This is a genomic window from Thermostichus sp. MS-CIW-34, assembly GCF_054060435.1.
Genome location: NZ_JBSSDE010000008.1, coordinates 17,501 through 74,972 on the forward strand (window position 1 = coordinate 17,501; position 57,472 = coordinate 74,972).

Here is a 57,472-nt window from a genome sequence, read left to right on the forward strand (position 1 = left end):
GCCGCGTGCCCCGGGCGCTTTCCGAAGTTGCTGCCCAACTGGCAGAGCTGACCAGCACTACCCCTGAGAGCTGCACCGAGTCCCTACGCCAGTTTCTGGCCCACGCCAGCAGCCTGCGGGAGGGCTCTAGCCGCGGCCCGGCCTTGAAGTTGCACCAGTTTATCTCCCAGGGCCGCACCCTCTATGCCACCCTGGAAAGTCGGGACAAGCGGCAGTTTTCCCTGGAAGGACAAGTGCAAGCAGGGGAAGGAAAGCTGTTTTTCCCCGTCAAGTTCTGCCGCCACTGTGGCCAGGACTACTACCACGTCCTCAGGTCAAAGACTCACTTCCTGCCCTATCCTCTGGGGGAAGAGGTTGAGGAAGGCGAAGACCAGCAGGCCGGCTACCTCAGCTTGGATCCCATTGACAACGAGTGGTCGCTGGAGCAGATCCCGGAAGATTGGTACACCCCTGAAAACCGGCTCAAACCCCACTGGAAAAAGCGCGTCCCCCAAGCAGTTTGGGTGCGCCCGGATGGCTCCTTTTCCGAGTACCCCCAGGCGGAGGCGCAGAAGATGTGGTGGCAGCCCCACCCCTTTTCCCTGTGCCTGGCCTGCGGCGAGTACTACAGTGAGCGGGAGCGGGAGTTCGCCAAGCTGGCTTCCCTCTCCAGCGAAGGCCGCTCCAGCGCCACCACCATCCTTGCCACCTCCCTGCTGCGCCATGCCGAGCAAACCCAGGCCGCTTGCAGCAAGCTGCTGACTTTTACCGACAACCGCCAGGACGCCTCCTTGCAGGCCGGCCACTTCAACGACTTTGTCCACGTGGCCCTTTTGCGGGCCGCGCTCTATGCTGCCCTGCAGGAGAAAAAAGAGCTGGGCTTTGACGAGGTGGCCCAGGAAGTGGTGCGGGCTTCTGGCCTGGAGCTTGCCGACATTGCCCAAAACCCGGCTTTGGATCCCGACTCGCCCAGTGCCGAGGAAGTGTGGCAGACCTTTAGCGAGCTAACCGAATACCGGCTCTATGAAGATCTGCGGCGCGGCTGGCGGGTTACCCACCCCAACTTGGAACAGGTGGGCCTGCTGAAAATCGAGTACCGCGGCCTCGGGGAGCTCTGCCAAAATTCAGCCCTGGCTTCCCTTCACCCCTGGTTTGCCCAAGCCAGCCCTGACGAGCAAGAGCAACTGCTGCGGGCTCTGTTGGATCGGTTTCGGCGCCAATTGGCCATCGATGTGCCCGTGCTCAAGGCAGAGCCCCAGAGAAGGCTGCGCCGGCGCGCCCAGCAATATCTCAATGAGTTTTGGGGCCTGGAAGAGCATGAGGAGTTGCGGACGGCTCGCTGCTTTGGCCAGAACCCTTCCCGGGAAAACGGGCAAATGCTCAGCCTGGGCCGCCGCAGCACCATTGGTCGCTTCCTCTGCAGGCGCCTTGATCTGAACCAAGAAGCCTACGACAGGTTTTTGGAGTCCCTGCTGTCTCTCCTGGTCAGCCAGGGCCTGCTACGGCGCCACGTGGAAAATGGCCAGGTAGCCTACCAGCTAGACGCCGGCTGTCTGCGCTGGTGTCTGGGGGATGGCCTGCCGCCGCCGGATCCTCTGTATTCCCGCAGCGCCCAGCAGGAGGGCTACACCTCTGTCCGCCGTCCCATCAACCCCTTCTTTCAGGAGCTCTACCGAGCCGGGGCAGCAGGGCTGGGATCCCTGGAGGCTAGGGAGCACACGGCTCAGGTGGTTCGGCCAGGAGAGCGGGAGCAGCGAGAAAGGCGCTTTCGCGGGGAGGATCAAGCTCGACGCCTTCCCTATTTGGTGTGCTCGCCAACCCTGGAGTTGGGGGTCGACATTGCCGATCTGGATCTGGTGCACCTGCGCAACGTTCCCCCAACGCCAGCCAACTACGCCCAGCGCAGCGGTCGGGCAGGCCGCCAGGGGCAGCCGGGACTCATCATCACCTATTGCGGGGCTTTCAATAGCCACGACCAGTACTACTTCCGCCGCCGCCCCGAGATGGTGGCCGGTCGCGTGCGCCCTCCCCGCCTGGATCTAGCCAACGAATCGCTGCTGCGCGCTCACATCCACGCCGTTTGGTTGGCTCAGGTGCGCCTGCCCCTAGGCAATTCCATTGAAACCGTCATCGACGCGGATCGGGAAGAGCTGCCCCTCAGGGAGACAGTGGCCCAGCAAATCCAACTTGAGGAGTCTGCCCGCCAACAAGTGAAGGAGCAGGTGCAGAAGCTGCTGGCCGCCGATCGCCAACTCCTAGATAAAAGCGGCTGGTTTAGCGAGCGCTGGCTTCAGCAGGTCATTGAAGAGGCACCCCAGGCTTTTGACCGAGCTTTCGATCGCTGGCGAGAGCTCTATCGGGCTGCCACGCAGCAGTTGGAAGCCGCTAACCGCCAGCTCCAGACGACTCGCCAAAAGAAAGACCAACAGGAAGCCGAGCGCCGCCAGCAAGAAGCCCTGCGCCAGCGCAACTTGCTGCTGCAGATTGGAACCCAGCGGGAGGAAAGCGACTTCTATCCCTACCGCTATTTGGCTAGCGAAGGCTTCTTGCCCGGCTACAACTTCCCTGCCTTGCCGGTGCGGGCCTGGGTGCCCCGCGGCAGCGAGGGCGAGTTCATCGCCCGGCCTCGCTTTTTGGCTATCCGCGAGTTTGCTCCCCACAACTTCCTCTACCATGAGGGCTGCCAGTGGGAAGCAGTGGCGTTTCAGGCTCCGCCCGGCGGCCTGGAGGAGCGCAAAAGTAGCCACAAGCTCTGTTTTAGCTGTGGGGCCTTTGCCGATCCCCACCTGGATTGCTGCCCCGTCTGCGGCACCCAGTTCGATGGGCAAAACAGCCTCTTTACCCAGCTTCTGGAAATGCCCAATGTGCGCATGCGGCGGCGGGATCGCATTACTGCCGACGAAGAAGAGCGGCGGCGACAGGGATACGAGCTGCAGACTTTCTTTCAGTTTGCTCCCGAAAGTTCAGGCTACCGCGTCCAGGAAGCCGACGTGCTAAGGGGCGAAACTCCCCTGCTGCAGTTGCGCTATGCCCCAGCCGCCACGCTGCTGCGCATCAACTCCGGCTGGCGGGGCAGTGGGGGGCGAGGTTTCCTGGTCAACTTTGACAATGGCGAAGTCCCTTCTCGAGATCAGCTTGGGGGCAATAGGGCTAGCTCGTCTAGCCAGATGTCCTTGCAGCCCATCCGCCTGGCAGTGCGCGCTACCCAAAACCTCTTGCTGGTGCGGCTGGTTCAGCCCAGCCTGGGGAATCTGCAGGCCCTAGAAACGACCCTGCGCTATGCCCTCAAGCGGGGCATCGAGGAGACCTTTGAGCTGGAGGAGACGGAGCTGGCGGCCGAGTCCATTGGCCAGGGATCCCATCGCGCCATCCTCCTCTACGAGACCGCCGAAGGGGGAGCTGGCGTCCTGCGGCGGCTGGTGGAAGAGCCCCATGCCCTTGCCGAGGTGGCCCAAGTGGCTCTGGAGATCTGCCACTTCCAGCTTTCGGAAGAGGGGATCCAAGATCGGCGACCGGAGTGCCGGGCAGCCTGCTACGAGTGCCTGCTTAGCTACGCCAACCAAAGGGAGGCCCTGCAGCTTGACCGCTATCAGATCCGGGATCTTTTGGGCCTGCTGGCCAACAGCCGCACCGAGCTGCGCTCCCTGGGTCGCTCCCGCCAAGAGCACCTGGAGTGGCTGCGCCAGCTCCTGGACCCTCGCTCTGAACTGGAGCGCCGCTTTCTCGAAACGCTGGCAGCAGGAGGGTATCGGCTGCCTGAGGATGCCCAGAAAGCCATTGCCGATCCCGACTGCGTCGTTGACTTCTTCTACAGCCCCAACATCTGCATCTTCTGCGATGGCCCAGTCCACGACCAGCCTGCCCAAGCGGAACGGGATCGCCAACTGCGCTCGCAGCTGCAGGGACGGGGCTACCGCGTGCTTGTTCTGCGCTACAACCAAGATTTGCAAGAGCAGCTGGCTCGCTACCCAGAAGTATTTGGCAAGGGCAGCTAGTCCTGCTGGTGGGAAAACAGATAAGCTCCCACAAAAGCCAGGATTACCGCCAAGCCGCCCAAAACTCCCACCGTGTACCAGGGAAACTCCGCAAGCGGCTGGTAGGCGGCTGCCCGCATGCCAATGCTGGCGTAGGAAAGGGGCAGGCAATAGACCAGCACCTGCAGGTAGGTCGGCAACTGGGCGGGATCGAAAAAGGTGGCCCCTAGGAAAGACATGGGCGTAATCAAAAAGTTGGTTAGCACGCCCACACTCTCCAGGCTGGGCACCTTCAAGCCAGCAATTACCCCAATGCCGGCAAAGACGGTGCAATCCAAAAGTAGAACCAACAGCGACAAGGGGTGAAGCAGGCCCCAGGCCCCCGTACCCAGCACCCCCACCGCCAACACCCCCAAGGCCGTCAGCAGGCCGCGGGCAATGCCCGCCAGCACCTTGCCCAGATGCAAAGACAAGGGGTGCACCGGCAACAGCAGCAGCTCTTCAAAGCTCTTGGTAAATAGCCGCGATCCACAGATGGAGAAGGTGGTGCCGGCAAAGCTGATGGTCATGGCGGAAAGGGCCACCATCCCCGGCAAAATAAAGCGCAGGTAGGAGCCTGCCGCCGTGGATCCCACCACATCGGCCAGAGCCTCTGAACGCAGGGATCCCCCCAAGCCCACCCCAAAGGCGACAATGTAGATGAGGGGGGCCACCAGACCTGAGGCCACCACCTGCCAAACTCGCCCCCGCAGATCCAGCCAGTCGCGCCAGAAGATGGTTAAACTGTCTTCCCAGATTCGCTGATAGGGTAGGGTCAGGGCACGGCTTACCATAGGTTTTCTTCGCTGTATTAGAGGCCTTCTTGTTTTCTGCTGCCGCGGCCGTGGGGAACTGCTTGCTGCTCCCTACTAGTAACCGTAGTAGTTGGAGCGCCGCGACCGCCACCAGGCCACCGGCAGCGCCAATGCCTTGCTGAGAGTGGACACGTAAGCGCGGGTGCGAAAAACCTGGTAGTGGTTGCGCTCGATGGCGTTGAGAATCTGCCGGTAGAGCATCAAGGAAGCGGCTACCGGCCAGCGGGAGTCCGGCTGCAGGGTAGGGATCCCCCGTTCCGCTTGGGCATAGAGCTCTCTAGCCCGCCGGATCTCATAGTCCATCAAAGCCATCCAGCGCTCGTCAATAACATAGTTAAACAGGTCCCGCTCGGAGTAGTTGAAGCGGCGCAGATCTTCCAGGGGGATGTAGATCCGCCCGCGGCGGGCGTCCTCTCCCACATCCCGCAAGATGTTGGTGAGCTGCATGGCGATCCCCAGCGCCACCGCCTCCTCGCGGCCATCCCGGCCCGGCACAAACCCCATGATCTCCGAGCACATCAGCCCCACCACCCCGGCCACGCGGTAGCAGTAGACCCGCAGATCTTCCCAGGTGGCGTAGCGCCGCGTATCCAAGTCCATGCTCTGCCCCCGCAGCATCTCGCGAAACGGCTCGATGGAAAGGCGGTAGGTGCGGATGGTGTGGATCAAAGCAAGGTCCGTGGGGACTTGCGGCTCGCCTCCCTGGAAGAGCGACTCCAGATGGGATCCCCACTGCTCCAGCTTGCTGCGGGTGACCTCCACCTCTGCCTGGCTGGCTTCCAGTCCATCCAGCAACTCATCGGTTTGCCGCAGCCAAGCGTAGATGGCCCAGATGGCCCGCCGTTTGGACTGGGGCAAGAGCAGGGATCCCAGGTAGAAAGTCTTAGCGTGCTTGGCCGTAATCTGGCGACAGAGGGCAAAAGATTGCTCAAGTGGACTCATCTGGCTATCTCCAGGAGCACAGGGCCAGGATAGAGAAGGAAGAGGAACGGCGAGGGCACATATCAACACTACGGGAAAGCGGACGCCGCGGATAGCCTAGAAGAGGTTGTGGGGAAAAGAAAGATTCAAAAGGCATAGGAGGCGGACGGCGGAGAGCTAGACCCCCGCAGCTGCCAGAGTTGAGGCCGAGACAGAAGCGCGTTGAAATGGGATCCCCTTGTTGATGGCCTCCGCCGCCCACTTGCCGGAGAGGATGGCCCCCTCCATGCTGCCCAGGAAGGGCTGTAGGGTGTAGCTGCCCGCCAAGAAGAAGTTGGGAATAGGGGTAACTTGAGTGGGGCGATACTGCTGTCTGCCAGGGGTAGCCTTGTAGACCGAGCGCGGCGTTTTCACCACCACCCACTTGCGCACGCGGGCGGGGTTGGGGCCGGTGAGGTGCTGGGGGAAGAGTTTTTTCAGCTCCTCCAGCGTGGCGGCAAAGATCTCCTCATCGCCGCGATCAATCCACTCGGCAGCCGGAGCCAGCACCAGCTCCAACATGGACCGCTCCGGATCGGCATAGGCCCGGCAGGTGTTGCTCATGTCGGCATACACGCTCAATAGCGGCGAGCGGGAAAACAAGGAGTGATCGATGTGAGTAATCTTGCGGTCAAACCAGATCTGCAGGCTAATTACTGGCACCCCCTCCAGTTCACGCAGCTTTTGGAAAAAGGGGATCCCTTGCCATTGGGGCGGCAGCAGCTCCTTGAGCGCGTCCACCGAAAGGGCCGAGACATAGGCATCGGCAGTCACCTCCACCGGCCCAGAGGGGGTGGCTAAGCAAAACCCGGCCACGCTGTTATCGAGGTTGAGACGAATGTCCTGCAACGCCGCCTTCAAATGCACTTCCCCCCCACGGGCGACAATGTAGTCCACCATCGGCTGGCAGAGCCGCTCTGGGGGAGCGCCGTCTAGGTAGGCAATCCTAGAGCCATCTTTTTGCTGCAAAAAGCGGTTCAAGGCCGTCAGGGGCACCATGGCCGAGATCTCCTCCGGGTTGATGAAGGCCAGGGCCTTGGAGACGGCAATGAAAATATCGGTGTTGACCCGCTCGTCAATACCCTGCCGCCGCAGCCATTCCAAGAGGCTATAGCGATCCATCTGCTCCACATAGCGCTGGCCGCGAATCATGGCCGGCACCAGCCCCAGGGCAAACTTCACCTTTTCCCCCCAGGTGAGCATGTCGTTGTTGCGCAAGATGCCGACAATGGCGTTGAAAGGAGCGGGAATATCCGGCAGGTCAAAGCGGGAATAGGTGCCCGGCTTGTCCGGCTGGTTGAAAATCAAGCTGTGTTCCTTCCACTGCAGGCGATCGGAGATGCCCAGCTCCCGGAACAGCTGCAACGTGTTGGGGTAGGCGCCAAAAAAGTTGTGCAGCCCCGTCTCGATCCAGTCGCCGTCGGCATCTTTCCAGGCAGCCACCAGGCCACCCAAAACATCCCGCCGCTCAAAGAGGAGCGGTTGATGCCCGGCATCGCAGAGATACTTGGCACAGGCCAGCCCGGCCAGCCCGCCACCAGCAATGGCAACACGCATGAGGGTAACGACAAAGCAACATTTTTATTCTATTTGCAAACCGTTACAATTGCCGGGGCCAAGGGGCAGACGGAAGGCCGACCCAGCAAAAGCAGCGGAACAAGGGGATCCCGAAGCCCATCTGTCTCACTGCCGGGATCCCAATCGCTGGTAGGATACATACGGAAGAAAAAGTAAAGATTTTCCGCAGTCCGGGGGGAAAGACAACGATGGCCAAACAAACACTGGGATCCCTGCTGTCATCCGGCTTTGATTTAAACGGCAAGCGCGTGCTGGTGCGCGCCGATTTCAATGTCCCCTTGGACGCCCAGGGCAACATCACCGACGACACCCGCATTCGGGCTGCTCTGCCCACCGTCCAGGCCCTCATCCAAGCGGGCGCCAAAGTGATCCTCGCCAGCCACCTGGGCCGCCCCGTCAAAAAAGACAAAGAGACAGGCGCGGTTAAGGTCGCCCGCGAGGGCAATAGCCTGGCCCCCGTGGCCACCCGTCTTTCTCAATTGCTGGGCCAGCCGGTTGCCTTTGCCCCCGACTGCATCGGCCCTGAGGCCGAGGCGGTAGTGAACCGCCTGGAAAACGGCCAGGTGGCCCTGCTGGAAAACGTCCGCTTCTACCCAGAAGAGGAGGACAACGACCCGGAATTTGCCCGCAAGCTGGCCTCACTGGCCGACCTGTTTGTCAACGACGCCTTTGGCAGTGCCCACCGCGCCCACGCCTCTACTGCCGGCGTTACCGCCTATCTCCAGCCTGCTGTGGCCGGCTACCTGGTGGAAAGGGAGCTGCAATTCCTCTCCGGCGCCATCGAGAATCCGCGGCGCCCCTTGGCGGCCATCATCGGCGGCTCCAAAGTCTCCACTAAGATCGGCGTCATTGAGCGGCTCCTGGAAAAAGTGGACAAGCTCCTGCTGGGCGGCGGCATGATCTTTACCTTTTACCAAGCCCAAGGGATCCAAACCGGCAAGTCTTTGGTGGAAACCGACAAGCTGGATCTGGCCCGCTCCCTGATGGAAAAAGCCAAAGAGCGGGGGGTGGAGCTGCTGCTGCCGGTGGATGTGGTGGTAGCCGATAGGTTTGACAAAGATGCCCAGGCCCAGACCGTTTCCATCCACGCCATCCCCGAGGATTGGATGGGCTTGGACATCGGCCCGGAATCGATCAAAGCCTTCCAGGCTGCCCTGCAGGGGTGCCAAACCGTGGTCTGGAACGGGCCGATGGGCGTCTTTGAGTTTGACCGCTTTGCCGTGGGCACAGAAGCCATCGCCCGCACCCTGGCCGATCTCACTCAAGCGGGAGCCACCACCATCATCGGCGGCGGCGACTCGGTGGCAGCTGTCGAGAAAGTTGGCCTCGCTGACAAGATGACCCATATCTCCACCGGCGGCGGGGCCAGCCTGGAGCTATTGGAAGGGAAGGTGCTGCCCGGCATTGCCGCTCTCACAGAAGCGTAGGTTCCTCCTTCGGGTCGCAGCCCCTCCAATCCAAAAACCAAGCCAAAAAGTAGGGGCTGGATTCAGCCCCTCCTAACTTTAGTCGGTGTAGATCGCTGCAGCGATGGCGAGACAGGATCCGGCTTAGTGCATCACCACTTTAACGTTGGCGTTGTTCAAGCCAGGACGCTTCACCTCGGCCAAGGTCTTGTTGACGGCGTACTTCTGGTTGATGGAGTTGATCAACTCGGTCTGGTTGTGCTTCTTGGCCACGCCCCACAGATCGGCGATCAGGTCGTAGGAACCGTCGGGATTCTTCGACCAGCCCAGATCGTAGTCGCCTTCCAACTGAGCCACGATGTCAGCGCGAACACGCTGGCCGTTGTAGCCACGCACGTCGGCGTTCAGCTTAACGGTGTAGCCGAGATCGCGCAGAGAGTTGATCAGGATTTGGCTATCGGTGATCTTGGTACGCAAGGTGCTAAAATGAGACATGGTGTTTCTCTCCTGTGTGTAGGGGTTGGAACATCAACACAAACAATGGGCACTGTTCTTTGGGGAAGGTTTGGGCCCTGCCGTCCCTGCTTCTGTCAAGGTAGCTTTGGATCCTCACCTCCTCCTAGAACTCCAGCCGCTGGTACTCGGCTACAGAGGCCGCTGCAGGCCGAGCCCGCTGCTGGGCCCATTCCCTCAACGCTACCACTTGCTCCGTCATGGTGCGAGATAGCGGTTGAGTTGCTTTCGTTGCTGCCAGAATGTCCAGCTGGGTAAACTCACGGTTCTGGGCAAACGCTTCGTACATGGCAGCAATCAAAACTTGTTCGATCTCTGCGCCGGAGAAGCCCTCACAGGCGGCAGCTAGCTGGCGCAGGTTAAAGCGGCTGATATCGCGCCGCCGCTTCTGCAGGTGGATCCGAAAGATCTCGATGCGCTCGTTGATGTTGGGCAAGTCCACGAAGAAGATTTCGTCAAAACGGCCCTTGCGCAAGAATTCGCCCGGCAGACGGTCCACACGGTTGGCGGTGGCCATGACAAAGACCGGCGAGCGCTTCTCCTGCATCCAGGTTAGGAAAGAGCCAAAGATGCGGCTGGAGGTGCCCCCGTCAGAATCGCTGGAGCCTGCTGATCCAGCAAAGGCTTTGTCCAGCTCGTCGATGAAAAGGATGGCAGGGGCGAGAGATTCAGCAGTTCGCAGGGCACTGCGCAGATTCGCTTCCGATTTGCCCACCATGGAGCCATCATAAACGCGGCCCATGTCCAGACGCAGCAGGGGCAGGCCCCAGAGACGGGCAGTGGTCTTGGCGATCAGCGACTTACCGCAGCCAGGCACGCCCAGGATCAGCATACCCTTGGGTTGGGGCAGTCCATAGGCGCGGGCCCGCTCAGTGAAGGCCTCAGAACGTTGCAGCAGCCAGCGCTTCAGCTCTTCCAGACCGCCAACGGCGTCGATGGTCTCGTCCTCTTCGATAAACTCGAGAATGCCGTTGCGCCGGATCAGTTGCTTCTTCTCAGAGAGGATGATGTCTACTTCTGCCTCGGTGAGGCGACCATGCATCACCACAGCCTTGCGGTAGACTTTTTCTGCCTCGTCCTGCGTTAGGCCCAGGGCCGCCTTGAGCAACTTTTCGCGGGTATCAGGAGCCAAAGGCAGGGAGCGCGGGATCTGCTCCAGCTGGCGGTTGAGGGCGCGCTCCAATGTGGCCATGTCCGGCAGGGGGAAGTCCACTACGCAAATGTCTTTCTCCAGCTCGACCGGGATCACCTGCACCGGCGACATGAGCAGGATGGTTTTGTGGGATCCCTTCAGGCTGGCAATAGCATCCCGCAGCCAGCGCTTCACCTCGGTGTTGTCCAAGAAGTCATGTAGGTCTTTGAAGACGCAGATGGCGGGATCCTTTTGCTCCATTACCCACTGGATGGCGGGCTGGGGGGATTGGGTGTTGTGCTGGGTGAGGCTGCGGGGGTTGCCGTATTCGACGATGCCGTGGGTAACTGTCCAAATGAATAGGCGACGCTGAGGCTTAAGGGTGCGGGCAATTGCTGCCAGAGCCGCTTCTGCCCGTTCCTCCTCTGGAGTCAGCAGGTACAGCAGTGGGTATTGAGCTTGAATGAGGATGCCTAGCTCTTGCATGGGAAACACCAACTGCAGAGGGGAAATTTCAGGAGCCGCCAGAACGGTTGAAAAATGGGGTTCGAGTTGCCTAGGTATTGGATCGCACTTGGGAGTACGCCCTTGTTGGATGGATTTTGAGAGGATTTTAGAAGCTTTCTGTGTTGCTGTCTGCTCCTATCAGCTCAAGTTCCTGAAGGGGGCCTGCTTGGGAGCGTTCTAGCAGGGTACCAGAGCATCCTGCCGTTGCTCTTCCGAGCCAGCAGCCGATCCCCAGTATTCTGGCTCCACCTCTTCAAGGATGGCTTCGGCAGCCGATGTCTGGTGCAGGGAAACCACCTCTCCATCGCGGATAACAAATGGGTGACTACACTTGGGACATTGATGGACACGATAGGCGCTACCTTGTACCCCTTCAATGACCTCTGGGTGAAGCAGATAGAAGGTAATGGCCTTCTCTGCCACTGCCGACATCGGCTCCCGCTCCACGGCAGCCCGAATCTTCAGATTCCGGTGCAGCTCAGGTGAGAGATACAGGGTCACCTTCTGCTTGGACTCTGTGCCTTCCACTACCTCTGGCCGATGATTCATGGCTAACCGCTTTCTTTGAATTGCTTGCCAAACTTGGGGCCTATCATAGCCAGTCTGCCGGCTTGACGGCAAGTTTTTAACAATCTGTAACAAACAATTTTCTTGATGGCCCTCTGTGGATACCTGCGGCTGGGGGAGTAGGCTAGGTGGAAGACAAGGAGCGGAATGTCCAGTCCCTATGGAACGCTTGATCAACACCCTCAGCAAAAATTTCTCTAGCTGGGGCCGCCGTGCCCTGGTGCAGGCCAGCGATGGTTTGGCCAGCTTGAGAGACACTGCCGTGGATAACGGCAATCTGTTACTCTGCAAGGCTCGCATCGCGTTCGCGGATGCCAGCTTCACCACCCTAAAGGCAATTCGGTCTCGCTTTGGCGCCAGTCGCTGACGGTTGGGCAGAAGCACCCTGCTAGCCGCCCAGATCTTGCAGCCGATAGAGGCTGGCATAGAGCCCGCTGAGGGCCATGAGCTCGGCATGGGATCCCTGCTCTTTGAGTTCCCCCCGCTGCAGAACCAAGATGCGATCCACATCGCGGATGGTGGAAAGGCGGTGGGCGATGATCAGGGCGGTGCGATCCCGCAGCAGGGTGTCTAGAGCCGATTGCAGGAGGGCTTCGGTGCCCACATCCAGGCTGGCCGTGGCCTCATCCAAAACCAAGATTTTGGGATCCCGCCACATGGCCCGCACAAAGCTGATAAGCTGTTTCTGGCCGCTGGAGAGGTTGCTGCCCCGCTCTCGCACGGGGGTGGCGTAGCCTTGGGGCAAATCGCGGAGGAAGTCATGCAGGTTGAGTTGGCGGGCGACCTGCTCCACTGCCGCTAGATCTGCCTTCTCTCCTAGGGTGATGTTTTGCTGGATATCCCCGGAAAACAAAAATCCATCCTGCAGGATTACCCCTAGGTGGCGGTGCAGCTCAGCCTGGGGGAGATCCCGAATATCAACGCCGTCAATGCGAATGGAGCCGTGGGTTACGTCATAGAGGCGGCAGAGCAAGCGGATGATGGAGCTTTTCCCGGCTCCCGTGGGCCCCACCAGGGCCACTTTTTCTCCGGGGCGGATGGTGAAGGTGAGGTCTTTCAGCACCCACTCCCCGGGGTTGTAGGCAAACCAAACGTGCTCAAACTGCACCTCTCCCTTAGCATCGGGGGGTAGGTGGCGGGGCTGAGCGGGATCCCGGATGGCGACCGGCAGGCTGAGGATGGCGTCGATGCGCTCGACGGCGGTGAACCCCGCCTGCAGGGCGGTGAACTTTTCCGCCAACTGCCGCAGCGGGTTGAAAAACCGTTGCGAAAAGAGAATAAAGGCGTAGAGGCTGCCAAAGGTGAGGGGTTCCCCGGGCAGGGGCAGGGATCCCGTCCATCCCCCTCCAAGTGAGCCCCTACCGGTTGACATCACCTGCTGCCCGCCCACCCAGAGCAGGGCCGCCACGGCCAGCCAAGACACCCACTCCAAAACGGCAGAAAGGGCAGAATCATAAAGGATGGTTTGATCCACTTCCCGGATGTAGCGGCGGTTCATGGTTTGAAAAATCTCGCTATTGAGCCGCTCCCGCCGAAACAGTTGCACCACGGTAATGCCCAAGATGTTCTCCTGGATCCAGGAGTTCAGCTTGGAGAGTTCTTCGCGCACGCGAAAGTTGGCATCCCGAAAGCGGCGCTGCAACTCGAGGACAACAGCGCTGATGGGCAGGACGATGAGGATTAGCAGCAAGCCCAGATCCCAGCGTTGGCTGAGCATGACCACCGCGATCACCCCCAGAGTAAACAGGTCGCTGACAATGCCGACGGCACCGGTGGAAAAGACATCTCCCAGGGCTTCCACATCGTTGGTGATGCGGGTGATCAACTTGCCCACCGGGGTGCGGTCGAAAAACTGAGCCGGCAAGGCCAGAATGTGGGCGAAGAGATCGTCGCGGATGTCGCGGGTCATCAACTGCCCCAGCTTTTGGCTGACATACCCTTCCAGGGCTTGGAAGAGCCAGCGAACCAGCACCGTCAGGATCAACAGCCCCACATAGAGCCAAAGGTCGGAGAGGATCCCGGCCTCACCTCGTTCCAGCGCTCGGGCAATGGGGCCATCCAGAGCCCGCTGTAGGATCAGAGGCTGCACCGCATCCGCCAAGGCCAAAGGGGGCAGAAAGGCCAAGGCCGCCAACACCAGCCTGAGGTGCCGACGGGCATAGGGCCAGAGCAGCCGCAGCAGCCGCCAATCGCTTTCTCGCCGCGGGCGGGGATCCCTACTTAAATCGGTATCGGGGGGAGAGGCGGCAAGGCTCACAGGCTTACACCCGAGAACAACAAAGACAACTCATAGAGAGCAGTAAACTACCCGACTCCGACCGCTAAAGCGGTACGGAGCGGGCTTTCGGTAGCCCTGCAGTTGGCAAGCCAACCACGAACCTCTAGGCTGGTTTACGACAGCCCCCAAAAGCGCAATCACATTCGCACCATTCAAATCCGCATCCCCTTCCCATCCACAGTGTCCACACTTAAACTTCTTTCCACTGCGGTAGGATTGCGCAGGGTCGGGATGAATGTGCAAACACCGGTGGCAGGTCTGCGACGTGTAGGCAGGCGGCACCAGAATCAAAGCAACCCCTGCACGCAGAGCCTTGTACTCCAAAAATTGACGGAGTTGATAAAACGCCCAACTGTTGGCCCTGCGCCGTTCAGTTTTACTGCGGGGTTGTTGGTTGATGCGCTCCCGGATCCCTGTCAGGTCTTCCAGGGCGATAGCGCTGTTTGTCGCCTTTGCCCTAGAGACAATAGCTTTGGAGATGCGATGATTGACCCACGCCTGAAAGCGTCTCTCCTTGCCAGACAGCCGTTGCAACAGTTCTCTGCATCTGCGCCGCGAACTGCGGGTGCCCTTACTGGCTTTGCGTTGAAGTACCGCCCTCAACCGCGAGTGATGGTCTCGGACTTTGTTCAACTGCTGTCCATTCCAGTTATCTCCTTCCGATGTATGAGCAATATCCGTCCTTCCCAAGTCCACCCCCAGCACTCTGCCCGTGCGTTGCGGCGGGGATGGCTCCGCTTCCACGCGGATCTGAATAGAGTAGGAGCCGTCTTTGCGCTTGACCAGAGTGGCAGATTTGGGATTGGAGCCTGCCAACTGTTCTCTCTGGTAACGGCCAATCGCCAGCTCAAAGCGCTCTCGACCCTCCACCGTGGTCAGCGACACCGTCCAGTCTTTCTCGCGGAACGAAAAGATACGTGCATCGTAGGTAGCGAAGCCCCCTTTGAACGCTTTGACGGGGCGGTTTTTCTGTTGGGCAACTTTACGGGCGCCGGCCAGCCGTCTGCAGACCTGCTGGTCGCGTAAGCGGGACGTAGTCCTTGCCAAGTTACTGGACAAGCCGAACCGGGCACGGATTTCGCGGTAGCACAGAGACTGGAGCTTAACGGCGTTGGCGACTTTCTCCGGCGTGTTCTGGTTGACCCAATTCAAGGCTTGGCCAAAAGCCTCCAAAGTCGCGTCCAATTTGGCGGCTTGCGACTGGGACACCTTGAGCTTGCAGGAGACGGTCAGGACTTGGGTCATGGTTCTATTGTGACTTCCGCATTCCTCCCGGCACTGACCCTACGGGTACAGTGCGGGGCTCCTGCGATTTCTAGCTGATCTACTCTAAGCGCTCTCCCTGAGGGAGAGGGAGTTTGGGATCCGCAAGGGTTTCCTCGCCATTGGGAATGGCTATAGCTGCACCCCTAATGGCTCTGGGACGGACGGAAAACTGGCCGCTTCAGGAGCTTCTGGCCGCTCGGTTCGGGCAGGCTGTAGGCAGCTTGATGAGGAGAAACCGGCAATGTCTTACTCAACCTCTTACTCCGTGTCTTACTCGAAAATCTTTTTCCCAGTTTGGGTGGCGGGGCTGGTGTTGTTGATTGGCGGTGGGATCCTGTTTGTCCTGCTGCGGGCTTTTGGGCTACCTATTGGGGAGCTGGCCGATTGGGCCATTGGGATCGCCAGCTTTTGGTGGCTGGTGGTGATCGTCACCCTTCCCTGGAACCTCTACTTTCAGGCCAAGGCCGTTCAGCAGGAGGCGGTCGTGTCTCAGGAACGAGGGATCCCGGTGGAAGATTCAACCTTGGCTTTCCTACAAAAGCTCAGCCGCTGGTCGTTGCGCGTGGCCATTGCCCTGCATGGGCTGTCGGCTCTAGCTTTCTATGGCTTGGCCGTTGGGCAAGTCACCCCCATTGGCTACCCCAGCGCCGTGGCTGCGGTGTTGTTAACGGCTCTGCGCCCGGCCATCCGGGGCTACGAGTATTTGGCCGACCGCTTGGCCCAGTTGCAAGGGCAAATCCAGATCCCTCGCGAAGATGCCCTCGAGCTGGCGGAACGACTAGAGCAGTTGCAGCGCCAAGTCGAGCAGTTGCAGGAGCAATGGGATCCCGGCAAGCCCGGTTCTTGGGCCCAACAAGAGGAAGAAACCCGGCGCTACCTGCGGCAGGAGCTGGCCGCGCTCAAAGCCCAACTGGAACAGTTGCGGGCCAGCAACGAGCTGGAGCACAGGCAATTGCGCCAGGAGACCCACCAAGCTGTGGCTCAGCTCAGTGTGGATAGCCAGTTTCTCGGCCATGTGCGGGAGATCCTGCGCTTTATCAAGGAAGCTTAGCGGGATCCGTTGTTCAGTCCTTCCAACTGAGCGGAAAACTGAGAAGGAACCAGCTTGGTGCCCACCCCGGCATCGGTCAAAATCTCCAGCAGCAGAGAGTGAGGGGATCCCCCATCCAGAATGTGGGCTGCCCGCACCCCTTGTGCCAAGGCGCGAATGCAACACTGCACCTTCGGGATCATGCCGCCCTTGACGACACCGGCTTGGATCAACTGGCGAGCCGTCTCGATATCCAGCAACGTAATCAGAGAGCTGCGATCCTGAGGATCTTTGAGAATGCCAGGGGTGTCGGTGAGCAAAATCAGCTTTTCTGCCCCCAGAGAGGCCGCCAGTTCTCCCGCCACCGTATCGGCGTTGATGTTGTAGGCTTGGCCCGTCTCATCGGCAGCCACACTGGAGATCACCGGAATCTGTCCACCTTCCAATAGGGTTTGCAGCAACTGGGGGTTGATACTGCTCACTTCCCCAACAAAGCCAATCTCCGCCCGGCCCTGGGATCGCGCCTTGATCAAGTTGCCATCTCGCCCGCACAGCCCCACCGCCGATCCGCCGGCCAAGCTGATGAGCTGCACGATCTGCTTGTTGACCTTGCCCACCAACACCATCTCCACTACTTCCATGGTGGCGGCATCGGTAACCCGCAAGCCATCCACAAACTTGAAGGGAATGTCCAGTTTTTGTAGCCAACTGTTGATCTCCGGCCCCCCCCCATGCACCAACACCGGGCGGATCCCCACACAGGCCAGAAAGACGATGTCTCGGAGCACCTCGGCCCGTCGCTCTTGGTGCACCATGGCTGCGCCGCCGTATTTGATGACAATAACGCGGCCCTGGTACTGCTGAATGTAGGGTAAAGCCTCGATGAGGATCTGCGCCCGCGTAAGGGGATCACACGCCGACCCGGTCGCCTCAGAAAGGGAAGAGTTGGTTTGCACTGCTGTAAGTCCCTAGAAGTCCAGAAAACCTGACCCAGAGTATCGCATCCTGCAGATCCTCAGGTATGGAACGGGATCGCCAGCAAAGGCAATAGGGACAACCCCAACCAGGCCCAACCCCGAATGGAAGAAGAATGGGGTAGGGGATCGACGGGCCCTGACTCTGCCTGCTGCAGCAGGGCATCGATACGCTCTTGCAGCCGCTGCCTTGGGTCTGAACTCACGGCCATTGCAAAGCCAACCCAAGCTGCCGCCGGTTGCTCCACCACGCCATAGCCCACCACCTGCAGCAGGGCCTCTCCCAACAACAAGGGATCCACCCGTTGGGCCGCCCAGCGATCCGCCCGCAGCTCCCGTAGGGTGAGCAATTCCTCCCACAGGGCCTCGGTGTTGGGCAGCCAGCCGGTGAGGCGTCGCAGCCAGCCCACTCCAAACATCCAGAGGGTATCGCGGTAGTGGCGATGGGCCTCTTCGTGGGCGATTACGGCCCGCAAGTGCTCATCATCCAACTGCTCCAGCAGGCCGCGGCTGACCACCAACTGGGCATTCCACACCCCCACTTGGGCAGCAAAAGGAATCTCCAAATCCAGCACGTAGGCCGGAGAGCCATGCAAATCCACCTGGGCCAGAGCTTGCAGATGGGCACGTCGATAGGAGCGCCAGTATTCCCAAATCCAGTGCAAGGCCACGCCGCCGGCCACGGCCAGCAACAGCAGGGCACAGCCGTAGCAGAACCAGCCCCCTGCTCCGGCCATTTGTCCCCACGGCCCCATCCAGGCCAAGGCCAGAGCAGTGGTCAGCAACAGCAGCGGGGGCAGCAAGAAGTGGATCCAAGCCCGCTGCCAACGTCGGCTCCACCCGCCCCCCTTATCCAGGCGCACTTGCACCCGCCACAGCCAACTGAGGCCCAAGCCCAGCAATAACATGCCCAAGTGGCTCATCGCGGATCCCTCCTGGCTTGACGGGCTGCCCGCAGCCGTTCGGCAATCGCCTGCAACTGGGACACACTGGCCTGATCCAGGCTATCGGCAAAGGCTGCCACCGTATCGGGATCCCCTACAGCCAAAAACTGCTGCAGGTGGGTGAAGGCCCTGAGGCTGGCCGCTTCCTGACGCGAAAGACGAGGCCGCCACAGCATGGGCAAATGCCGCCCTTGGGGATCGGTGCGGCGCTCACAGCTCACCCAGCCCTTCTGGCTCAAGCGCTGCAAAACTGTAGTCACAGAGGCATAGGCCAGCTCCCGATCCGGATCGGCCAAGATGCGCTCGTGGATTTGACGGGTGCTGGCGCTGCCCAGATCCCAGAGGATCTCCAAGATTTCCGATTCCAGAGGGCCCAGCGATAGTTGCTTGGGACGATGCTTGGGCAACATGAGCCTTTGCCGGTGTAGGAATTTCTATCTAGCTAGATTAACTGTTGGAGTCTCAAGCCCCGCAGCCATTTTAAGGATCCGCTAAGCTCGAAGATGGTGGTTCTTTGTGCTGTTACTTCCCATGGCTGCTCCCACCTACCACACCATCACCTTCGGCTGCCAAATGAACCGCGCCGATACCGAGCGCATGGCCGGGATCCTGGAGTCCCTGGGGTATGTGGCCACCGAAGATGAGTTGCAGGCGGACTTAGTTCTCTACAACACCTGCACCATCCGCGACAATGCTGAGCAAAAGGTCTATTCCTACCTGGGCATCCAGGCGCAGCGCAAGCGCAAAAACCCAGCCATCAAGCTCATTGTGGCCGGCTGTGTGGCCCAGCAGGAAGGGGAAAAATTGTTGCGCCGCGTCCCTGAGCTGGATCTGGTCATGGGCCCCCAGTACGTGAACCGCCTTGGGGATCTGTTGGCGCAGGTGGAAGCTGGAAACCAGGTGGTGGCCACCGAGCCGGTTGAGATCCCAGAAGACATCACCAAGCCCCGCCGCGACAGCCAGGTCACTGCTTGGATCAATGTCATCTACGGTTGCAACGAGCGCTGCACCTACTGCATCGTGCCGCGGGTGCGAGGGCAAGAGCAGTCCCGACAGCCCCAGGCCATTCGCGCCGAAATCGAAGACGTGGCCAGAGCGGGCTACCGCGAGGTGACGTTGCTGGGGCAGAACATCGACGCCTACGGACGGGATCTGGATCCGAAAACCAACCTGGCCAGCTTGTTGCGCTTCGTCCATTCGGTGGAAGGTATTGAACGGATTCGCTTTGCCACCAGCCACCCGCGCTACTTTACCGAGGAGCTGATCGCCAACTGCGCCGAGCTGCCCAAAGTCTGCGAGCACTTCCACATTCCCTTCCAGGCGGGCAGCAACGAAGTGCTCAAGCGGATGCGGCGCGGCTACACCCACGAGCGCTATCGCCAGATCATCCAGCTCATCCGCCAATACATGCCCGAAGCCGCCATCAGCGCCGATGCCATTGTCGGCTTTCCGGGAGAGACCGAAGCTCAGTTCCAAGAAACCCTGCAACTGGTGCAGGACATTGGCTTTGACCAAGTGAACACCGCCGCCTACTCCCCTCGTCCCGGCACCCCCGCCGCTGAGTGGCCCGACCAGGTGCCTGAAGAGGAAAAAAGCGACCGCCTGCAACGGCTGAACCGACTGGTGGCCGAGGTGGCTGCCGCTCGCAGCGCCCGACTCTTAGGCCAGGTGCAAGAGGTGCTGGTGGAAGGCCCCAACCCGAAAAACCCCCGCCAGGCGATGGGGCGTACCCGCGGCAATCGCTTGGTGTTCTTTGAAGGGAATCCGGAGCAACTGAAGGGATCCCTGGTGCCGGTGCGCATTACCGCCACGCGAGCTTTTTCGCTGACCGGAGAGGCAGTTACCGTCCGCGCGAGCGGGCCATAGGATGAAGGCTCTCACAAACACAACTTTCCCCAGTTCCCTCTTGTCCGATTGCGCCGGCGGAGCGCCTCTCCAGGGAGCTGTTTCGCTGAGAAAAACCATGCCCTCCTGGGTGAACAGCTTTAAGGCAACCGCCAGGCAGTCACTGCCCTTTCCGCCACGCCGACCAGGGCACAACCACCGCCCTAGCTAGCTTTCTTCCGCGCAGCAGTAGAACGGAGCTTCATACACAACGTTTTGGCAACAGCAACAGGCCGGCGCTGGAACAGGCCCCGAATACCTGCCCTGCCTAGCGCAAGATTTCAAAATCCAAAACGGGCTCTGTCTGGGTCACGCGGTAGTACCCGGCCTGGGTACGAACCGAAGCCTGATAGGGACTGGGCAAATCTAGCGAGCGCAGGGGTGGGATGTTGGTGCGTTGGTTCAGCAGCGTGGTGAAGAAGGCGGTGGTCTGCCGGGCCTGGGAGCGCACCACCTCCTCAGGGAAAATGACCGGATCCACATTCCTACCTGTATCCAACAGGATCCTATCCAGGGCATCTCCCACCGGATAGGAAGGATAGGCAATTTGGGCCAAGGCGGATCCAATCGGGATCCCGGCGGACAGACAACCCAGAAGAATGGCCAAAGTCAGACGCATGTGCTGGGATTCCTCCTGCGCTACAGCTTTTCCTCAACACCGGAAAAAAGGGGGGGTTGGACATTGCCAGTCAACCTTGATCCCCGTGCAGCCTACCTTTTGACCGGCGGCTAGAGCGGATTCTACTCGAAATGCCTCAATTGGCAACCGCCTGCAACCCAATGGAGGGCCAACATGACAAAGGATCTCGCCGCCGACTAGGATCAGGATGCTCTGCTTGGGATCCTTAGACCTGTGAGTGTTTGTGTTCGCCTTGCCCCCAGCCCAACCGGAAATCTGCACATCGGCACCGCCCGGACGGCAGTGTTCAACTGGCTGTATGCCCGTCGCCACGGTGGCCGGTTCATTTTGCGCATTGAGGACACCGATCGCGATCGCTCTTTGCCCCGTTACACCCGCAATATTTTGGCAGGCCTGGCCTGGTTGGGTCTGGACTGGGATGAAGGGCCGATCTACCAATCCAAGCGCATCGAGCGCTACCAAGCAGTGGTGCAGCAGCTTCTGGATCGAGGGTTGGCCTACCGCTGCTACGTCAGCGAGGCGGAGCTGGAGGAGATGCGCGCTGCCCAGAAGGCCGCCGGCAAAGCCCCCCGCTACGACAACCGCCACCGCTTTCTCACCGAAGCCCAGCGACGGGCCTACGAAGCCGAGGGTCGGCAGCCAGTGATCCGCTTCAAAATCGAGGAGCCCCTAGAGGTGTCTTGGGTGGATCTCATTCGCGGCCCCATTACCTGGAACACCCAGGATTTGGGAGGAGACATGGTCATTGCCCGGGCGGATGGCTGCCCTCTCTACAACTTGGCGGTGGTGGTGGATGACATCGACATGGGCATCACCCATGTGATTCGCGGCGAAGATCACATCGGCAATACCCCCAAGCAGATTTTGCTCTACCGTGCTCTTGGTCACGAACCTCCCCAGTTCGCCCATTCTCCTTTAATCCTGAACCCGGAAGGGAAAAAGCTCTCCAAACGGGATGGGGCAACTTCGGTGACGGAGTTCCAGCAGCTGGGCTTTTTGCCGGAAGCTCTCAAGAACTATTTGGCTTTGCTCAGTTGGTCGCCCCCGGATGGGGAAGAGCTTTTCTCTTTGGAAAAGGCGGCTGCGCTGTTCGACTTTGACCGGGTTAACCGTGCGGCTGCCCGCTTTGACTGGGACAAGCTCAACTGGATCAACAGCCAGTACATCAAGCGGCTTTCTCCGCCAGAACTGGTAGAACGGCTCACCCCCTTTTGGCAGGCGGCAGGGTTTGACCTTTCCGGAGTGCCGGATCCCACCTGGTTGGAAGATGTGGCCCGCCTGATTGCCGATGGTATCGACCGCCTGGCAGAGGCTCCTCCGCTCAGCCGCTTTTTGTTTCAGGAGCCCCTCAGCTACACGTTGCCAGCTCTGGAACAGTTGCGCCTGCCTGGGGTGGCAGAGGCTATGGCTGCAATGGCCACCACGTTGGCTGCTGCCGAGCTGCCCCAGGTTTCGGCGGACAGCTTAAAACCGCTGGTGGATCAGGTGGCCAAGGGCCAGAACATGAAAAAGGGCCTGCTGATGAAGAGTTTGCGGGCTGCCCTGACAGGGGATCTGCAGGGGCCGGATTTGCTGGAATCTTTTGCCCTTCTCCAGCGGCGGGGCTGGGCTTTGGGGCGGTTAGAGGCTGTGCAGAAGTTGGTTCCTTGTTGATGGAAGCCCATCTCTTGCTGTCATGCCTTCGGTTGCCTCTGTTGAAAGTGCTCCGCACCGCTGCCGCAATCGGGATCCCATGCTGTCACGCCAGCTACAGGCTGCAAACCAAATTGTCCAAGAACTGGTGCTGCTCTCTTCTCAGTTATCTTCCCCATCCTCTTCGGACTCTGTAGAGACGAGGGAGCTGGAGCAGTGTGTGCTCAAGTTGGCCCAGACCTTGGTACGGCAGATGGTGGATCGTCTGGGTGCAGCCTCAGCTCGCCTTTGGTTTTTCGACCCGCAGGAAGGATGTTTTCAGTCGGTGGCCCATGCCGGCCTGCTCAGTCCTGCTCACGACCAAATTCAGCGGATCTATCCTGACGACAGCCCTTTGGGACGGGTGGCCCAGGAGGGGCTGCCGCTTTTGAGCAACAATCCCGCCCAAGAAGCCTGGATGCCCGCCCCGGAGTGGGTGAAGGCCAATGGCTTGCGAGGCTTTGTTGCCTACCCGATTAACCGGGGGGAGGAGCGGCTGGGGGCTTTGGCTCTGTTGAGCCGGACACCTCTGGAAGCCAGCTTTCTGGAAGTGGTGAAGTTCCTCTGTTCCTATATCGCCAGCGCCATCATCAATGCCAAGCTGCTGGAGCGCAGCCGACGGCAGGCGGTGCGGGAGGCGCTGCTCAACCGCATCACCAGCACTGTTCACCGCTTTTTGCAGTGGGATCAAATCGTCAGCACTGCCCTGAAGGAGCTGCAGCAGGCCTTTCTCTCGAAAGGGGTGAAGGGGCTGAGCCGCTGCTGTTTTTACAGTCTCAGCCCGGATCAGCAGACGGTTCGGGTCAGCCATGAGGCCCTGAGCCCTGGGCTAACCCCCTCCCTAGGAGAGGTGTACCGGATCCAGGACTTTGGCTCGCTGTGCGAGCGCCTGCGGACGGGGCAGGTGGTGCAAATAGCCTTGCCTCTGCTGCCGGATCGAGATCTCCTGACCCCAGAGGGGTTGGCCGCTCTCCAGGCGCTGCAGGCTTGCTCGGCGGTGCTGATCCCGGTGCAGTCGGTGGGCTCGGCAGGAGTAGGGCTTTCGGAGGTTGGCGGGAAGGATGGGGGACGGCCCGGTTTGGCTGCAGAGCCAGGGGAGATGATTGGGTTGTTGGGAGTGTACGTCACCACACCCCACCTTTGGCAGCCGGAGGAGATCGAGCTGTTGCGCTCGGTGGCCTCTCAACTGGCCATTGCCCTCACCCGTTCCAGCCTGTTCGAGCATGCCCATCAGCAGACGGAACGGCTGGCTCTGTTGCACTCGATCACGGCGGCGATTCGCTCCAGCCTGGAGCCCACCACCCTCTTCCATGCGATCACCCAGCAGATCGGGGCGGCTTTTCAGGCAGATGTGTGTATCTTGGCCCTCTGGCAGCCGGAGCAGGAGCTGCTACACCCTGTTGGCCTTTATGCGCCGCAGCTTTCCCCCACCGTTCGCGTGGGCGGGACGGAGTCGTTGCTGGACACTCTGTTGCCGACAAGGGGGCCGTTGGTGGGATCCCCAGATTGCCCCTGGGTTGAGCCTGGGATCCCGCCGGACTTGCCGGAGACGATTCGAGCCAAGTTGCGCTTGGGGGCCAGTTTGCTCGCCACCTTGAGGGGGCCTGTGGTGGTGCCGGAGCCGCAGACGGCTCAGTCCTGGGCCGATCTAAAGCCTCAGAGCCAGGGGAGTGGGCTGTTGTTGGTGCCCCTATTTGCTTCTGAGCATCCGGACAGGCCCCAAGAACTGTTGGGGGGCATTGCCCTAATCCGCTACCCTGGCAGCGATTCCCTGACCCCTCGTCCTTGGCAGCCGGAGGATCTGGAGTTGGCAGAAGCCGTGGCCGAGCAGGCGGGGATCGCCCTCAAGCAAGCGCGGCTTTACGAGCAAACCCGTAGCTCTGCCCAGCGGGAAAGCCTTTTGCGCCAGATTGCCCAGCGCCTCAGCGGCACCTACAATCCCCAGGAGGTGGTGCAGATTGCCCTCGAGGGCATGGCAGAGGCTTTGCAGGTTGAGCGGTGCAGTTTTGTGGCGCCCTGCAGTGGCCATGAGCCGTTCGCAGCCTCGTCGCGACAGCCTTGCGGTTCCCCTTCCCCTGCCGTAGGCAGAGCAACAGCCCCACCAGAGGCGGGACGGAGTCCTTTGGCTCAGCAACCCTTGGCCGGCGCTCCTGCAGAACCTCTGGCCATCATCCAAGAGTATTGCCGTCAGCCGGGGATCCCTTCCCAAAGGGGACAGACGCTGCCCCCTGAGCTAAGCCAGCTCCTCTGGGTCAATTGCTACAGCCACCTGAACACGCTGCTGATTCCAGATGTCAACACCTTCCCATTGTCTGCCCACGCCCGCCGCCATCTGCTGCAAAAGGGCATCCGCTCCCTGTTGGGTGTGCCGATAGTCACCGATGCTCGCCAGGTGGCCGGGGTGCTTTGCGCCTTCATGCCGCCGTTTGAGCCGGCAGTTCGGGGAAGCAAAACCGCCGATATCGCCTCAGAAGCCGCCGGATTTTCCCCCAGAGATACGGACTTGGTGAACGCGCTGGCGGACATTGCGGCAGTAGCCTTGCAGCGGGCCTCTTTCTACGAGCAGGTTCGCCGTCAGGAGGCGACGGCAGCAGCTTTGCGGGGCCTAACCGAGGGGCGAGAGGCGGAAAGTCGTCGGTTGGCCGCCGATTTGCACGACCAAACCTTGGCAGATCTGGGAGCTTTGTCTCGCCAGATCCAAGAGCTATCCGGCGATCCGACCATTGGCCCAGCCGGACAGGCTCAGTTGCGGGCCATGAGCGCCCAACTGCGAGAGACCATGGCCGAATTGCGCGGGATCGTGGAAGATTTGCAGCCGACGGCCATGCGGGCCTTTAACCTTGGCCCGGCTCTGCGCAGTCTCCTGGAACGGGCCGCCCAACGTTCCCCCCATCCTCTCCTCACCCGTTTCGACAACCAAGCCGATGGCCTGCTCTCCCGTCTCAGCCCCACCTGCCAGAGCAACATTTTCCGCATCGTGCAGGAGGCTCTGAACAACATCGTCAAACACGCGGGGGCACGGCGCATCGATCTCATCATTCAGCCCAAGGCGCAACAGGACGCCGGTTCCTCTATCAACCCTCAGGCTCCCTACACCCACTTGGAGCTGAAGATCATCGACGATGGCTGCGGTATGCCGGCGTCCAAGAGTGGGGTGGATCCCGCCCAGCCGTCTGGCCATGGACACGGGTTGCTCAACATGCGCTACCGAGCCGAGTTGATCGGGGCAAGCATTGCTTGGCGTAATCGCCGCTTTGGCAGTGGCACAGTTGTAGAGCTGCGAGTCCCTCTGCCGCCGAGTCCCCGATCTTGCGGCTAGCCCCCCCTTTTCTGAGGTAGCAGACGCAGCATTTTCAGTCTCAACCTGTTCTATAGTCGTTTAAGCTCAACGGATCCCCGGTTGTCTGACCCGTTTGTAGGGGATCCTCTCACGCTGGCAAGGCGGAGTTTTTGCGCTGTCGTTAACACTGCGAGGAGAAGCATCTGTGGCCTATCGTGTGACTTTGATCCCTGGGGATGGCATTGGCCCGGAAGTGGCCAAGGCGATGACCACGGTCTTGGAGGCTACTGGGGTTCGGTTCGAATGGATCCCGGTAGAAGCAGGAGTGGAGGTGATCGAGAAATACGGCACCCCCTTGCCGCCCCAGGTGTTGGAGTCCATTCGGGAAACCAAAGTGGCGATCAAAGGGCCGATTGGCACTCCCGTAGGTACTGGCTTTCGTTCGGTCAACGTAGCCATTCGCAAGGAGCTGGATCTCTACGCCAATCTGCGCCCGGCCAAATCCATGCTCGGTGTCAAAAGCCCTTTTCAAGACATTGACCTAGTGGTGGTGCGGGAAAATACTGAAGATCTCTATGCCGGGATCGAGTTTGAACGGGGCACGCCGGAAGCCATCCGAGCGCGGGAGGAAATGATGCGCCTCTCCGGCAAACCCATCCGCGAGGGATCCGCCATCGGCATCAAGCCCATTTCGGACTTCGGCAGCCGCCGCATTGTCAAATTTGCCTTTGAGTACGCCCGCCAGAATGGCCGCAAGAAGGTGACGGCAGTGCACAAAGCCAACATCATGAAGTTCACCGATGGCTTGTTTTTGCAGGTGGCACGGGAGGTGGCCCAGGAGTACCCCGACATCGAGTTTGAAGATCGCATCGTGGACAACATGTGCATGCAACTGATGCAAAAGCCGCAGCTCTACGATGTGCTGGTGCTCACCAACCTCTATGGGGACATCATTTCCGACTTGTGCGCGGGGATGATCGGCGGGCTGGGGGTGGCGCCGGGGGCCAACATCGGCGACGGCATTGCGGTTTTTGAGGCCATTCACGGCTCTGCTCCCAAATATGCCGGCCAAAACAAAGTCAACCCCTGCGCTCTGATCCTCTCCGGGGCGATGATGCTGCGCTACCTAGGAGAGCGGGAGGCTGCCGCAAGGGTGGAGGCGGCGGTGCAGGCGGTGATCGCCGAGGGCAAGCAGGTCACCTATGACCTGGCCACAGGGGATCCCGTCGGCACTCAGGAGATGGCAGAGGCCATTGCTGCCCGCGTGCGGGAGATGGCTCCGCAGTAGGGTTTGGCGTCAAATGTTCTGATCCCAGGCTCCTCAAAAGGGAGGGACTGGGGGCCTCAGTACCCCAAAGCCAGATCCACCACCCCCAGCAAGGGATCCCCGGCCCGGAAGCGCCGCACATTTTCTCGCACCCGCTTAGAGAGGGCTGGGACAATCATGGCATCGGTAAGAGCAGTGTGGGGGGTAATCAGGCAGTTGGGCAAGCTCCAGAGGGGATGCCCATCCGGTAGGGGCTCGGGATCCGTGACATCCAAGGCGGCCCCGCGAATGACCCCCTGCTGCAGGGCGGCCACCAAGTCGGGGGTCACGATGTGTTTTCCTCGCGCCACATTCACCAACCAACACTGGGATCCCATCTGCTCCAACTCAGCTTGGGCGATGATCCCCTCAGTTTCCGGCGTGAGGGCCAAAGCCAGGATCACCACATCTGCCCCTGCCAACACCGTTTGCCGTTCCGCGAGTGTCACCACCCGCGTGGCCCCCGGCAAGGGATCCGCCTTGCGACGCACCACGTCGATGGAGCATTGAAAAGGCTGCAACAGCTTGATCAACTCTTGGGCGATGCCCCCGGCCCCGAAAATGACCACACGGCTACCCCAGAGGCTGGTACCGGAGCCTTCCTGCCAAGTTTGGGCCAAGGCGCGGATCTTCAAGTCGCGCAAGCCGGCCAAGGTCAGGGCCAAGGCATGTTCCGCCACTGGCTGAGCATAGACCCCCTTGCCACAAGTCCACACATAAGCGGGATCCAAGACTCCCGCCCGAACAAAGGGTTCCACCCCTGCCCAGGGCAGCTGCACCCAGCGGATCCCTTTCCCTTCCGCCAGACAACGCTTCAGGCCAGGCACATCAAAGGCATCGGCCCAGACCAAGGCTTCTGCTTCTGCCAGGGGCACAATTTCGCCACCCCCTGCCAAAACAGCCTCTTTGAGCCAGGGGCGAAGATGGCCGGGTTCGACGGCAATGCGTTTGCCTTGGATGCCCATAGGAACCGTTGGATAAGGCTTTCCCCTTGCCAGGATACTGTCGGCAGAGCGAGAGATGGCATGCACGGGCAGCCGCAAAAACCGGTGATCGAGTGTTAAGGGATCCCAAAGGGATCCTGGGCCACTTCCATAGGATCGCTAGGGTGAAAATTAGGGCTGCTGTGTTGGCTCAATCCTTAAGTAGGTAGCATTCCCCAATGACCCTATCCGAACTGCTGATCTTGGTGACGCTGCTCTTTCCCGGGATCCTGTTGTCGCTCATTGTGATGGGAACCTTTGCCGCAGGGGGATAATCATCTCCCAATGACAATGGTGAAGCCCTAAAGACGTGAAGACATGTCCAAAACCAAGCTGAGCGCCTGGGTCATGGGCTGGGGGTTAGCCTGCACTGCTGCTCTCTTTTTGCCCAGCGTGGCTGCTCAAGCTCAGGTGACCCTCGGTGTGCAGCCGGTGCGGGTGGTGCAAGGGATCCCTTTGTACCAGAAGGAGGTTTGGGTTGGAGACAATCGGATCCCAGTTTCCATCGTGGTGGTTTCTCTCGCAGCGGGCCAACTGCGGCCTATCTGGGCTGCACGCGCGGGGCTGGTGGGTCTGGGGGAGCTGTCTTCCTTTGGCCCCGAACAGGGAGCAGTAGCCGCCATTAACGGTGGGTTTTTCAACCGCAACACCCGTCAGCCGCTGGGGGCAATTCGTCGGGATGGCCGTTGGATCTCCAGCCCCATTTTGGGTCGTGGGGTCATCGCCTGGTCGGATGGGACGGCAGGGCAAGAAGGGGGATCCGTGCGCTTTGCCCGTTTGCGGATGCAAGCAGAGCTGCGCAATGCCATTGGGGATCAAATCCCAGTGGTGGGCATCAATACAGGCTATATCCTGCCCGGCATCTCCCAGTTCACCCCCGACTGGGGATCCACCTACACCACCCAAACGGACGACGAAATGCTCGTGATGGTGCGGGAGGATCGGGTGCAAGAGATTCTGATGGCTGGCCTGGCCGGCAGTTTAACGGTACAGATTCCCAGTGAGGGGTATGTATTGGCAGGGCGGGGGCTAGAAGGTGCCCTAGAAGCCCGCAAGCTGGTTCCCGGGGATCGCCTCAGCCTTCATCTGCGCTTGGATCCGCCCGAGCTGGAAGCTTATCCCCACATCCTAGGGGCAGGGCCGCTCTTGCTCTTGGATGGGCAGGTGGTTTTGGATGCCCGATTGGAGGGATTTCAGCCTCTCTTTCGCCGGCAGCGAGCCGCCCGCAGTGCCATCGGCCAACTGGACAGCGGACATTTGCTGCTGGTTACCGCCGGCAATGCCCAGGAAAATCAAGGGCTCACCCTGCTGGAGATGGCACAGTTGATGCAGCAATTGGGCTGTCGCCATGCCTTGAACTTGGATGGGGGCAATGCTTCCACCTTGGTGCTGGGGGGAGAAGCCGTCAATTTGGAACACCGACACCCAGAAGCCAGCCCACCCAACAGTGAGACGGATCCCAGTCCCTCCCGGCGGCGCACACCCCGAGTTCACAATGGCTTGGGATTTTTCCCAAGTCCAAGTCGGTAGCAGAGAACAAAGGCAGCCTTTCGTACTGGCAGGAAGTGTCTTTTTGATCCAGGGATCGAGGGTGGGATCCCCGGACTTTCTGGCTGATTGGATGAGGGGTCAAGTATTCTCCAGGATTGGATCTACCTTCTCAACAAAAATCTCCCCCCGCCAGAGGAAGGACTCGGCTTTGATTGCGCAATGGGATCCCGGCAATCTCAGCACCCAAAGCCCCAGAGCTTTTTCAGGTCAATTTTAAGTGGGATCCAAACTGAACGCCCAATGCTCATTTCTCATAACAGAAATAGAGATTAAATTAAGTAGAAAACATTGGCCTTGAGACCGGTAAGAAAAATGATCAAAGAGGCGATCTCTTGAAGAAGACGACCTCAGAGTATAAAAGGCACGCAATTCTTTACGCTTCTGCTAAATCAGATGCTGGTTTTCAAAAAAGTATTGTCAATAATCCATTTTTTGACGAAGATGATTGACGAATTTATATTTCTTCACTCTCGAGGTTAGAAATTAACTCCTTGGACTTTTGGTTACAATTCTCTCTACTACGAATGTTCGCTAATGTGTAGGCCTACCCGGCTCCCGACCAAATGTATAGTTATTTTAAAAATGACTATCTCTCCTGGTGGACAAGGCTTTTGGGGTAGGTTGACCCTTGCTCCTCTCTCGTGGGTGGGCTGCTGGTACTGGCATTCCTGTTTGTGAGAGTTAATCTTATTTGGAAGAAATTGATCTTTTTCTCAAATTTTTATAGAGCACCTCTATACTCAAGTGAGATAGCCCCACACACAAGCTTCTGGGCTAGGCCTGAAATTTTATTGAGATCCCCTGTCAAAGCTTTTCAGGTATTGCCTCTTGTGCCAAAAGGCTAGGATGGGCAAGGATTGTATTTTCTATTACTCTATTGGGGATGATTTGTATGCCAGCTAGAAGCAGAACCGACTCATTGACGGATACGCACAGGTGGTGTTTCATGGAATCCATAGCCGACGCTCTCCACCACTTGTAGGCCCTATAACCTAGGGCCGTGTTCTCTAGCCTGCTCGCGAGATAGAACGTGGTTTGCACTGCTTCTCCAAATCCTATGCCTTCCTCCAAGGATGCCGCTCCTGTAGCCCGCGCCAAACAGCCTGCGGCTCAAGCCAGCCCTGCTGCCGGCGAGCTTTTCCTTCAGCAGAATGGATCCCTCTCCGCCCAGTTGGTTCCCCAGGGATCCCTGCAGCTTTACACCCACCCCAGCCGGGGCATGTTTACGCCCGTCATGGCTCAGGCGATGCGCTTGGCAGGCCAGGGAACGCGGGTGCTGATCGTGCAATTTCTCAAGGGTGGGATCAATCAGGGGCCCGAAAATCGTCTCTCCCTGGGCAGATCCTTGGAGTGGGTTCGTTGTCGCCTGCACCGCTGCATCGATACACCTCACCTAGAGCCTGAGGAGCGGGTGGCATTGGATGAGCTGTGGCAATTTACCCAGGAGGCTGTCAGGAGTGGCCGCTACGACTTGGTGGTGTTGGATGAGCTGAGCTTGGCTGTGAAGTTGGGCCTGATCCCAGAAGCGGAAGTGCTGAGCTTAATCGACCAACGCCCCATCTCCATGGACATGGTGATCACCGGGCCGGAGATGCCGGATTCGTTTCTGGAGCGGGCGGACTTGATCACGCAGCTGCGCCTACGTGGCATCCCAGGCCCAGGGCTCCGCACTGCCGATGGGAATGTTGCCTGTTCTCTGGATCCCCCTCAAGTCAGCGGCACAGGTGCTATGCCTACAGCAGCCCATGTTGCTCCGCACCGCTAGCGCAAACAGTTTCCGCTCCGAAAGACCTAGGCAACACGGGTCGCGTCAGGGGGGCGGAGTCCCAATAAGACTGGAGCTTGTCCACCAGATGTGCCCTCACTCTCCAGGAAGCCGGCTGCATCCATGTTAAAAAACGACCGCTGGATCTGTGAGCAAGCGCGGCGAGGGATGATCGAGCCGTTCTGCCCTGAGCTGGTGCGCGCTGTTGAATCTCGGCCTGTTTTGAGTTACGGGCTGTCCTCCTATGGCTACGACATCCGCCTGTCGCCGGTGGAGTTCAAGATCTTTCGCCATGTGCCCGGCACGGTGGTGGATCCCAAGCGGTTTAACCCCAAGAATCTGGAAGCGGTGGAGCTGCACCACGACGAGATGGGGGATTACTTTATCATCCCGGCCCACTCCTATGGGTTGGGGGTGTCCTTGGAACGGCTGCAAGTCCCGGATAACATTACCGTGATCTGCATTGGCAAATCTTCCTATGCCAGGGTGGGTCTGATTGCCAACCTGACGCCGGCTGAAGCGGGATGGCGGGGCTATCTCACCCTGGAGTTTTCCAACGCCTCCAGCGCCGACTGCCGTGTGTACGCCAACGAAGGGGTGGTCCAGCTTCTTTTTCTGGAAGGGGATCCCTGCCAAGTGACCTACGCCGACCGCGCCGGCAAGTATCAGGATCAGCCGCAGCAGGTGGTGGTGGCCAAGGTTTAGCTGCTTCCCTCAAAAGGGAGAGGGTTGGCGGGATCCGGTTGGCTATGCTGGATCCACGTAGAACCCCATCTTGATTCATCTCCATGCCTGACTCTTTTTCGCCTGCTGCCGCTCCCCCCGGTGAGGCTGAGCCTTTGGGCGATAGGGAGCCCAATCCGGATCTGCTCACAGCTTCCTACGACTACACCCTCCCTCCAGATCGGATTGCGCAAACGCCGGTGGAGCCCAGGGATCAGGCGCGGATGCTGGTGGTGTACCCGGATAGGCACGAGCATCGCCGCTTCTGCCATCTGCCTGACTACCTGCAGGAAGGGGATCTGCTGGTTCTCAACGATACCAAGGTGATCCCGGCCCGCCTGTTCGGGGCTAAGGAACCCTCCGGGGCGCGGGTCGAAGTGTTGCTGCTGGAGCCTTGCCTGGAAGGGATCCCTGCCGCTGCGCAACCTCTGCCGGATCAGGCGTGGAGCTGGCGGGTTTTGGTCAGGCCGGGCAAACGGGTGAAGGTGGGGGATCGGATTGGTTTTTGGAGCAAGGAGGGATCCCCCTCTGGGCTGAGGGCCACTGTTCTGGCTTTGGACCCGGAAACCGGCGGGCGAGTGGTGCAGTTTGAGTGGGAAGGGGCGCAACCTTTTGAGGAAATCCTGGAACAGGTGGGCCGGATCCCGCTGCCTCCCTACATCAAGGCTTCCGGACAAGTTCGCCCTGAAGACTACCAAACCCTCTGGGCCAAGCACCCCGGCTCGGTGGCTGCTCCCACGGCAGGGCTGCACTTTACCCAGGAGCTGCTGGAGCGGCTGGCCCAAAAAGGGATCCAAACGGCCTACATCACCCTGAACATCGGCCTGGGTACCTTCCGACCGGTGGAAGCGGAGCAGGTGACCGAACATCGTCTCCACAGCGAGTGGCTCAAGGTGCCGGCAGAAACGGTGGCAGCCATCCAAAAAGCCCAAGCCCGAGGGGGGCGGGTGATCGCGGTGGGAACAACCGTGGTGCGCTCTTTGGAAACCGCGGCAGCCTCTGGCACCTTGCAGCCTTGGCAGGGGAAAAGCGATCTATTCATCTACCCCGGCTACTCCTGGCGGGTGATTCAAGGACTGGTCACCAATTTTCATCTGCCCCGCTCCAGCCTGATGATGCTGGTGGCTGCGCTGATCGGGCGGCAAAGGCTGCTGGATCTCTACCGAGAGGCCGTCGACCAGGGGTATCGCTTCTATTCCTTTGGGGATGGCATGCTGATCCTGCCCTAGGGCTGGGGCTGACCTCCCTGGGATCCCTTGAAGGAACCGGCCTCCGCCTCTCCTTCAACTGGGGTCGAAGGACGGTCTTGCCCGCCGGCAAACCAGTTCCGGATGCGATCCCATTCCACCTGGTGGTAGCCGTCCACCGCCCAATTGGCCCGCCGCTGCAGCATGTGCAGAGGAAAGAAGGTAGCCAGCGCCAGGACTGGGATCCCTGCCGAACGGGCTGCCTGAATGCCGGGGTAGGTGGCCTCAATGCTCAAGCACTCCTGGGCAGGCAATTCCATCCGCTGCAAAAGCAGGCGGTGCAAGTGTCCTGGGGAAAGCATTGGGCCTGCATCATCCCCCGTCACTCGGTAGGATCCCCCATCGGTCAACCGCATCAGGGCCGGGCAGCATGGCTGGAAGCGCTCTAGAAAAGCGGCCACCTCGGCTGCCGATTGGCCGCACAGCAGGCCGACCTTCAGTTGCAGCCGCTCCAGCGTCTCCAAAGTTTCCGCCAAACCGGGAATGAGAGGCAATTCCCTCTGCCCCTGCAAAGCTTGCTGGTAGTATAGGGCCTTGCGTTTCAGCAGCTCTTCCAGCTGCTTGGGGTTGAGCACCCGCCCCTGCTCCCCCCACAGAGCCGGCAGGCGCTCTCGATCCGGTCGGCCCAGGTATTGCAGCCGGTAAAGCTCCCGCTGCCCAGGGGATCCCGACTTCGGCCAGCACAGGTTCCAGGGGCGCAGGTTCTCTTCCACCAGCAGTTGGTTGATGGCCTGTAGGTGCAAGTTCTCGTCATCGGCCACCACTCCACTCCAGCTCAAGATCACCCCTTGCAGCCCCATATGGGCGACATCACCCTCTGCTAACGACCGCAACCCAACTGCATCAAAGCAGATGGCTTGTCTATCCATTTTGGACGCGACGCTCGAACTCTTCGCGGGTGGCGTCCACCAATTGCACTGCCTCTGGATAGAGCTGAGGATGGTTTTGCTTCAGCCAACTGAGCACCCGCGCCAATTGAGCTGCACACAGATCCAAATCCGCTTGAAAAATAACCGCCGCCGCCATGTGCTGAGCATATTCGGGCGGGTGACCCTGCTGCGCCAGCTCCGCCGTCAAAGCGGCCAAGGCTTGTTGACGAACTGAGGGCGACGAACTTTCGGGAGAAGACATAGGCCAAGCCTTTCAATCGGGAGAGTAGCGGCGCAAAGCCAGCGTGACGTTGTGCCCACCAAATCCAAAGGCATTCACCAAAGCGGCCTCAACGGCCATCTGCCGCCCCTTGTGGGGGACAAAATCCAGCCCTTCGCACTCGGGATCGGGGTTGTCCAAGTTGAGAGTGGGAGGAACCCAGCCGTGGTGGATGGCCAAAGCTGTGGCCACCGTGGCAATGCCGCCCGCTCCCCCCAACAGGTGGCCGGTCATGGACTTGGTGGCGCTGATGGCCAAACGGGGGGCATGCTCGCCAAAGACCGACTTGATGGCCTGGACCTCGGCGATATCCCCTACAGGGGTGCTGGTGGCATGGGCATTGATGTGTTGCACATCCCCAGGCTGAAGCCCGGCATCCTTGAGGGCCAGCCGCATCGCCCGGGCCGCTCCCTCGCCGCCGGGGGCAGGGTTGGTCATGTGGTGGGCATCGCAGGTGAGGCCATAGCCGACTATCTCCGCATAGATCTTGGCCCCGCGGGCGCGGGCGTGCTCCAACTCCTCCAGCACCAGGATCCCTGCTCCTTCCCCCATGACAAAGCCATCCCGATCCCGATCGAAGGGCCTACAGGCTTGCTCCGGGGTGTCGTTGCGGGTGGAAAGGGCCTTCATGGCACTAAACCCCGCCATGGACAAAGGGGTAACCGCCGCTTCCGTGCCACCTGTAATCGCCGCTTGCACCTCTCCCCTCTGGATGAGCCGAAAGGCATCGCCAATGGCGTTGGAGCCAGAGGCACAGGCCGTAACTGTGCAGGAATTGGGGCCTTTGGCGCCAAAATGAATGGCCAGGTGACCCGCAGCCATATTGGCAATCATCATGGGCACCATGAAGGGGCTACAGCGATCCGGCCCTTTCTGCAGATAGATGGTCTGCTGCTCTTCCAAGACGCGGATGCCGCCGATGCCGGTGCCCAAGATCACCCCCACTTGCTCGGCGTTGAGAGCGGTGATGCGAAAGTCAGCGTCCTCCAAGGCTTGCCGGGTGGCCGCCATCGCCAGGTGCACAAAGCGGTCGGTGCGCTTGACATCCTTGCGATCCAAGTAGTCGAGGGGATCAAATCCCTTCACCTCTCCGGCAATACGGCAGTCGTGGCGGGAGGCATCGAAATGGGTAATCGGCCCAATGCCGGAGCGCCCTGCCAGCAAGCTCTGCCAAAACTCGGCAGGAGAGTTGCCGATAGGGGTGACCGCACCCAGGCCCGTAATCACAACGCGGCGGGTTGGTCTGTAAGCAGTGGCGGGATCTGTGGTAGCCATCGTCCGGTGTTAGCCCGGGGGTATAGAGTCAGAACTGGGGGCAGACTAGGCAGCTTTCTTCGAGAGGATGTAGTTAACAGCGTCTTGCACGGTGGCGATCCCCTCTGCATCTTCATCGGGGATCTCCAGGTCGAATTCCTCTTCAAAAGCCATGACCAGCTCCACCGTATCGAGGCTGTCGGCCCCCAGGTCGTTCTGGAAATTGGCTTCCGGGGTCACTTTGTCATCTTCCACGCCCAGTTGATCGGACACGATCTTACGAACACGGCTATAAACTTCGTCTGCGCTCATGCTTGGAATCCCAACTCTCGATTCAGCGTGTCTTGGCCGGGCCAACCGGCGGCCAATGAAGCAATCCCTATTGTATCGGACAATGGATCCCCTCTTGTGAGCAGCCTCACCTGCATTGGCTGCTGCGGCCAGGGTATGGGAATTGGGCGGCAGCCTTTTCGGTTGCAGGAAAGAAAAGCTAGTATAGTCCACTGCGTCTCTACCACTGGATTCTAAGGAGAACTCGCTTCCATGCCCCGCGCTTACGAAACGATGCTGATTGTGCGTCCTGATCTGTCAGATGAACCCCTCGAACAACTGCTCAGCAGTCAGGAGGCAATCCTGCGAGAGAACGGAGTAACCCACGTGGAGATTACCAATAGGGGCAAGCGCCGCTTTGCCGGGTTTGAGATGAAAAAGTTTAAGGAAGGTCTGTACATCCAGTTCAACTACGAAGCCGAACCCAATGCGGTGGCTGCCTGGGAGAAAAACCTGCGCATCAACGAGAGTGTGCTGCGCCACATGACTCTCCGCGTCGGCTAGGTTTGACGGCATCCTGGCCTGCGGGCATGATGGAAGTGCGCTGAGCTGCCCCTTATCCCTGGATGGCTCCGTTATGAACTCGATTGTGTTGATGGGCGAGGTTCTGTCTGAGCCAGAGCTGCGCTACACCCTTGATAACTTAGCTGTTGCGTCCTTGGTGATTGGCTTTCCCAGCTTGCGCCCGGATGAGCCGCCCTACCGGGTGCGCGTTTCCTCTTTTGGAGAACTGGCCAAAAGGGTGGTGGACACCTGCCATGTGGGCGACCAAATCACAGTGGAAGGCCAACTGCACATGAATGTGGTGGAGCGAGATGGGCGCAAGGAAAAGCTGGCCGAGATCACCGCGCGCCGTGTCCATCAACTGGGATCCGCTCGCGTCCTCTCTCTGACGGGGATGGGTGAACCGGCGATTGTGGAATCCTCTGAGGGGGATGTGGTTTCCCCACCGGAGCCGGACGATCTCCCGTTCTAACGGTTGCGAGACTTGCCGGGATCCCCCATGTCTCAGGAACTTGCTGCGGGTGAACCTTTGAGATCCCTGCGGGTCATCGGCTACTCGGTGCAGGGGCGTCCCATTCACCTTTGGCAGCTCACCCAAGGGATCCGCTCCTTGCTGCTGATCGGCGGAGTACACGGGGACGAGGTGGAAGGATACACTCTGATCGAGCGCTATGTGGCCTCGGGGAGATGGGGATCCCTGGCCGGGAAAGCGACCCTATGGGCAATCCCTCGCTTGAACCCGGATGGCTGTGCCCTGGGGCAACGTCTCAATGCCAACGGTGTGGATCTCAACCGCAATCTGCCCACCCAAGATTGGATCCCGGCCTCTCTGGAAGCTCGTTATCCGCCCGGATCGGCCCCAGGCTCCGAGCCCGAAACGCAAGTGTTGTTGGGGGGCTTGGCCCAGATGCGGCCCCAATTTATCCTTTCTGCCCACTCCTGTCAGGCACACCCCTGCGTGAACTACAACGGCCCTGCCCTTGAGCTGGCCCAGGTGATGGCTGCTCGCAACGGCTTGCCCATTACCGCCGACATTGGCTACCCTACCCCTGGTTCTCTGGGCACTTGGGCAGGGCAGGAACGGCGGATCCCAACCCTAACGCTGGAAATCCTGCGGGGCACTCCCCTCGATCAAGTCTGGCAAGAGCAGGCCGAGGCGCTGCAGGCGGTGTTGGAGTGGGCAGCCCAAGGCGATGCCTTCTGACCGGTGTCAAGATCTCTGAACTTTCGTTGCCAATCTGCCTAGTTCGTTCAAGATATCTGGGGTTTTCTCGCCCAAATCTTCTACAACACAGATAGGTGGGGCAGAGCAGAGGGGAGCTTGGAGTCGAGGGAAAAGGGGTCAGAGGTCAACCCCGAAGTCACGCTGCTTCTGCCTTGTGCCCCGCTGTTAGCCATCTGGAGGAAGCCAATATGTTCAGCAGGATTTTGGTGGCAGTGGATCGGTCGGAGCTGAGCCAGGGAGTATTTCAAAAGGCCGTCCAAGTGGCCAAGGCCATGCAGGCGCAGATGATGATTCTCCATGTTCTGTCTCAGGAAGAGCCGGGCGCCCCAGAGCCGCCGATGATCCTGGGGGTAGATTACAGCTCCACCATCAGCGCCGAGCTGTGGCAGTCCTACCGGGAGCAATGTGCCATCTTCGAGCAAAACCAGATGGACTACCTGCGCTCGCTGGTGGAGAAAGCGGCTGAGCACGGGATCCGCGCTGAGTACAGCCTCAACTACGGCAACCCCGGTCGGGTCATCTGCGATCTGGCCCGCTCTTGGGATGCGGACTTGGTGGTGGTGGGCCGCCGCGGCCACTCCGGCCTGAGCGAGCTGTTTCTGGGCAGCGTCAGCAACTACGTGCTGCACCGCGCCCCCTGCTCGGTGTTGACGATACAAGGGGAAGCCCTGAAAAAAGCAACCCAAACCGCGGAGGAGAAGACAGCTACCTCTGCTGGCTAAGGCTCTAGGGACTCTAGGGCGAGGGAGTGGGATCTGGTCGCGTGAGTGGGGCAGAGTCCTTGCTCTCCGGCTGGCCTTCCAAGAGGCGATTCACTTCGGTTTCCAGGCTGTTGAAGGTGCTCAGCTCGATCACGGCAATGTCCGGCTGGCGGCTGCTTTGCACGTAGGCCCGCAAGCCAGAGGAGGCCAAGGTCAGGGTTAAGGGATCCTGCTCGGCGTCAGGCTTAGGCTCAAAGGTCAGCCGTAGGTCGGGCTCAGACAACACCCTTTGGGCTTCCGCGTCGGCCTGTTCCACAAACTCCTTGGCGCGGGCAGCATTCAGGCTGGAGAACAGAGAGCTGAGATCCACAGGCTGGCCCGGTCGCTCCGGGTTTTCCCAGCGCAGCTCCAGGGATCCCTTCTCTGAAGGCCGAGGGGTGAGGGTGACCTTTTCCCCTTGGGATTCTAAGGTGACTTGGCCCACTTGGTTGGCGTTGAGGCGGGCAATGCGGTGATCCCGCAGCTCTTCCAAGTCGGAGCGGAGAATATCGGCGGTGGAGGTGAGCAGGGTGGCTACTGCCGGGTGCTCAGAGGTGATGACGTACACCTGGCCATCTTTCTCCGATCCCAAAGCGACGTTCAGGGTTTTGCCGCCCTCCAGCTCCACCGTTAGGCGGGCGGAAGGCTGCTCCAAGCCATAGGGGGCGAGCTCGTCTTTGGTCTCGGCGGGGAACTCCACGGCCTGCAGGCGAGACAAAGTATTGAGCAGACGATCGACGTTGAGGTCATCGGCAGGCAGCTCGCGGGGCTGGACAATCTGCCAAGTAAAGTGCTCCGCACCGCTGGCGCGAACGTCTTGCAGCTGCAGGCGAACAACTTCCGGCTCCGCCTCTGCCAACTGCACTTGCAGGGCCTTCACCTCGGCAGTGTCAAACCGAAGCAAGGTTTTGTCCCGCAAAGCCAGTAGGGAGGGCAACAGGGATCCCTTCTGGGCACTGCTTAGAAGCACCACCTGTCCCCCTTCGGGCTGGGCGTAGAAGCCGGAGCCATCGAAGTTGTCGTTGCCGATGGCTAGGCGGTAGGGATCCCCTTCCTTGGGGAAAAGGGCAATTTGGTGTCGCGGCTGATCCAGGCCAAAAGCGGCTAGGTCGGTGGCCCCCTCTAGGGTGATTTGGGGGGTGAGGCGGGAGAAGGTGTTGAGCAACTGCTCAATGGGGAAGTCCAGCGCCGCTGACTGAATGGGACTGACAATCCGCCAGCGGGATCCCTCTTCTTCTGGATTGCGCTCCAAAAGGATTTCCAAGTACTCCGCACCGCTGCCGCGAACGGGTTCCCCCTCTTTCTGTTGGCGGATTTCAATGCGGGCGATGGTGTCGGTGGCAAAGTGGAACAGCCGCGCTCGCTCCGCCTGTTGCTCCTGACGCAGTTGCCGGATGTTGTCCAAGAGGAAGTAGCCCAGCAAACAGGCCACCGCCAAACCCAGGAGAATCCAGGTGGTTCGCTTGAACATGCCTGCTTTCCTCCAGCTCTACCGTCTTTGCCACCACAGGGCAGCTCCGGAACCCAGGGCCGCCAAGGGCAAAAGGACCGTCGATCCCAGCACCAGCCAGCGGAAGTTTTGACCGGTCAGGGTGAGACGGCGATCCGTGATGGATTTGGGGCGGATGGAGATCTGCTCCGTTTGCTCAGTCAGCCAGTTGAGGGTGTTCAAGAAGAGATCCCGGTTGCCCTGCTGCCGCAAGTTGCCGTTGAGGGCAAAGTTGACATTGCCGATCACCACCAGGCGGGCCTCCTGCGGGGATCCTGTGTCGGCCTGGTCGGCGTCCAAACGGCGGGTTAAAGCAACACCCAAGGTGAGGGGGCCGGGCTTGTCCTGATCCGGATCGAATTGCAAGGGGCCACGTTCCAGCTCAGGACTGGTCTCCCCCCAACTTTGCGGGCCGGTGCGCAGCAAGGGCGTGGCTTGGATCCCTTCCCGAGCTTGGGTTTCTACCGAACGAGCTAAGGGAAAGAGGGTCATCAGCCGCTGGGCGGCCAAGGGGGCGGTAATGGGGTGATCCCCGTAGTCAGTAACCAAAGCTACGGCTGGCCCTGTCCCCAGAAGCTGGCTGATGCTGCTCGCCTCCAGGATGATGTCATCCCCCAAGACCACGCCCCACTCTTCCAGCAAGGGATCCAGGCCGGCATCCACCCGTGGCCCAATCAACAACAGCAGCCGTCCTCCCCCGGCCAGGTAATCCTGCAGTTTCTCCACCTCGCCGGGGAACAAAGCCCGCTGTGGCCCCGCCAGCACCAGGACATTCGCATCCTCTGGGATCTCCGCTTGCACCAAGTTGAGGGGCTCTACCCGATAGCCTTCCTGGCCCAGGGCTGCCGCCGCCTGAGCCAGAGTTGGGGCGCCTTCCCTCGCTTGCAGCCCCACTTCCCCATGCCCTTGCACGAAATAGGCCACTAACTCCCCTCGGTTGACCACTTTGGACAAGACAGGGGTCAGTCTGCTCTCCAGGTCAGGAGCAGGGGGCTGGGGCAGTTGTTGTCGGCTTTCTCCGGCCTCCACCACCAGGGTGTTGTTTTGCGTCACCTGCAGCCGTTGAATGGTCAAGGGATCCCGGTTGGGATCCACAAACTCAAACTGGAAGCGGTTGGGGTTGAGGCGGCGATAGCGCTCCAGTTGTTCCCGCAGATTGGGATCCGGCGCAGTGGTGACCACCCAAACTTTGACCGGTTGCACCAATCCCTGCACCAATTGCCGGGTTTGGGGCGAGAGGGTAAACAGACCCTCCTCGGTGAGATCCAGCCGCAGGTCGTAGCGCACCGCCACCACATTCACCAGCACTAGAATGACGGCCATCGCCGCCACCGCCACCAGGATGTTGGCGTTGGTCTGGGTGGAACGCAAACCGAGGAAGACCCCCACCTCCTGCCGGTGGGTGATGCCCCAAACCACCAGCAGGGCCAGGCCCGTTGCCAGCATGCTCAGGGGCACAGCCGTCCAACCGGTAAAGGCGGATCCCACCACCAGGCCGATGGCGATGACGCCAATGCCCAGGATCCCTGTCCAGTCCAATAACGCGCGCCAGTCCTTCATAATGCTCCGCACCGCTGCCGCAAACACCACACTCCTCCCATCTGACCTCAGCTCTGTTGCCAGCGCAGGCTTTCCACCGATTGCACCGTGGCAAACAGCCCCAGGACGATGATGCTCAAGAAAAGAATGAGGCTGCTGCTGCTGAGGATCCCTTGCACCCAGTTGCTGTATTGCTGCAGCAAAGATACGTGCCGCAGCGTTGCAGCAATCCAGTTTTCCTCCTGGCCGGCTGCCGCGTCGATCACCCAGAGCAGCAGGATCAGGCCAAAGGTGGCCACTGCTGCGATGAGGGTGCTGTCTGTCAGAGAAGAGATAAACAACCCCAAGGCCATGACACTGCCCGCCAGCAGGGTTAGGCCCACATAGCCCATCAAGGTCAGGCGGTAGTCCACTGCCGGGTTGGCGCTGCTCAGCACCAGCACATGGTAGACCAGCGGCGGCAGCAGCAGCGTGATGAAAAACACCCAGACCGCCAACCATTTGCCCAGGGCCACCTCCAAGTTGGTGATGGGAGAAGTAGCCAGCAGCTCCATCGTGCCTCGCCGCCGCTCCTCGGCATAGGAACTCATGGTGAAGATGGGCAATAGAAATAAGGAGAGGGTGCCCAAGAGGTTGAGAAACTGCTGCGACAGGATGGTGGCGGCGTCGAAATTGTTCTCCTGGCCGAACTGGGCGAAAAGATCCACCTGCTGAGAAAAGCTGATCACCCGCACCAGAATATTAAAGAAGAAAAACCCCGCCAGTCCCCAAAACACCGCGGCCACCACATAGGCAATGGGGGAGGTGAAGTAGCCGCGCAGCTCTTTGCGAAAAATGGCAACCACTCCGTTCATGCCGCTTCCTGATACATTCACGCTGAACTCTCCTGAACATGGTTCAGGAAAGAAGCGATCGCATCCTGCCTATCTCTGAGCAGGAAGGCGGTATCCCGCAAAGCCCTGAGGAATACCCCCCGAGCGCTTTCCCCCTTCACTTCCCGGCAACCGTTGCGGTGGACTCAAGGATCAGGGGGAAACTTGGTCTACTATATCCCTCTCAATGACTTTTGCCAAACCGCCTAAAGCTCAGTAAATTCAGCAAAGTTCAGGGTTTTGGGGGTTAGAGGCATGCTCCAATGCGCCCTCAGATCCCTCTTGCGTAGTGAGCTGCAGGAAAATCTCTTCCAAAGAAGCCTGCGGGCGGCCTATCTCGTAGAGGTCGATCCCCGCCTGCACCAGCACCCTGGCCACCTCCGGGATCCAGCCGTCCGCGGCAGCGTTGCTCTTGAGCTGCACCTGCCAGCGGGAGGGATCCGCCGCCAAGGGCTGTAGGCTCACCACCTCCACTTGGGGCAAAGGCTGCAGGGCCGTCCGGATGGCCATTGCCTCGGTTGCCCCCACCACCAGCTTTGCCTGCTGCCGATCCTGGAGCTGGGCTGTCAGCTCGGCAGGCGTGCCAATGGCCGCCACCTGGCCGCGGTTGATGATCACCACTCGGTCGCAGGTCATGCTCACCTCGGGCAGGATGTGGGTGGAGAGGATGATGGTGTGCTCCCCCGCCAGGCTCTTGATGAGCTTGCGCACCTCGATAATCTGCTTGGGATCCAGCCCAATGGTGGGCTCATCCAGGATGATCACCGGCGGGTCGTGAACCAGAGCTTGGGCGATGCCCACCCGCTGCTTAAACCCCTTGGAGAGCTTGCGGATGAGGGTGTGGCGCTTTTCTTCCAGGCTGCAGCGCCGGATCGCCTCGTCCACCCGCCTGGGCCGATCGCCAGCGCTGACCCGCTTGATCTGGGCCACAAAGTGCAGGTACGCCTCCACCGTCATGTCGGGGTAGAGGGGTGGGTTTTCCGGCAGATAGCCAATGCGCTGCCGCACCGCCATCGAGTTTTCGTGAACATCAAACCCGGCCACCCGCGCCGTCCCCTCGCTGGCAGGCAGATACCCCGCCAAAATGCGCATGGAAGTGGTCTTGCCGGCTCCGTTCGGCCCCAAAAAACCCATGATCTCGCCGGCGTTCACTTGGAAGGAAACATCGCGGATGGCAGTGAAGCTGCCGTAGGTTTTGCTCAGATGCTCAACTTCGATGGCACCCGCGGTTGCACGAGCAGTGGGTAAACCTGTCATCAGCAACTCCTAACCTAGAGGGTCAGCAGCGATTAGCAAACGGTCCAAGGCCGAGTTACCCCTATTCCCAAAGAGGACAAATGTCGGGAAGCAGGCTCGGGCAAGAAGGCGGGCAACAGCGCTGAGGCCACATGCCAACTTAGCATAGCGACGGCGAGGATGAGTCGAGGGAACTGGGATCCCTTTCCCCCTTTTGGTGGGGATCCATCGGTTGGCTAGTCGGCAGGGCTTGTGAGGGATCCCCACTGTTCCAGCCCCAGAACGCGGCTTTCCCCTGGACAGGCCGCCACCACCTCCCCAATGGGGAAGGCTTCGGGGAGCAGGGATCTCACCTGATTTTCCGCCTCAGGGGGGATCACCAGCACATAGCCCACCCCCAGGTTGAAGGTGCGGAACATCTCCAAGGTCTCCACCTGGCCCTGCTCTTGGAGCCAGAGAAATTCCCGTGGGATGGGCCAGCTATGGGGCTGCAGCCGCGCCGCCTGGTTGGGGGCCAAACAGCGGGGCAAGTTTTCCGGGATCCCGCCGCCGGTGATGTGGGCCATGCCGTGGATGGCGATCCCTGCTGCCTGCAGCCGCTGCACCGCCTGCACGTAGATGCGGGTGGGGGTGAGGAATACTTCCGCCAAAGGCCGATCCCAGCCGGGAGGCTGGTGATCCCAGCGCCAACCCCGGTCGGCCACAATCCGCCGCACCAAGCTGTAGCCGTTGCTGTGTAGGCCGCTGCTGGGCAAAGCCAACAACCGATCCCCAAGCTGTACCCGCGACCCATCCAGAATGGCCGTTTTTTCCACAATTCCGACACAAAACCCGGCCAGGTCGTACTTCCCAGGGGGATAAAACCCCGGCATCTCCGCCGTTTCCCCGCCCAGCAGTTGGCAGCCCGCTTCCTGGCAGCCCGCCAAGATGCCATCGATCACCTGCCACAGGGCTTCTGGCTCCAGCTTGCCGGTGGCCACATAGTCCAAGAAAAACAGCGGCCGGGCCCCCACCGTCAGCACATCGTTGGCACACATCGCCACCAGATCGACGCCCACCCCCTGGTGCTGACCCCACTGCTGGGCAATGTCCAGCTTTGTCCCCACCCCATCGGTGCCCGCCACCAACACTGGCGCTTGATACCCTGTCGGCAGCTCAAACAGGCCGGCAAAGCCGCCGATGCCACCCAAGGTTTCTGAAGAACCTGAAGACGGAACTTGAATCCGTTCAACGCGCTCGCGGATCCCCCTGACAAAGGCCTGGCCCAGATCGATGTCAACCCCTGCTGAGCGGTAGTCCAAAATGCCGAAACCCCTTATGCTATCAAGACTTGAGCTCCTGTGTCCGACTGTGCAAACTGGTCAACTCAGAAACCTATGGTACATTAACTTCTGTTTTAACCGTCGCCTTGGAAGTTGTACAGGATTGGAGAGGAGCGCGGCCTCATGCGAAATTGGAAACAGCTTGGACAGGGACTGGATCCCGCCCGCAAAATGGGCTTGGTCAGCTGTCTCTGTGTCACGGCTTTGGGCTTGCCGGCAGGCATGTTGGGCGGCTTGACTTCGCGAGCACAAGCCTCGACGCGAACCGGATCCCCCAACACCCGAGCAGCGAAGCTGTCATCTGACTCCCAATTGCCCTCCCCGGCCACCCCTTCCCAACCCCTCCCTGCTGCCGCAGCCCCAGTCAGAACGCTGCCGAGAACCCCCCAAACCCCTATCTCCGGCCACGAGGGTCTTGCCCCTGCCAAACTGGGTACCCTGAACTTGGATCATCCCTTGAACCGATCTCGCCAGGCGATCCTGCCCCGTCGAGCAGAAGAACCCATTCTCAAGATCGGCGAACAACAGCAGCACACAAACCAGCCCATCTCCACCCTCTACGACTATCAGATGGACGGGCAACAGGTGGTTACTGTCTATGTGCGGGATCTGCCCATTGTCAGTTTTGTCGAGCACCCTGGGCTGGAGCCACCGCTGATGCGGGCCAGCACCCTTGTGGCCCAGCTCAACCAAATGGCCCAGGGATCCCTGAAAGACACCACCATCACCTTAGGTTGGGCAGATCTGGAATTGGCCGAACAAGGCTTGGGTGTTCCTCTCTACACCATTCAGGTCAACAACAAGGAATTGCTGCGCATCGACGATGGAGTGCTGTTGATCGATAACCAGCGCCCGGTGGATGTGGCTGTTTTGGCCGCCAATCGTCTGCGCCGTCTGCTGCTCGATGCCCCGCCCATTGCAGCTCCGGCCCTGCCTCAACCGGCTGCTCTGACCGCCAAAGCCGCTGTTGCAGGTTCCAAGCCGAAAACAGCCCCTCAGCAGGAACCCACCCCCGTCCGTGTGGTTGGGCCTGTGCAAGAGGGCATTGCTTCTTGGTATGACCTGCACCCAACCCGCCATGAGATGACGGCTGCCCACCCCACCCTGCCCTTTGGCACCGAGGTACGGGTGACCAACCTGAAAAATGGCCGCCAGGCTGTCGTGCGCATCAACGATCGCGGCCCTTTTATTCCCGGTCGGATCATCGACCTTTCCCTGCGGGCGGCAGAGGTGTTGGGGATGGTGCGCTCAGGGCTGGCACCTGTGCGGGTGGAAGTGCTGCAACGCTAGCTAGGGCACGGGCGAAAAGCGCTTGGAATCGGGGGAATAGCGCCAAGAAATGCCGTCGGGATCCCGGCTGCGGCTCCACTCCGGAAACCCGGTTTTGAATTTCCAATAGGTAATGGCGGAAACCACCACCCCCAAACGTTCCGCCAACTGAGTCTGGTTGAGGGGGCGCAGCGGTGCCCGTGGCGCCGTAACGGCGGTGGGGCTGGGTGTGGGGGCAGAGCCTGCCGACTCTTGGGGGGCCGTGGCTGCAGGGGTGGGTGCTTCCTCCTCCAACCGGTGACTAGGGCTGGGCTCCTGGGGACGCAGCAGGCTGAACTGGCTCAACAGGCCGACATTTTCCAGGTTTAAAAGATTTTCCAGGTTAGAGGTTTGGTGGATCAGCTCCAGCTCACGGCGAAATTCATCCTCCAGCACCTGCAGGTAGTGTTCCCGCTTCTGCTCCGACTCGGCATCTTTGAGCAGCCCCAAGGCAAAGCTGAGGTTCGAGAGGGGCTCGCTCAGATCCTGCAAGAATTTCTTGAACAGAGTGCCCTTCACGTCCGTGAACTGCTGCAACTGCTGCAGTTTTTGCCGCAGCTCCTCGATTCTTTTCTCTTCCAGCTTGCGGTTCTCAAGGCTCTGGCGGTGGTTGTGCAGGGCAATTTCAATGGTGGTGTAGAGTTCCCGCTCTTTGAAGGGTTTGATGATGTAGCCGAAGGGTCGGGTCTCTTTGACGCGGGAGAGGGTGTCTTCGTCGGCGTAGGCCGTCAGATGCACCACCGGAATGTTGAAGCGCTCGGTGATCCGCTTGGCGGCTTCTATGCCATCGATATCGCCTTTTAGGACGATATCCATCAAGACCAAGTCCACCGGCATCTCTTCCAGCCTTCGGATCGCTTCTTCCCCGGAAGAAGCAATGGCGGGCACAGCGTAGCCAAATTTTTTCAGAACGTTGGCAATGTCCTTGGCGATGATCTTCTCGTCTTCGACGACCAGGATACTGCCTTTGACAAGGGGTGGAACTCTCTTCAAGGCTCGCTCCTCGGAAAGGTAATGATGAAAGTAGTACCCGATTTGCTTCTCAATTGTATCTTGCCCTGTAGCTGATCGGTGAGGGTTGCAACCAGTTGTAAACCCAGAGATTGAGTTTCCTTGAAGTCAAAGTTCGGGGGCAAGCCAACGCCATTGTCGGAGACTCGCAACTGAGTATATTTGCGGGTTTGGCTGAAATGAATCTCTATCTCCCCGCTGCGGCCCTTCGGGAAGGCATACTTGAGGCTGTTGGTCACCAACTCGTTGATGATCAGGCCACACAAGACCGCATCGTCCAGGTTGAGGCGGATCCCTTCGGCGCGGATGTTGGCGCGAATGCTCTCGGGGCTTACCCCGTAAGAGTGAAAGAGGTTGGAGATCAAATTGTGTAGGTACTGCTTGAGATCCACAGCGGCCAGATTGTTGGATTGGTACAAACCTTCGTGGATCAAAGACATGGCTTGAATACGGCTGCCGGCATCCTTAAAAACGCGGGCGTACTTGCGGCTTTTGATTTGGTCAGCTTGGAGCCGCAGCAGGCTGGAGATGATTTGCAGGTTGTTTTTGACGCGGTGGTGAATCTCCCGCAGCAGGACTTCTTTTTCCTGAAGGGCAGCTTGGATCTGCAGCTTTGCCCGTTTTTCTTCGGTAATGTCTTCGCAAATGCCGATGATGAAGAGGTTTTTGCCCTCGGGATCCCGGACTGCAGAGACTGCCAGGCGGCACCAAACCACCTTTCCGCTGCGGTGGATGTAGCGTTTTTCCAGGTGGTAGCGATCCCGTTGGCCGTTCAAAACCTCCTGGAAAAGGCGCCAATCTTCCTGAATGTCCTCGGGATGGGTGAGGTCGCAGAAGCTCATGTGGGTCAGTTCGGCAGCGCTATAGCCCAAGATCTCTTCCAGAGCGGGGTTCACTTTTAGGTAATGGCCCTGGTGATCGACGATGGAAATGCCCAGGGCTGACTGCTGGAAGATGCCCCGTAAACTCAGCTCACTTTGGCGAAGGGCTGCCTCGGCTTGCTTGCGCTCGGTAATGTCCAAAATCTGGCTTAGAAAGTAGCTGGGATCCCCTTGGGCTGTGCGCACCAGAGTGATGCGGAGAATGGCATAGACAATTTGGCCGTTCTTGTGGATGTAGCGTTGCTCCTGTTCCCACTGATGCACCTCGCCGGCCAGCAGGCGGTTGCTGTTTTCCAGAGTGGTGGCGATGTCGTCGGGATGGGTGATGTCGAGGACGGTTTTCCCTTTGAGATCCTCCAGGGTGTAGCCCAGGGTTTCGGTAAAAGCGGCGTTGATTTGCAAATAGGTGCCATCCACGTGGGTCATGGCCTTGGCAATGGGGGCCCATTCAAAGGATTGGCGGAAGCGTTCTTCACTTTCTTTGAGGGCAATTTCTGCCTCCACGCGGGCGCTGATGTCGATCACCTGGTTGAGAAACTGGGTGGGCTGTCCTTCCTCGTCGGTGAGCAGGGTGGCCTGAAACAGCACATGAACAACCTGGCCGGAACGGTGGGTGTAGCGAATCTGGCGCTGGCTGACAGAGACCTTCCCTGCCAGCAAAGCCTCATTGGCCCCCAGCAGTGGGTTGACATCTTCGGGGTGGAGAATGTCCAGTTGCTGCCGATGCTTCAATTCTTCGGGGGTGTAGCCGACAATCTGGGCAAAGGCATCGTTGACCTGGATAAATCGCCCCTGCAAGTCCACAAGGGCAATTCCATTGGGGGCCAGCTCAAAAATCTGCCGAAAATGGTTGGCGCTTTGTTGCCAAGCTTGCTCTATACGACGCCGTTCGGCTTCCAGTTGCTTGGACTCAGTGATGTCTTCGACGATCCCTGCCACCCGATAGATTTTGCCCTCTTTGTCGGCGATGGGAAAGGTGCGTTCTCGCAGCCAAATCAGGCGGCCATCAGTGTGATAAATGCGGAAGACAACATCGGTGGATTTGCCCTCCGATTGGGCTTTGAGGATGGTGGGGAACAACCAGCGGTCGTCGGGGTGGATCTGGCGGATCCAGGCTTGGGGGTTGGCGTAGGCCTCTTCGGCGGAGCGGCCCCAAATGGCTTCACAGGCTGGGCTGACGTAGATCAGCTCTTTGCTGTAGACCGTTGTAATCCAAAACAGTTGTTGCGTATTCTCTACCAGTTGCAGAAAACGATGCTCGCTCTCTCGGCGGGCTTCTTCCAATTGTTGTTGTCGTTCTTTAAGTTGACGGGATGCTGTGATGTCAGTAACAAATCCTTCAAAATAGAGGGGATCCCCTTGGTCGTTGTAGATGGTACGGGCATTTAAAGAAATCCAAATTAGCCTGCCATCTTTGCAGCAGACTTGGTGTTCAAAATTCACAACTTGACCTTCTCTCAGCATGCGCTGGATGAATTCGGCTCGTTGCTCCGGATCGCTATAGATTTGGGTGCCGATATCGGAGACGTTGTGCATCAAATCCTCAGGGGATTCGTAGCCGAAAATATGGGCCAAGGCCGGGTTGGCAACCAGATATTTGCCCTCTAGGGTGGTTTGAAAAATGCCTTCGACGGCGTTCTCGAAGATCTGCTGGTAGCGGGCAGCAGTGCTGCGGCTGTCCTGCAGTTGGGATTGGAGCTGCTCGAGGGTTTGCCGATGCTCCTGGGCTTGGAGAAGAATGTGCTTCAGGCTGAGGGCAACGAGGTCAATCTGTTCCCGTTCAAAGGAACTCAGTTGGCGAGGATGGCAGTCAAGCAGGTGCAGATCGGCCAACCGGATCCCCTGCTCAGTTTGCAAGAGAAAGGACTCATGAAAAGGCCATTGCTCAGAGCCGACATCGGGGTTGAAAGGTTCTCCGGCTGGGATCCCTTGCGGATCCCGGTAGAGGATCCCTTTTGAAGACGAGTGGGGATCCGATCCCGGCTGGGCCAGTTCTAGATAGACCAAAGGTACTTTCAACAGTTGACCCAACAATTGCAACAGCGGGTACAGCGCCGAAGCGGACTCAGTATCCGGTTCAGTTCGAAGGGACGGCCCTTCCCTGGGAGCAGCCTGCGGGGGAGCAAAACCGGTCACAACGGATCTTGGCGAGCGAGAGATGGGAGGTGACATGGGAAAACCTGGCCAAGGAGCTGGCTCAACCCAGTCCATCACGGTGGATCAGGAGCACCTGTTGGGTTGGTCTGTACAGGGAAAAAGAGCAAGGGATCCCCAGCAGGCGCACCCATTCTGCACCCACTCTACTCTAGCGATACTCTGGAGAAACTTACTTTGAAACTTACTTTAGTGAAACATGCTGCTGACGGAGCTATCTTCATGGATGCGCCAGATCGCTTCCCCCAGCACATTGGCTACCGAGAGAACGGTTAACTCGGGAAAGTGCTGCTCTGGAGGGATAGGGATGGTGTTGGTGACGATCACCTCTTCAAACAGGCCACCCCGCAGGCGTTGAATGGCCGGCTCAGAAAAAACAGGGTGAATGGCGCAGGCGTAAACCGCCTTGGCCCCCAGCTTGCGCAGCAATTTTGCCCCTTCCGAGATGGTGCCTGCGGTATCGATCATGTCATCCACAAGGATGGCAGTTTTCCCCCGCACATCCCCAATCAGATTCATGACTTCCACATCGTTGTGGGCTTGGCGGCGCTTGTCAATGATTGCCAGAGGGGCTTCCTTGAGTTTTTTGGCAAAGGCACGGGCACGGGCCACACCCCCCACATCGGGAGAGACGACCACAATGTCTTCGTCGAGCAAGCCCTTTTCCTTGAGGTAAGCCTGTAATACCGGCTGGGCGTAGACATGGTCGAGGGGAATGTCGAAGTAGCCTTGAATCTGGGCCGAGTGCAGATCCATAGCCAGCACGCGGTGAGCTCCCGCCTGGGTAATCATGTTGGCCACCAGCTTGGCGGTGATCGCTTCTCGGCCTGCCGTTTTGCGGTCGGCGCGAGCGTAGCCGTAGTAGGGCAAGACAGCGGTGATCTGCCGGGCAGAGGCGCGGCGACAGGCGTCAATAATGACCAGCAGTTCCATCAGGTGGTCGTTGACGGGGCGGCAAGTGGGCTGCACCAAGTAGACATCGGCACCCCGAATCGACTCCTGAATTTGGATGTACAGCTCGCCATCGGCAAAGCGCTTGCGCAACATCGGGCCCAGATCCATGCCCAAGTAACGCGCCACCTCTTGAGCCAGAGCCGGGTTAGCGCTGCCTGAGAAGATTTTGAGGCGGTTGCTATCCGAGATGGGTGGCAGGGGGGAAGGGCGGAGAAGAGGGGCAGGGCGAACCACAGATCGATGCTGAACTCGTCCGCAGCCAACGCCTAACGGCGAGCTGTCGCTATCGTAGCACCAGCACTTGCAACCTCAGCAACTGTATTCTTGGGGATTTTCTGGGGAGGCAGGTTACTATGAGCAGAATGAAGGTCGAGCTGCTGCACATCCACAAGCGTTTTGGGGCGGTACAGGCGAACCGCGATGTGTCCTTGCGGGTGGAGGCGGGCACAATCCACGGCCTGCTTGGGGAAAACGGGGCCGGCAAAAGTACCTTAGTTAAGATCCTGAGCGGCTTTCTGCGCTGCGATCAGGGGGAGATTTGGATCGATGGGCAACCGGTTCGCATCAACAGCCCTGCAGCGGCCATTCGTCTGGGCATTGGCATGTTGCACCAGGATCCCTTGGATTTTCCTTCTCTGACGGTGCTGGAAAACTTTATTGCCGGGCAGCGGGGGCGCTTGGGTTTGGGGCTGCGAGAAAGCCGGAAACGTCTTGAGAAAGCCTGTGAAGAGTTTGGTTTTAATCTCAACCCCGATCGAGCCATCGGCAGTTTGACGGTGGGGGAACGGCAACAACTGGAAATGCTGCGGTTGCTTTCCCTGGGGATCAACACCTTGATTTTGGATGAGCCGACGACGGGCATTTCTGCAGCGCAAAAAGATCTTTTGTTCGCGGCTCTGAGAAGGCTGGCGGGGCAGGGCAAATCGGTGATCTTCGTCTCCCACAAGCTGGCCGATGTGGAGTGCCTTTGCGATCGGGTGACGGTGATGCGGCAGGGGGAGGTGGTGGGGGAGCTGCCTGTTAGAGGTGAGGACATTGCCCTGCTGGAACAGCGGTTGATCGATTGGATGTTCGGGCGGGAGTTGGCACCCCCGGCTCGGCCCCATTCTCCGCAAAGGAGGGCGGATCCCCTGTTGGAGTTGCGCTCTCTGGTGGTGCGGCATGAGCCGTTTGCCTTGGCTTTGCCAGATCTGGCGGTGCAGCCGGGGGAAGTGATTGGGTTGGCCGGTTTGGAAGGCAGTGGGCAACGCTCTTTCCTGCTCACCTGTGCAGGGTTGTTGCCGCCCAGGCGTGGCCGGATTCTGTTGGGGGGGCAGGAGATGACAGGCCGTCCTTACGGCGACTATCTGCGCTGTGGGGTGGGGTTTTCTCCGGCGGATCGGCTGCGGGAAGGGCTGATCCCCGGCTTAACCTTGCAGGAGCATTTTGCCCTCCAGCAGCAGGATCCCTGGATCAACTGGGCTCTGGCCCGTCAGCAGACCCAAGCGGCCATCGAACACTTCAGCATTCGGGGTCACCCCTACAGCCGGGTGGAGCAACTCTCGGGGGGCAACCAACAGCGCAGTCAGTTGGCTCTCTTGCCCACACCCCTGAGTCTTTTGCTGATGGAGCACCCAACGCGAGGGTTGGACATCGAGTCGGCGCTGTGGGTCTGGGGGCAATTGCTGGAACGCACCCAAGCGGGTACGGCTATTCTTTTTGCCTCGGCGGATTTGGACGAGATCCTGCAGTACAGCGACCGGGTGATGGTGTTCAGCGGCGGACAGGTCTCGGAACCCATTCCGGCGGCGGAGCTCACCGTTTCGCGGCTGGGGCAGATGATGACACTTCCCGTCTTGCGCAGCACTCACAGCAGCGAGATCCCAGGGATCCCGACTGAGGTTTAGAGGGCTGGTCGCATCAGCAGGAACTGACACTCTGCCGCAGCAGGAGAAGGATTTGAGAACAGCATGGCAACCGGACAGAGCAAGGCTTAGAGTAGCAGTAGCCCCAAGCCTTTTGCTCAAGGAATCTGGCCATGGGATCCCAGGATCGCGCTCCGCCCTCAGGAACAGAGGAGCCGCAATCTGACCGTTCGCGCTCCTCGGACGACGTCCTTTTGCAGCTCACCGTTCGGGGATCCCGGCAGCAAGTCTTGCAGGGTTTGCGGGCCTGGCTGGAGCTGAGCTTGCTGACTCCAGAGCACTTTCGCTTGCTGGTGGAGCAGTATCGGCTAGAGGGGGAGGAACCAAGGTCAGCGGCAGTTTCCCCCAGCGACGAGATCCCGGCTCGTCTTGGCTCGGCCTACGTGCTCTGGATTTTGGGTTTGTTTGGCATCTGTGGCCTGCACCGTTTTTATCTGGGCCGCTGGCGGACGGGTTTGCTCTGGCTGTTGACCTTTGGGCTGCTGGGGATCGGTCAGCTCCTGGATTTGATTTGGATCCCGGGGATGGTGCGAGAAAGAAATGCTCGCCTGGCTGGATCTGGAGTTGAGGCGGGAGAAGAGCCCCAAGCTGCCCCTCAATCCACTCGCGCTACTCGGACGGAGTCCTTGCCCCCCCCTACCCCGGCGCTGGCTGTTTTGCTGCGGAACTTGCTGTCAGAGCTGAGCGTGGCTTGGCTGTTGCTGCTGGGCCTGTTTTTGGTGGTGGTGTCCTCGGGGGTGCTGGCGGCCAGCCACTGGGAGCAATTTTCTCCAACTGCTCAGTATGGGGTGCTCTTGGCCTATACGGCGGCTTTTGGGGTAGGTGCTGGATGGATCCAACGGCAGGAAGGGCTGCGTCTAACCGGTCAAACCTTGGAGGCTATTGCCCTGCTGCTGGTGCCGGTGAACGTGTGGGCGCTGGATGGGCTGGGGATCCTTTGGGGGATCCGTATCCTGGCGCTGGGCTTGCTGCTGGGGATCCCGTTGACGGCTGAGGGTCGGGTGCGCTCGCTGGGTTCAGGTGCCGGCTTTCGCGACAGCGGTGTGGAGCCCAATGCCTTTTACGGAACCTTGGTGAACTTTTTGGCCCTCTCTGGCTTGCACGCTTTCTGGAGCTTGGGGCCGCAGGAGCTTCGCCCTGCTTTTGTCCTGGGGATCCTGTATCTGGGGATCCTCAGCACCGTGATTTACACCTGGAGCCGCCGGTCTCGGGAATTACGGGGCTCCAAGATCTGGCTAATCGGGGCTGCCGGATCCCTGTTAATCCTACGGGGGCTGCTGTCTGGGCATGTCCAAGTGCCGCAGTTGGGGTTGGCGGTGGCCCTGTTGGGTTGGCTAGCAGCGGAATGGCCCCAGGGATCCCCGTACATCGTAGCAGAAGGCGCTCAGGAGGGGATGCTCTCCCGCTGGTGGGATGGAAGCTGGGTGCTGTTGGTGGTGGGCTGGCTGCTGGCCGCCATTGGCTTGGCGGAGAGCCCTTTCAGCGGCTGGCAGTTGCTGGGGATTAGCCTGCTGGGGATCCATGTCTTAATCGGGCGCTTGCGCCGACACACCCAGTCGCCCCAGCGGGACGAAGTCCTTAGGGTGCATTTGACGTTGCTGTTCTTGCTGGGCCTGGAAACTTGCTGGGCTTTTTGGCAGGTGTGGCCAGCAAGCTGGCGGCAAGAGGTTGTAGCTACAGTAACCAACTGGTTTCAGCCCCTTGATTCCCCTTGGGGCTTGCTGGGGTTGGCGCTGCTGCCCTACGAGGTGCTGTGGTTGGGGTTGGCGGCCCGCTGGCAGAGGAGCACTCCAGAAGCCGGCGAGACAGACTTTTCTGGGCTGGTGGAACCAACAGAGCGCTTGGTTTTGGGGCTAGGGGGATCCCTGCTGCTCTTGAGCCTTCCCCATCCGGCCATTCGCTTTTGGCACTTGCTTTTGAGCGCCGGGATCCTGGCCTGGTGGCTACAACAAAAGTCCAGATCAGGAGAAACTCCCAACTTTCTTTGGGTACTCCTGACCCACGCCTACGGAGTGGGGGCACTGCTAGCCGGGATCCGCTGGCTTTTGCCCGACTTGTTCGCGCCAGCGGTGCGGAGCACTAGCTTGTCCGCTTGGGGAGTGGTTCTGCTGTTGGTGGGTCTATTGGAATGGGCAGGGCGGGTGGCTCTGGGTGGGTCAGAGCGCTTTTTTTGGGGAGTGCCTGCGGAGCTGTGGCAGCGAAGTGCAGATGGCATAGGGCTGGTGCTGGTGGGATCCAGCTACTTGGCGTTTTTGCTGCAACGGCTCCCCGAGTTGTCTGCGACGGGTGAACAATCCTTTGGCTGGCTGTGGCTGCTGGTGCCTCTTGCTTTAACGGCAGCTCAGGTATTGGCCCTGCCCCCCCTGGAGTTCATGCCCCGCTGGCTGCAGAGCCCAGAGCAAGGGGGATTGGGATCCCTTTCCTGGCAGCAGGGGATCCCAGTGCGGGGATCCCTGCGTCTTTGGGCCGTGCTCTCGCTGGTGATGGCGCAGTTGCTCACCTTGGGCAGGCCGGGCCCGGATCTGCTCGGGCTAGGGCTGGGGTTGCTGCTGCTAGCTACCCAGGTGTGGCTATGGGCTTGTCCCTTGCCAAGTTCCCCTACTCCTGGAGCAGAGGGGGAAGCCCTGCTGGCGGTGGCCTTCGGCTCAGGGTTCGGCCTGGTGGGGATCAGCCGGCTCTTGCCGACACTTACGGAAGCGGAATGGCTGCTGGTCTTGGCAGCGCTGCTGTTGCTCTTGAGCGGCTGTCGCTACGGCATCCGGCACCTCTCTTCTCGCCTGCAAGCCGCTTACCGGCCAGCCCTGGATGGCTGGGGTATACCCTTGGGGTTGGTGCTCTTGCTCTCCCTAACGTTGCCCACCGCGGCGGCCCTCTTCACCCCTTCCTCGCCCCCTGCTTTCTCGGCAGCCATACCGCTGGCCTCTGGGGTTACCTGGCTGGCCATTGGTCTCCGACTTTGGGTAGAGGTTGCTCCGGTCTTCTCTGCTCCCATTGCCGAGACGGGATCCTCTCCAACCCTCCCCCCTAGCGCTAGCGGGACGGAGTCCTCTCCGACAGGGGATGCCCCTGAAATTGCCCAAGCCCTTTCATCTGGCCAGATCAAGGGTCAGATGGATGGGTTGTTGTACGGGCTGGGCTGGGCTTTGGAGCTACTGGCGGCAAGCGGCGTGTTGTGGGCTGTGCAGGGATCCCGTCCTGTTGCCCCTCTGCTTGCCGTCATCAATCTGAGCCTGGGGATCCTCTTTTGGATTGGGCCGGAAAAACTCTTGCTTGAGGGGGCCGCTCGCGCTGGCGGGACAAAGTCTTTGGGGGGGCAGCTCCTGCAACAGGTCAGGGCCCTGAGCTTCTGGCGGACGGGGCCTTTGATCTATACAGGGTTGGGCTGGCTGGGATCCCATGCCCAGTGGAGTGAGGTAACGGGCTTGGGCAGCTTAGGTCTCTCCATCGTGTTGCTGGGCCTGGGGCGTCGACAGGCGGTCCAACGGGCGCAAGAGCAAGGCCGGGAAGACCTCCGTCCTGCCAACTGGAAAGGGCTCCTGGGCGCTTGGGGCGTGTCTGTGGCCGCCTACGAGAGCTGGGTTTACTTCCTCAGCCAGCGAACTGGGGGATCCCTGGCAAATGGGTTGGTGTTGATCGCTCTGTTAGGGCTGAGCTTGGCCTGGGGCTACGGCTTTTGTCCCCCTTGGCTGGCGGCGACCCTGCAGCTTAAAAGAGCTGGGTTGCGCTGGATGGCCTTGGCCAACTGGGCTCTGGCCAGCCTTGTCCTCTGGTCTGCCCTTTTCGATCCTCGCCTCAGCCGTTGGGGACAGCTCCTCTGGGTGCTGACGGGATCCGGCCTGGTGGCCTATGCCGCCGGACAGGCGAGAACCTCAACTCTAGAATCTCCAACAGAGCAAAATTGGGTGCCAACGGTCTGGGGTTACCTCAGTGCATGGCAAGGAGCTGGGGTTCTGCTGGGCGGTGTGTTCCTGGGGCTGCCACAGCTATCAATAGCGCGGTGGGCCGGATCCCTGCTCTGTGGGCTGGGGCTGGTTTACCACGGCTTGCCCTGGCGACGGTGGGGCTGGCCGTCGGATCCTTGGCAGAATACAGCCTTGGTGCTGCCCCTGGCCGCTTTTCTGGTAACCGCGGGAGGAAATAACACCCTTAATCTGCTGCTGGGGGCAACCTACTATGCCCTGCTGGCTATCTGGAGATCCCAAGTGCGCCTGGGCTATGTCAGCCTGTTCTTGAGCAACTGGATCCTGTGGAATTACGGCTGGCATCAGGATTGGGCTTCCCTGACGTTCTATGCCCTGCCCCTGGTGGGATCCCTGCTCTATGTGGCTCAGGTGGATCCGGGATTACAGGAAGCCAGCGGGCGACAGGGGCGGCATTGGCTGCGGCTGGTTTCCTTGGGCACATGGCTGCTGGTGGTGCTGGTGGAAACCCACGGGCAACTGTGGACGGGCTTTTGGCCGGTAGGGTTGGGTTTGGCCTTGGGTCTGCTGGGCTTGGCCTTGCGGGTAAGAGCTTATCTCTTCGTGGGCACGCTGGCTTTTGGGCTGGGGATCCTGCGGCAGGGATGGCTACTGGTGACAGCTTATTC

At 59.9% G+C, this 57,472-nt stretch carries 44 protein-coding genes (2 of these 44 cut by a window edge); 19 read left to right on the forward strand and 25 right to left on the reverse strand.

Going from position 1 to position 57,472, the window contains the following annotated elements; translation table 11 throughout:
• On the forward strand, positions 1-3,974 hold the 3' portion of the coding sequence (locus tag ACVWYY_RS04310; RefSeq protein ID WP_457439661.1) for a DEAD/DEAH box helicase. Its footprint begins 1,081 nt before the window's first position; 3,974 of the gene's 5,055 nt are visible here — the last part of the coding sequence; the start codon falls outside the window, past its left edge; it ends in the stop codon at positions 3,972-3,974.
• Here the strand turns inward: ACVWYY_RS04310 and ACVWYY_RS04315 are convergent.
• The 3 genes from ACVWYY_RS04315 to pds form a co-directional block, all read right to left on the reverse strand.
• Complete coding sequence (locus ACVWYY_RS04315; protein ID WP_457402485.1) at positions 3,971-4,786, reverse strand: ABC transporter permease; 816 nt, start codon at positions 4,784-4,786, stop codon at positions 3,971-3,973. The genes ACVWYY_RS04310 and ACVWYY_RS04315 overlap by 4 nt on opposite strands.
• Before the next feature lie 75 nt (positions 4,787-4,861).
• Positions 4,862-5,749 (reverse strand): phytoene synthase, encoded by an 888-nt coding sequence (locus ACVWYY_RS04320; protein WP_414388869.1) that lies wholly within the window; start codon positions 5,747-5,749, stop codon positions 4,862-4,864.
• A gap of 156 nt (positions 5,750-5,905) precedes the next feature.
• On the reverse strand, positions 5,906-7,324 hold the full coding sequence (gene pds / locus ACVWYY_RS04325; protein ID WP_457402486.1) for a 15-cis-phytoene desaturase: 1,419 nt from the start codon (positions 7,322-7,324) through the stop codon (positions 5,906-5,908).
• Positions 7,325-7,533: 209 nt separating this feature from the next.
• On the opposite strand from pds, the gene ACVWYY_RS04330 reads away from it, so the two are divergent.
• On the forward strand, positions 7,534-8,772 hold the full coding sequence (locus ACVWYY_RS04330; protein WP_457439663.1) for a phosphoglycerate kinase: 1,239 nt from the start codon (positions 7,534-7,536) through the stop codon (positions 8,770-8,772).
• 123 nt (positions 8,773-8,895) lie between these two features.
• On the opposite strand, the gene ACVWYY_RS04335 is transcribed toward ACVWYY_RS04330, so the two are convergent.
• The 3 genes from ACVWYY_RS04335 to ACVWYY_RS04345 form a co-directional block, all read right to left on the reverse strand.
• On the reverse strand, positions 8,896-9,246 hold the full coding sequence (locus tag ACVWYY_RS04335; protein ID WP_414355711.1) for a DUF1257 domain-containing protein: 351 nt from the start codon (positions 9,244-9,246) through the stop codon (positions 8,896-8,898).
• A gap of 124 nt (positions 9,247-9,370) precedes the next feature.
• Entirely contained in the window at positions 9,371-10,882 is a 1,512-nt protein-coding gene (ycf46, locus tag ACVWYY_RS04340) for a stress-responsive protein Ycf46 (protein WP_457402490.1), read from the reverse strand.
• Positions 10,883-11,080: 198 nt separating this feature from the next.
• Positions 11,081-11,452 (reverse strand): hypothetical protein, encoded by a 372-nt coding sequence (locus ACVWYY_RS04345; RefSeq protein ID WP_041436554.1) that lies wholly within the window; start codon positions 11,450-11,452, stop codon positions 11,081-11,083.
• A 178-nt stretch (positions 11,453-11,630) separates the two neighbouring features.
• Between ACVWYY_RS04345 and ACVWYY_RS04350 the strand changes: the two genes are divergently transcribed.
• Complete coding sequence (locus ACVWYY_RS04350) at positions 11,631-11,837, forward strand: hypothetical protein (RefSeq protein ID WP_041436551.1); 207 nt, start codon at positions 11,631-11,633, stop codon at positions 11,835-11,837.
• 21 nt (positions 11,838-11,858) lie between these two features.
• On the opposite strand, the gene ACVWYY_RS04355 is transcribed toward ACVWYY_RS04350, so the two are convergent.
• Together ACVWYY_RS04355 and ACVWYY_RS04360 are read right to left on the reverse strand one after the other, a co-directional pair.
• Positions 11,859-13,727 carry an ABC transporter ATP-binding protein gene (locus ACVWYY_RS04355; protein ID WP_457402492.1) on the reverse strand — a complete coding sequence of 623 codons (1,869 nt, stop codon included), beginning with the start codon at positions 13,725-13,727 and terminating at the stop codon, positions 11,859-11,861.
• A 30-nt stretch (positions 13,728-13,757) separates the two neighbouring features.
• Complete coding sequence (locus ACVWYY_RS04360; RefSeq protein ID WP_457402494.1) at positions 13,758-14,993, reverse strand: RNA-guided endonuclease InsQ/TnpB family protein; 1,236 nt, start codon at positions 14,991-14,993, stop codon at positions 13,758-13,760.
• A gap of 286 nt (positions 14,994-15,279) precedes the next feature.
• Here ACVWYY_RS04360 and ACVWYY_RS04365 point away from each other — a divergent pair, with 286 nt between their 5' ends.
• Entirely contained in the window at positions 15,280-16,065 is a 786-nt protein-coding gene (locus ACVWYY_RS04365; protein ID WP_457439665.1) for a hypothetical protein, read from the forward strand.
• On the opposite strand, the gene argB is transcribed toward ACVWYY_RS04365, so the two are convergent.
• Genes argB through ACVWYY_RS04380 form a run of 3 tightly spaced genes read right to left on the reverse strand, consistent with a single transcriptional unit; the run spans position 16,062 to position 18,372 of the window.
• Positions 16,062-17,000 carry an acetylglutamate kinase gene (argB, locus tag ACVWYY_RS04370; RefSeq protein WP_457402498.1) on the reverse strand — a complete coding sequence of 313 codons (939 nt, stop codon included), beginning with the start codon at positions 16,998-17,000 and terminating at the stop codon, positions 16,062-16,064. The genes ACVWYY_RS04365 and argB overlap by 4 nt on opposite strands.
• Before the next feature lie 59 nt (positions 17,001-17,059).
• A complete protein-coding gene (locus ACVWYY_RS04375; protein WP_457402500.1) occupies positions 17,060-17,941 on the reverse strand; it encodes a M56 family metallopeptidase in 882 nt (293 codons plus the stop codon).
• The gene (locus tag ACVWYY_RS04380) at positions 17,938-18,372 is read right to left on the reverse strand and encodes a BlaI/MecI/CopY family transcriptional regulator (RefSeq protein WP_414423600.1); all 435 of its coding nucleotides are present in this window, start codon (positions 18,370-18,372) and stop codon (positions 17,938-17,940) included. Before ACVWYY_RS04380 ends, ACVWYY_RS04375 begins: the two co-directional genes overlap by 4 nt.
• A 121-nt stretch (positions 18,373-18,493) precedes the next feature.
• Here ACVWYY_RS04380 and miaB point away from each other — a divergent pair, with 121 nt between their 5' ends.
• The gene (gene miaB, locus ACVWYY_RS04385; RefSeq protein ID WP_457402502.1) at positions 18,494-19,828 is read left to right on the forward strand and encodes a tRNA (N6-isopentenyl adenosine(37)-C2)-methylthiotransferase MiaB; all 1,335 of its coding nucleotides are present in this window, start codon (positions 18,494-18,496) and stop codon (positions 19,826-19,828) included.
• A gap of 286 nt (positions 19,829-20,114) precedes the next feature.
• Here the strand turns inward: miaB and ACVWYY_RS04390 are convergent, their stop codons facing one another.
• Positions 20,115-20,465 (reverse strand): hypothetical protein, encoded by a 351-nt coding sequence (locus ACVWYY_RS04390; RefSeq protein ID WP_011433285.1) that lies wholly within the window; start codon positions 20,463-20,465, stop codon positions 20,115-20,117.
• 234 nt (positions 20,466-20,699) lie between these two features.
• Here ACVWYY_RS04390 and gltX point away from each other — a divergent pair, with 234 nt between their 5' ends.
• The 3 genes from gltX to ACVWYY_RS04405 all read left to right on the forward strand — a co-directional run bounded on the left by gltX (position 20,700) and on the right by ACVWYY_RS04405 (position 26,725).
• Positions 20,700-22,139 carry a glutamate--tRNA ligase gene (gene gltX / locus ACVWYY_RS04395; RefSeq protein ID WP_457402505.1) on the forward strand — a complete coding sequence of 480 codons (1,440 nt, stop codon included), beginning with the start codon at positions 20,700-20,702 and terminating at the stop codon, positions 22,137-22,139.
• 22 nt (positions 22,140-22,161) lie between these two features.
• Positions 22,162-25,476, forward strand: a complete 3,315-nt coding sequence (locus ACVWYY_RS04400) for a GAF domain-containing sensor histidine kinase (RefSeq protein ID WP_457439667.1) — start codon at positions 22,162-22,164, stop codon at positions 25,474-25,476.
• 166 nt (positions 25,477-25,642) lie between these two features.
• Positions 25,643-26,725, forward strand: a complete 1,083-nt coding sequence (locus tag ACVWYY_RS04405) for an isocitrate/isopropylmalate dehydrogenase family protein (RefSeq protein WP_457439669.1) — start codon at positions 25,643-25,645, stop codon at positions 26,723-26,725.
• A 56-nt stretch (positions 26,726-26,781) separates the two neighbouring features.
• Here the strand turns inward: ACVWYY_RS04405 and ACVWYY_RS04410 are convergent, their stop codons facing one another.
• Positions 26,782-27,708 carry a D-isomer specific 2-hydroxyacid dehydrogenase family protein gene (locus tag ACVWYY_RS04410; RefSeq protein ID WP_457439671.1) on the reverse strand — a complete coding sequence of 309 codons (927 nt, stop codon included), beginning with the start codon at positions 27,706-27,708 and terminating at the stop codon, positions 26,782-26,784.
• A gap of 336 nt (positions 27,709-28,044) precedes the next feature.
• Between ACVWYY_RS04410 and ACVWYY_RS04415 the strand changes: the two genes are divergently transcribed.
• The 4 genes from ACVWYY_RS04415 to queA all read left to right on the forward strand — a co-directional run bounded on the left by ACVWYY_RS04415 (position 28,045) and on the right by queA (position 32,994).
• Complete coding sequence (locus ACVWYY_RS04415) at positions 28,045-29,256, forward strand: phosphodiester glycosidase family protein (RefSeq protein ID WP_457439673.1); 1,212 nt, start codon at positions 28,045-28,047, stop codon at positions 29,254-29,256.
• A 1,078-nt stretch (positions 29,257-30,334) separates the two neighbouring features.
• The gene (locus ACVWYY_RS04420; protein WP_148202730.1) at positions 30,335-31,042 is read left to right on the forward strand and encodes a cob(I)yrinic acid a,c-diamide adenosyltransferase; all 708 of its coding nucleotides are present in this window, start codon (positions 30,335-30,337) and stop codon (positions 31,040-31,042) included.
• A 123-nt stretch (positions 31,043-31,165) separates the two neighbouring features.
• On the forward strand, positions 31,166-31,747 hold the full coding sequence (gene dcd / locus ACVWYY_RS04425; RefSeq protein WP_011433274.1) for a dCTP deaminase: 582 nt from the start codon (positions 31,166-31,168) through the stop codon (positions 31,745-31,747).
• Positions 31,748-31,830: 83 nt separating this feature from the next.
• Positions 31,831-32,994 carry a tRNA preQ1(34) S-adenosylmethionine ribosyltransferase-isomerase QueA gene (queA, locus tag ACVWYY_RS04430; protein ID WP_457439675.1) on the forward strand — a complete coding sequence of 388 codons (1,164 nt, stop codon included), beginning with the start codon at positions 31,831-31,833 and terminating at the stop codon, positions 32,992-32,994.
• Here queA and ACVWYY_RS04435 read toward each other — a convergent pair.
• The 4 genes from ACVWYY_RS04435 to ACVWYY_RS04450 all read right to left on the reverse strand — a co-directional run bounded on the left by ACVWYY_RS04435 (position 32,991) and on the right by ACVWYY_RS04450 (position 35,727).
• Positions 32,991-33,812, reverse strand: coding sequence for an HAD family hydrolase (locus tag ACVWYY_RS04435; RefSeq protein WP_457439677.1), 822 nt, complete (start codon positions 33,810-33,812; stop codon positions 32,991-32,993). The genes queA and ACVWYY_RS04435 overlap by 4 nt on opposite strands.
• A 61-nt stretch (positions 33,813-33,873) precedes the next feature.
• The gene (locus ACVWYY_RS04440) at positions 33,874-34,143 is read right to left on the reverse strand and encodes a hypothetical protein (protein ID WP_414330100.1); all 270 of its coding nucleotides are present in this window, start codon (positions 34,141-34,143) and stop codon (positions 33,874-33,876) included.
• A 12-nt stretch (positions 34,144-34,155) separates the two neighbouring features.
• Entirely contained in the window at positions 34,156-35,436 is a 1,281-nt protein-coding gene (gene fabF, locus ACVWYY_RS04445) for a beta-ketoacyl-ACP synthase II (RefSeq protein ID WP_414417768.1), read from the reverse strand.
• A gap of 45 nt (positions 35,437-35,481) precedes the next feature.
• Positions 35,482-35,727, reverse strand: coding sequence for an acyl carrier protein (locus ACVWYY_RS04450; protein WP_041436540.1), 246 nt, complete (start codon positions 35,725-35,727; stop codon positions 35,482-35,484).
• 231 nt (positions 35,728-35,958) lie between these two features.
• Here ACVWYY_RS04450 and rpsF point away from each other — a divergent pair, with 231 nt between their 5' ends.
• The 4 genes from rpsF to ACVWYY_RS04470 all read left to right on the forward strand — a co-directional run bounded on the left by rpsF (position 35,959) and on the right by ACVWYY_RS04470 (position 38,196).
• A complete protein-coding gene (rpsF, locus tag ACVWYY_RS04455; RefSeq protein WP_011433268.1) occupies positions 35,959-36,249 on the forward strand; it encodes a 30S ribosomal protein S6 in 291 nt (96 codons plus the stop codon).
• Between the two features lie 73 nt (positions 36,250-36,322).
• Positions 36,323-36,721 (forward strand): single-stranded DNA-binding protein, encoded by a 399-nt coding sequence (locus tag ACVWYY_RS04460; protein WP_414399054.1) that lies wholly within the window; start codon positions 36,323-36,325, stop codon positions 36,719-36,721.
• Positions 36,722-36,748: 27 nt separating this feature from the next.
• Positions 36,749-37,453, forward strand: a complete 705-nt coding sequence (locus ACVWYY_RS04465; RefSeq protein ID WP_457402521.1) for a M14 family zinc carboxypeptidase — start codon at positions 36,749-36,751, stop codon at positions 37,451-37,453.
• Positions 37,454-37,662: 209 nt separating this feature from the next.
• Entirely contained in the window at positions 37,663-38,196 is a 534-nt protein-coding gene (locus ACVWYY_RS04470; RefSeq protein WP_457402522.1) for a universal stress protein, read from the forward strand.
• Positions 38,197-38,209: 13 nt separating this feature from the next.
• Here the strand turns inward: ACVWYY_RS04470 and ACVWYY_RS04475 are convergent, their stop codons facing one another.
• The 5 genes from ACVWYY_RS04475 to purM form a co-directional block, all read right to left on the reverse strand.
• Positions 38,210-39,685: a DUF4340 domain-containing protein gene (locus tag ACVWYY_RS04475; RefSeq protein WP_457402524.1), complete on the reverse strand. Its 1,476-nt coding sequence runs from the start codon at positions 39,683-39,685 to the stop codon at positions 38,210-38,212.
• Positions 39,686-39,703: 18 nt separating this feature from the next.
• On the reverse strand, positions 39,704-41,263 hold the full coding sequence (locus ACVWYY_RS04480; protein WP_457402526.1) for a GldG family protein: 1,560 nt from the start codon (positions 41,261-41,263) through the stop codon (positions 39,704-39,706).
• 47 nt (positions 41,264-41,310) lie between these two features.
• Positions 41,311-42,096, reverse strand: coding sequence for an ABC transporter permease (locus ACVWYY_RS04485; protein WP_011433262.1), 786 nt, complete (start codon positions 42,094-42,096; stop codon positions 41,311-41,313).
• 240 nt (positions 42,097-42,336) lie between these two features.
• Positions 42,337-43,371 (reverse strand): ABC transporter ATP-binding protein, encoded by a 1,035-nt coding sequence (locus ACVWYY_RS04490; RefSeq protein ID WP_457402528.1) that lies wholly within the window; start codon positions 43,369-43,371, stop codon positions 42,337-42,339.
• A gap of 215 nt (positions 43,372-43,586) precedes the next feature.
• Positions 43,587-44,651 (reverse strand): phosphoribosylformylglycinamidine cyclo-ligase, encoded by a 1,065-nt coding sequence (purM, locus tag ACVWYY_RS04495; protein ID WP_457439680.1) that lies wholly within the window; start codon positions 44,649-44,651, stop codon positions 43,587-43,589.
• A 144-nt stretch (positions 44,652-44,795) separates the two neighbouring features.
• Between purM and ACVWYY_RS04500 the strand changes: the two genes are divergently transcribed.
• Positions 44,796-45,962, forward strand: a complete 1,167-nt coding sequence (locus ACVWYY_RS04500; protein ID WP_457439682.1) for a septal ring lytic transglycosylase RlpA family protein — start codon at positions 44,796-44,798, stop codon at positions 45,960-45,962.
• Here the strand turns inward: ACVWYY_RS04500 and ACVWYY_RS04505 are convergent, their stop codons facing one another.
• From ACVWYY_RS04505 to ACVWYY_RS04515, 3 genes are all read right to left on the reverse strand, one after another.
• Positions 45,963-46,973, reverse strand: coding sequence for a response regulator (locus tag ACVWYY_RS04505; protein WP_457439684.1), 1,011 nt, complete (start codon positions 46,971-46,973; stop codon positions 45,963-45,965).
• Positions 46,970-50,044 carry a PAS domain S-box protein gene (locus tag ACVWYY_RS04510; RefSeq protein ID WP_457439686.1) on the reverse strand — a complete coding sequence of 1,025 codons (3,075 nt, stop codon included), beginning with the start codon at positions 50,042-50,044 and terminating at the stop codon, positions 46,970-46,972. The genes ACVWYY_RS04505 and ACVWYY_RS04510 overlap by 4 nt, the downstream gene beginning before the upstream one ends.
• A gap of 171 nt (positions 50,045-50,215) precedes the next feature.
• Positions 50,216-51,214, reverse strand: coding sequence for a ribose-phosphate pyrophosphokinase (locus ACVWYY_RS04515; RefSeq protein ID WP_011433256.1), 999 nt, complete (start codon positions 51,212-51,214; stop codon positions 50,216-50,218).
• A gap of 119 nt (positions 51,215-51,333) precedes the next feature.
• On the opposite strand from ACVWYY_RS04515, the gene ACVWYY_RS04520 reads away from it, so the two are divergent.
• Entirely contained in the window at positions 51,334-52,866 is a 1,533-nt protein-coding gene (locus ACVWYY_RS04520) for an ABC transporter ATP-binding protein (RefSeq protein WP_457439688.1), read from the forward strand.
• Between the two features lie 131 nt (positions 52,867-52,997).
• On the forward strand, positions 52,998-57,472 hold the 5' portion of the coding sequence (locus ACVWYY_RS04525; RefSeq protein WP_457439690.1) for an NINE protein. It continues 133 nt past the right edge of the window; 4,475 of the gene's 4,608 nt are visible here — the first part of the coding sequence; it begins with the start codon at positions 52,998-53,000; the stop codon falls past the right edge of the window.

What these genes read in the sequence shown, in the direction of transcription:
- miaB (WP_457402502.1), top strand. Translation starts at nt 18,494, where the DNA reads ATGGCTGCTCCCACCTACCACACCATCACCTTCGGCTGCCAAATGAAC.
- ACVWYY_RS04380 (WP_414423600.1), bottom strand. Translation starts at nt 18,372, where the DNA reads ATGTTGCCCAAGCATCGTCCCAAGCAACTATCGCTGGGCCCTCTGGAA.
- ACVWYY_RS04390 (WP_011433285.1), bottom strand. Translation starts at nt 20,465, where the DNA reads ATGCGTCTGACTTTGGCCATTCTTCTGGGTTGTCTGTCCGCCGGGATC.
- ACVWYY_RS04480 (WP_457402526.1), bottom strand. Translation starts at nt 41,263, where the DNA reads ATGAAGGACTGGCGCGCGTTATTGGACTGGACAGGGATCCTGGGCATT.
- ACVWYY_RS04335 (WP_414355711.1), bottom strand. Translation starts at nt 9,246, where the DNA reads ATGTCTCATTTTAGCACCTTGCGTACCAAGATCACCGATAGCCAAATC.
- ACVWYY_RS04350 (WP_041436551.1), top strand. Translation starts at nt 11,631, where the DNA reads ATGGAACGCTTGATCAACACCCTCAGCAAAAATTTCTCTAGCTGGGGC.
- ACVWYY_RS04415 (WP_457439673.1), top strand. Translation starts at nt 28,045, where the DNA reads ATGTCCAAAACCAAGCTGAGCGCCTGGGTCATGGGCTGGGGGTTAGCC.
- ACVWYY_RS04435 (WP_457439677.1), bottom strand. Translation starts at nt 33,812, where the DNA reads ATGGGGCTGCAAGGGGTGATCTTGAGCTGGAGTGGAGTGGTGGCCGAT.
- ACVWYY_RS04460 (WP_414399054.1), top strand. Translation starts at nt 36,323, where the DNA reads ATGAACTCGATTGTGTTGATGGGCGAGGTTCTGTCTGAGCCAGAGCTG.
- ACVWYY_RS04490 (WP_457402528.1), bottom strand. Translation starts at nt 43,371, where the DNA reads ATGACAGGTTTACCCACTGCTCGTGCAACCGCGGGTGCCATCGAAGTT.
- pds (WP_457402486.1), bottom strand. Translation starts at nt 7,324, where the DNA reads ATGCGTGTTGCCATTGCTGGTGGCGGGCTGGCCGGGCTGGCCTGTGCC.
- ACVWYY_RS04315 (WP_457402485.1), bottom strand. Translation starts at nt 4,786, where the DNA reads ATGGTAAGCCGTGCCCTGACCCTACCCTATCAGCGAATCTGGGAAGAC.
- ACVWYY_RS04400 (WP_457439667.1), top strand. Translation starts at nt 22,162, where the DNA reads ATGCCTTCGGTTGCCTCTGTTGAAAGTGCTCCGCACCGCTGCCGCAAT.
- ACVWYY_RS04520 (WP_457439688.1), top strand. Translation starts at nt 51,334, where the DNA reads ATGAGCAGAATGAAGGTCGAGCTGCTGCACATCCACAAGCGTTTTGGG.
- ACVWYY_RS04440 (WP_414330100.1), bottom strand. Translation starts at nt 34,143, where the DNA reads ATGTCTTCTCCCGAAAGTTCGTCGCCCTCAGTTCGTCAACAAGCCTTG.
- dcd (WP_011433274.1), top strand. Translation starts at nt 31,166, where the DNA reads ATGTTAAAAAACGACCGCTGGATCTGTGAGCAAGCGCGGCGAGGGATG.
- ACVWYY_RS04360 (WP_457402494.1), bottom strand. Translation starts at nt 14,993, where the DNA reads ATGACCCAAGTCCTGACCGTCTCCTGCAAGCTCAAGGTGTCCCAGTCG.
- ACVWYY_RS04330 (WP_457439663.1), top strand. Translation starts at nt 7,534, where the DNA reads ATGGCCAAACAAACACTGGGATCCCTGCTGTCATCCGGCTTTGATTTA.
- fabF (WP_414417768.1), bottom strand. Translation starts at nt 35,436, where the DNA reads ATGGCTACCACAGATCCCGCCACTGCTTACAGACCAACCCGCCGCGTT.
- ACVWYY_RS04345 (WP_041436554.1), bottom strand. Translation starts at nt 11,452, where the DNA reads ATGAATCATCGGCCAGAGGTAGTGGAAGGCACAGAGTCCAAGCAGAAG.
- ACVWYY_RS04465 (WP_457402521.1), top strand. Translation starts at nt 36,749, where the DNA reads ATGTCTCAGGAACTTGCTGCGGGTGAACCTTTGAGATCCCTGCGGGTC.
- ACVWYY_RS04470 (WP_457402522.1), top strand. Translation starts at nt 37,663, where the DNA reads ATGTTCAGCAGGATTTTGGTGGCAGTGGATCGGTCGGAGCTGAGCCAG.
- ACVWYY_RS04420 (WP_148202730.1), top strand. Translation starts at nt 30,335, where the DNA reads ATGCCTTCCTCCAAGGATGCCGCTCCTGTAGCCCGCGCCAAACAGCCT.
- ACVWYY_RS04450 (WP_041436540.1), bottom strand. Translation starts at nt 35,727, where the DNA reads ATGAGCGCAGACGAAGTTTATAGCCGTGTTCGTAAGATCGTGTCCGAT.
- queA (WP_457439675.1), top strand. Translation starts at nt 31,831, where the DNA reads ATGCCTGACTCTTTTTCGCCTGCTGCCGCTCCCCCCGGTGAGGCTGAG.
- ycf46 (WP_457402490.1), bottom strand. Translation starts at nt 10,882, where the DNA reads ATGCAAGAGCTAGGCATCCTCATTCAAGCTCAATACCCACTGCTGTAC.
- ACVWYY_RS04485 (WP_011433262.1), bottom strand. Translation starts at nt 42,096, where the DNA reads ATGAACGGAGTGGTTGCCATTTTTCGCAAAGAGCTGCGCGGCTACTTC.
- ACVWYY_RS04320 (WP_414388869.1), bottom strand. Translation starts at nt 5,749, where the DNA reads ATGAGTCCACTTGAGCAATCTTTTGCCCTCTGTCGCCAGATTACGGCC.
- ACVWYY_RS04510 (WP_457439686.1), bottom strand. Translation starts at nt 50,044, where the DNA reads ATGTCACCTCCCATCTCTCGCTCGCCAAGATCCGTTGTGACCGGTTTT.
- ACVWYY_RS04375 (WP_457402500.1), bottom strand. Translation starts at nt 17,941, where the DNA reads ATGAGCCACTTGGGCATGTTATTGCTGGGCTTGGGCCTCAGTTGGCTG.
- ACVWYY_RS04410 (WP_457439671.1), bottom strand. Translation starts at nt 27,708, where the DNA reads ATGGGCATCCAAGGCAAACGCATTGCCGTCGAACCCGGCCATCTTCGC.
- ACVWYY_RS04500 (WP_457439682.1), top strand. Translation starts at nt 44,796, where the DNA reads ATGCGAAATTGGAAACAGCTTGGACAGGGACTGGATCCCGCCCGCAAA.
- rpsF (WP_011433268.1), top strand. Translation starts at nt 35,959, where the DNA reads ATGCCCCGCGCTTACGAAACGATGCTGATTGTGCGTCCTGATCTGTCA.
- ACVWYY_RS04475 (WP_457402524.1), bottom strand. Translation starts at nt 39,685, where the DNA reads ATGTTCAAGCGAACCACCTGGATTCTCCTGGGTTTGGCGGTGGCCTGT.